Origin of the sequence: Sphingopyxis sp. Geo25 (assembly GCF_949769135.1) — a bacterium.
GTDB lineage: Bacteria > Pseudomonadota > Alphaproteobacteria > Sphingomonadales > Sphingomonadaceae > Sphingopyxis.
On record NZ_CATKOZ010000001.1, the window covers coordinates 57,158 to 111,840 of the forward strand.

Annotated in this window: 59 protein-coding genes (2 of these 59 running past the window's edge); 37 read left to right on the forward strand and 22 right to left on the reverse strand. The window is 66.9% G+C overall.

The features are described from left to right. The 4 genes from QOL68_RS00255 to QOL68_RS00270 all read left to right on the forward strand — a co-directional run. On the forward strand, positions 1-713 hold the final stretch of the coding sequence (locus tag QOL68_RS00255) for a M56 family metallopeptidase (RefSeq protein WP_282945874.1). 961 nt of this gene lie to the left of the window's left edge; only the last 713 of its 1,674 coding nucleotides appear in the window; the start codon falls outside the window, past its left edge; its stop codon occupies positions 711-713. Between the two features lie 105 nt (positions 714-818). Continuing rightward, the gene (locus tag QOL68_RS00260) at positions 819-1,556 is read left to right on the forward strand and encodes a hypothetical protein (RefSeq protein ID WP_282945876.1); all 738 of its coding nucleotides are present in this window, start codon (positions 819-821) and stop codon (positions 1,554-1,556) included. Next, on the forward strand, positions 1,553-3,646 hold the full coding sequence (locus tag QOL68_RS00265) for a TonB-dependent receptor plug domain-containing protein (RefSeq protein ID WP_282945877.1): 2,094 nt from the start codon (positions 1,553-1,555) through the stop codon (positions 3,644-3,646). The genes QOL68_RS00260 and QOL68_RS00265 overlap by 4 nt, the downstream gene beginning before the upstream one ends. A gap of 19 nt (positions 3,647-3,665) precedes the next feature. After that, complete coding sequence (locus QOL68_RS00270; RefSeq protein WP_282945879.1) at positions 3,666-4,049, forward strand: ribonuclease HI; 384 nt, start codon at positions 3,666-3,668, stop codon at positions 4,047-4,049. Between the two features lie 9 nt (positions 4,050-4,058). Here the strand turns inward: QOL68_RS00270 and QOL68_RS00275 are convergent, their stop codons facing one another. Both QOL68_RS00275 and QOL68_RS00280 read right to left on the reverse strand, forming a co-directional pair. Next, complete coding sequence (locus tag QOL68_RS00275) at positions 4,059-5,084, reverse strand: adenosine deaminase (protein WP_282945881.1); 1,026 nt, start codon at positions 5,082-5,084, stop codon at positions 4,059-4,061. Further along, positions 5,077-5,664, reverse strand: coding sequence for a phosphoribosyltransferase (locus tag QOL68_RS00280; RefSeq protein ID WP_282945883.1), 588 nt, complete (start codon positions 5,662-5,664; stop codon positions 5,077-5,079). Before QOL68_RS00280 ends, QOL68_RS00275 begins: the two co-directional genes overlap by 8 nt. 84 nt (positions 5,665-5,748) lie before the next feature. Here QOL68_RS00280 and QOL68_RS00285 point away from each other — a divergent pair, with 84 nt between their 5' ends. Next, positions 5,749-6,186: a DUF983 domain-containing protein gene (locus QOL68_RS00285; RefSeq protein ID WP_058456243.1), complete on the forward strand. Its 438-nt coding sequence runs from the start codon at positions 5,749-5,751 to the stop codon at positions 6,184-6,186. Beyond that, positions 6,179-7,513 carry an aminotransferase-like domain-containing protein gene (locus tag QOL68_RS00290; RefSeq protein WP_282945888.1) on the forward strand — a complete coding sequence of 445 codons (1,335 nt, stop codon included), beginning with the start codon at positions 6,179-6,181 and terminating at the stop codon, positions 7,511-7,513. Before QOL68_RS00285 ends, QOL68_RS00290 begins: the two co-directional genes overlap by 8 nt. A 234-nt stretch (positions 7,514-7,747) precedes the next feature. Here the strand turns inward: QOL68_RS00290 and QOL68_RS00295 are convergent, their stop codons facing one another. Both QOL68_RS00295 and QOL68_RS00300 read right to left on the reverse strand, forming a co-directional pair. Then, complete coding sequence (locus tag QOL68_RS00295; protein ID WP_349252309.1) at positions 7,748-9,925, reverse strand: M3 family metallopeptidase; 2,178 nt, start codon at positions 9,923-9,925, stop codon at positions 7,748-7,750. Positions 9,926-10,008: 83 nt separating this feature from the next. After that, the gene (locus QOL68_RS00300; protein ID WP_282945890.1) at positions 10,009-10,878 is read right to left on the reverse strand and encodes an SMP-30/gluconolactonase/LRE family protein; all 870 of its coding nucleotides are present in this window, start codon (positions 10,876-10,878) and stop codon (positions 10,009-10,011) included. Between the two features lie 299 nt (positions 10,879-11,177). On the opposite strand from QOL68_RS00300, the gene QOL68_RS00305 reads away from it, so the two are divergent. The 4 genes from QOL68_RS00305 to QOL68_RS00320 all read left to right on the forward strand — a co-directional run bounded on the left by QOL68_RS00305 (position 11,178) and on the right by QOL68_RS00320 (position 15,015). Next, complete coding sequence (locus tag QOL68_RS00305; protein WP_204992349.1) at positions 11,178-12,332, forward strand: acyl-CoA dehydrogenase family protein; 1,155 nt, start codon at positions 11,178-11,180, stop codon at positions 12,330-12,332. A 156-nt stretch (positions 12,333-12,488) separates the two neighbouring features. Further along, entirely contained in the window at positions 12,489-13,658 is a 1,170-nt protein-coding gene (locus QOL68_RS00310) for an acetyl-CoA C-acetyltransferase (protein WP_058456247.1), read from the forward strand. Between the two features lie 135 nt (positions 13,659-13,793). Beyond that, positions 13,794-14,576 (forward strand): SDR family NAD(P)-dependent oxidoreductase, encoded by a 783-nt coding sequence (locus QOL68_RS00315; protein WP_058456248.1) that lies wholly within the window; start codon positions 13,794-13,796, stop codon positions 14,574-14,576. A 1-nt stretch (position 14,577) separates the two neighbouring features. Then, the gene (locus tag QOL68_RS00320) at positions 14,578-15,015 is read left to right on the forward strand and encodes an acyl-CoA thioesterase (protein WP_282945896.1); all 438 of its coding nucleotides are present in this window, start codon (positions 14,578-14,580) and stop codon (positions 15,013-15,015) included. A 115-nt stretch (positions 15,016-15,130) separates the two neighbouring features. Here the strand turns inward: QOL68_RS00320 and gmk are convergent, their stop codons facing one another. After that, a complete protein-coding gene (gene gmk, locus QOL68_RS00325) occupies positions 15,131-15,793 on the reverse strand; it encodes a guanylate kinase (protein ID WP_282945898.1) in 663 nt (220 codons plus the stop codon). A gap of 56 nt (positions 15,794-15,849) precedes the next feature. Between gmk and QOL68_RS00330 the strand changes: the two genes are divergently transcribed. After that, positions 15,850-16,404: a DUF2585 domain-containing protein gene (locus tag QOL68_RS00330; protein ID WP_282948236.1), complete on the forward strand. Its 555-nt coding sequence runs from the start codon at positions 15,850-15,852 to the stop codon at positions 16,402-16,404. On the opposite strand, the gene QOL68_RS00335 is transcribed toward QOL68_RS00330, so the two are convergent. The 4 genes from QOL68_RS00335 to QOL68_RS00350 are packed head-to-tail and all read right to left on the reverse strand — an operon-like array spanning position 16,401 to position 18,970. Then, positions 16,401-16,739 (reverse strand): hypothetical protein, encoded by a 339-nt coding sequence (locus QOL68_RS00335; protein WP_282945900.1) that lies wholly within the window; start codon positions 16,737-16,739, stop codon positions 16,401-16,403. The genes QOL68_RS00330 and QOL68_RS00335 overlap by 4 nt on opposite strands. A gap of 38 nt (positions 16,740-16,777) precedes the next feature. Further along, positions 16,778-18,175 (reverse strand): class II fumarate hydratase, encoded by a 1,398-nt coding sequence (fumC, locus tag QOL68_RS00340; RefSeq protein ID WP_282945902.1) that lies wholly within the window; start codon positions 18,173-18,175, stop codon positions 16,778-16,780. Then, positions 18,172-18,486 (reverse strand): hypothetical protein, encoded by a 315-nt coding sequence (locus QOL68_RS00345; protein WP_282945905.1) that lies wholly within the window; start codon positions 18,484-18,486, stop codon positions 18,172-18,174. Before QOL68_RS00345 ends, fumC begins: the two co-directional genes overlap by 4 nt. A gap of 1 nt (position 18,487) precedes the next feature. Beyond that, a complete protein-coding gene (locus QOL68_RS00350) occupies positions 18,488-18,970 on the reverse strand; it encodes an SspB family protein (protein WP_204992356.1) in 483 nt (160 codons plus the stop codon). A 95-nt stretch (positions 18,971-19,065) separates the two neighbouring features. Here QOL68_RS00350 and hisB point away from each other — a divergent pair, with 95 nt between their 5' ends. The 5 genes from hisB (at position 19,066) to QOL68_RS00375 (ending at position 23,023) form a co-directional block, all read left to right on the forward strand. Further along, positions 19,066-19,653 carry an imidazoleglycerol-phosphate dehydratase HisB gene (gene hisB / locus QOL68_RS00355; RefSeq protein ID WP_282945908.1) on the forward strand — a complete coding sequence of 196 codons (588 nt, stop codon included), beginning with the start codon at positions 19,066-19,068 and terminating at the stop codon, positions 19,651-19,653. Between the two features lie 9 nt (positions 19,654-19,662). Further along, positions 19,663-20,271 (forward strand): imidazole glycerol phosphate synthase subunit HisH, encoded by a 609-nt coding sequence (gene hisH, locus QOL68_RS00360; RefSeq protein WP_282945910.1) that lies wholly within the window; start codon positions 19,663-19,665, stop codon positions 20,269-20,271. Then, positions 20,259-21,005 carry a 1-(5-phosphoribosyl)-5-[(5-phosphoribosylamino)methylideneamino]imidazole-4-carboxamide isomerase gene (gene hisA, locus QOL68_RS00365; protein WP_502957363.1) on the forward strand — a complete coding sequence of 249 codons (747 nt, stop codon included), beginning with the start codon at positions 20,259-20,261 and terminating at the stop codon, positions 21,003-21,005. The genes hisH and hisA overlap by 13 nt, the downstream gene beginning before the upstream one ends. Positions 21,006-21,120: 115 nt before the next feature. After that, on the forward strand, positions 21,121-21,885 hold the full coding sequence (gene hisF / locus QOL68_RS00370; RefSeq protein ID WP_282945912.1) for an imidazole glycerol phosphate synthase subunit HisF: 765 nt from the start codon (positions 21,121-21,123) through the stop codon (positions 21,883-21,885). A 52-nt stretch (positions 21,886-21,937) separates the two neighbouring features. Further along, entirely contained in the window at positions 21,938-23,023 is a 1,086-nt protein-coding gene (locus tag QOL68_RS00375; RefSeq protein ID WP_283404267.1) for a calcium:cation antiporter, read from the forward strand. Positions 23,024-23,474: 451 nt separating this feature from the next. Here QOL68_RS00375 and QOL68_RS00380 read toward each other — a convergent pair whose 3' ends face one another. After that, positions 23,475-24,611: a beta-ketoacyl-ACP synthase III gene (locus QOL68_RS00380; protein ID WP_282945916.1), complete on the reverse strand. Its 1,137-nt coding sequence runs from the start codon at positions 24,609-24,611 to the stop codon at positions 23,475-23,477. A 192-nt stretch (positions 24,612-24,803) separates the two neighbouring features. Between QOL68_RS00380 and QOL68_RS00385 the strand changes: the two genes are divergently transcribed. Further along, positions 24,804-25,355 (forward strand): hypothetical protein, encoded by a 552-nt coding sequence (locus QOL68_RS00385; protein ID WP_058456261.1) that lies wholly within the window; start codon positions 24,804-24,806, stop codon positions 25,353-25,355. 8 nt (positions 25,356-25,363) lie between these two features. Here QOL68_RS00385 and rsmA read toward each other — a convergent pair whose 3' ends face one another. The 5 genes from rsmA to QOL68_RS00410 all read right to left on the reverse strand — a co-directional run bounded on the left by rsmA (position 25,364) and on the right by QOL68_RS00410 (position 30,533). Next, positions 25,364-26,176 carry a 16S rRNA (adenine(1518)-N(6)/adenine(1519)-N(6))-dimethyltransferase RsmA gene (gene rsmA / locus QOL68_RS00390; RefSeq protein ID WP_502957382.1) on the reverse strand — a complete coding sequence of 271 codons (813 nt, stop codon included), beginning with the start codon at positions 26,174-26,176 and terminating at the stop codon, positions 25,364-25,366. Positions 26,177-26,196: 20 nt separating this feature from the next. Next, positions 26,197-27,216 (reverse strand): 4-hydroxythreonine-4-phosphate dehydrogenase PdxA, encoded by a 1,020-nt coding sequence (gene pdxA, locus QOL68_RS00395; RefSeq protein ID WP_282945921.1) that lies wholly within the window; start codon positions 27,214-27,216, stop codon positions 26,197-26,199. After that, entirely contained in the window at positions 27,216-28,556 is a 1,341-nt protein-coding gene (locus QOL68_RS00400; protein WP_282945923.1) for a peptidylprolyl isomerase, read from the reverse strand. Before QOL68_RS00400 ends, pdxA begins: the two co-directional genes overlap by 1 nt. 160 nt (positions 28,557-28,716) lie before the next feature. Beyond that, positions 28,717-29,484, reverse strand: coding sequence for a sulfite exporter TauE/SafE family protein (locus QOL68_RS00405; RefSeq protein WP_282945924.1), 768 nt, complete (start codon positions 29,482-29,484; stop codon positions 28,717-28,719). 113 nt (positions 29,485-29,597) lie between these two features. Beyond that, positions 29,598-30,533: a LysR family transcriptional regulator gene (locus tag QOL68_RS00410; protein WP_282945926.1), complete on the reverse strand. Its 936-nt coding sequence runs from the start codon at positions 30,531-30,533 to the stop codon at positions 29,598-29,600. An 83-nt stretch (positions 30,534-30,616) separates the two neighbouring features. Between QOL68_RS00410 and QOL68_RS00415 the strand changes: the two genes are divergently transcribed. Beyond that, the gene (locus QOL68_RS00415; RefSeq protein ID WP_058456266.1) at positions 30,617-30,952 is read left to right on the forward strand and encodes a hypothetical protein; all 336 of its coding nucleotides are present in this window, start codon (positions 30,617-30,619) and stop codon (positions 30,950-30,952) included. 107 nt (positions 30,953-31,059) lie between these two features. Here the strand turns inward: QOL68_RS00415 and trmB are convergent, their stop codons facing one another. Genes trmB through lnt form a run of 3 tightly spaced genes read right to left on the reverse strand, consistent with a single transcriptional unit; the run spans position 31,060 to position 34,768 of the window. Beyond that, positions 31,060-31,794 (reverse strand): tRNA (guanine(46)-N(7))-methyltransferase TrmB, encoded by a 735-nt coding sequence (trmB, locus tag QOL68_RS00420; RefSeq protein ID WP_204992367.1) that lies wholly within the window; start codon positions 31,792-31,794, stop codon positions 31,060-31,062. A gap of 41 nt (positions 31,795-31,835) precedes the next feature. Next, on the reverse strand, positions 31,836-33,062 hold the full coding sequence (gene metK / locus QOL68_RS00425) for a methionine adenosyltransferase (protein ID WP_204992368.1): 1,227 nt from the start codon (positions 33,060-33,062) through the stop codon (positions 31,836-31,838). A gap of 50 nt (positions 33,063-33,112) precedes the next feature. Then, the gene (lnt, locus tag QOL68_RS00430) at positions 33,113-34,768 is read right to left on the reverse strand and encodes an apolipoprotein N-acyltransferase (RefSeq protein WP_282945932.1); all 1,656 of its coding nucleotides are present in this window, start codon (positions 34,766-34,768) and stop codon (positions 33,113-33,115) included. A 368-nt stretch (positions 34,769-35,136) separates the two neighbouring features. On the opposite strand from lnt, the gene QOL68_RS00435 reads away from it, so the two are divergent. The 8 genes from QOL68_RS00435 (at position 35,137) to gp17 (ending at position 41,704) form a co-directional block, all read left to right on the forward strand. Further along, positions 35,137-35,622 (forward strand): hypothetical protein, encoded by a 486-nt coding sequence (locus tag QOL68_RS00435; RefSeq protein ID WP_282945933.1) that lies wholly within the window; start codon positions 35,137-35,139, stop codon positions 35,620-35,622. Between the two features lie 23 nt (positions 35,623-35,645). Beyond that, positions 35,646-36,929 (forward strand): DNA-packaging protein, encoded by a 1,284-nt coding sequence (locus tag QOL68_RS00440; RefSeq protein ID WP_282948238.1) that lies wholly within the window; start codon positions 35,646-35,648, stop codon positions 36,927-36,929. Positions 36,930-37,438: 509 nt separating this feature from the next. Next, complete coding sequence (locus QOL68_RS00445; RefSeq protein WP_282945935.1) at positions 37,439-38,545, forward strand: phage portal protein; 1,107 nt, start codon at positions 37,439-37,441, stop codon at positions 38,543-38,545. A 163-nt stretch (positions 38,546-38,708) separates the two neighbouring features. After that, entirely contained in the window at positions 38,709-39,017 is a 309-nt protein-coding gene (locus QOL68_RS00450) for a DUF6127 family protein (RefSeq protein WP_282945938.1), read from the forward strand. Further along, positions 39,014-39,403 carry an HK97 family phage prohead protease gene (locus QOL68_RS00455; protein WP_282945940.1) on the forward strand — a complete coding sequence of 130 codons (390 nt, stop codon included), beginning with the start codon at positions 39,014-39,016 and terminating at the stop codon, positions 39,401-39,403. Before QOL68_RS00450 ends, QOL68_RS00455 begins: the two co-directional genes overlap by 4 nt. A gap of 5 nt (positions 39,404-39,408) precedes the next feature. Then, on the forward strand, positions 39,409-40,548 hold the full coding sequence (locus tag QOL68_RS00460; protein ID WP_282945942.1) for a phage major capsid protein: 1,140 nt from the start codon (positions 39,409-39,411) through the stop codon (positions 40,546-40,548). Positions 40,549-40,799: 251 nt separating this feature from the next. Continuing rightward, on the forward strand, positions 40,800-41,315 hold the full coding sequence (locus QOL68_RS00465; protein ID WP_282945944.1) for a head-tail connector protein: 516 nt from the start codon (positions 40,800-40,802) through the stop codon (positions 41,313-41,315). After that, complete coding sequence (gene gp17, locus QOL68_RS00470; RefSeq protein ID WP_282945946.1) at positions 41,312-41,704, forward strand: tail completion protein gp17; 393 nt, start codon at positions 41,312-41,314, stop codon at positions 41,702-41,704. Before QOL68_RS00465 ends, gp17 begins: the two co-directional genes overlap by 4 nt. A gap of 41 nt (positions 41,705-41,745) precedes the next feature. Here gp17 and QOL68_RS00475 read toward each other — a convergent pair whose 3' ends face one another. Continuing rightward, positions 41,746-42,546, reverse strand: coding sequence for a TonB family protein (locus tag QOL68_RS00475; protein ID WP_283404285.1), 801 nt, complete (start codon positions 42,544-42,546; stop codon positions 41,746-41,748). A gap of 165 nt (positions 42,547-42,711) precedes the next feature. Further along, positions 42,712-43,047, reverse strand: a complete 336-nt coding sequence (locus QOL68_RS00480) for a hypothetical protein (RefSeq protein WP_204992374.1) — start codon at positions 43,045-43,047, stop codon at positions 42,712-42,714. 48 nt (positions 43,048-43,095) lie between these two features. Between QOL68_RS00480 and QOL68_RS00485 the strand changes: the two genes are divergently transcribed. From QOL68_RS00485 to QOL68_RS00535, 11 genes are all read left to right on the forward strand, one after another. Next, positions 43,096-43,503, forward strand: a complete 408-nt coding sequence (locus QOL68_RS00485; RefSeq protein ID WP_282945949.1) for a phage major tail protein, TP901-1 family — start codon at positions 43,096-43,098, stop codon at positions 43,501-43,503. Beyond that, a complete protein-coding gene (locus QOL68_RS00490; protein ID WP_058456279.1) occupies positions 43,500-43,811 on the forward strand; it encodes a gene transfer agent family protein in 312 nt (103 codons plus the stop codon). Before QOL68_RS00485 ends, QOL68_RS00490 begins: the two co-directional genes overlap by 4 nt. A 1-nt stretch (position 43,812) precedes the next feature. Further along, the gene (locus QOL68_RS00495; RefSeq protein ID WP_349252310.1) at positions 43,813-44,016 is read left to right on the forward strand and encodes a phage tail assembly chaperone; all 204 of its coding nucleotides are present in this window, start codon (positions 43,813-43,815) and stop codon (positions 44,014-44,016) included. Continuing rightward, a complete protein-coding gene (locus QOL68_RS00500; protein WP_204992376.1) occupies positions 44,009-44,581 on the forward strand; it encodes a tail tape measure protein in 573 nt (190 codons plus the stop codon). Before QOL68_RS00495 ends, QOL68_RS00500 begins: the two co-directional genes overlap by 8 nt. Next, positions 44,581-46,917: a DUF2460 domain-containing protein gene (locus QOL68_RS00505; protein ID WP_282945950.1), complete on the forward strand. Its 2,337-nt coding sequence runs from the start codon at positions 44,581-44,583 to the stop codon at positions 46,915-46,917. The genes QOL68_RS00500 and QOL68_RS00505 overlap by 1 nt, the downstream gene beginning before the upstream one ends. Beyond that, the gene (locus tag QOL68_RS00510) at positions 46,911-47,747 is read left to right on the forward strand and encodes a phage/gene transfer agent baseplate hub protein (RefSeq protein WP_282945951.1); all 837 of its coding nucleotides are present in this window, start codon (positions 46,911-46,913) and stop codon (positions 47,745-47,747) included. The genes QOL68_RS00505 and QOL68_RS00510 overlap by 7 nt, the downstream gene beginning before the upstream one ends. Before the next feature lie 4 nt (positions 47,748-47,751). Further along, on the forward strand, positions 47,752-48,144 hold the full coding sequence (locus QOL68_RS00515; RefSeq protein ID WP_282945952.1) for an NlpC/P60 family protein: 393 nt from the start codon (positions 47,752-47,754) through the stop codon (positions 48,142-48,144). 9 nt (positions 48,145-48,153) lie between these two features. Further along, positions 48,154-50,337, forward strand: a complete 2,184-nt coding sequence (locus QOL68_RS00520; protein WP_282945953.1) for a phage tail protein — start codon at positions 48,154-48,156, stop codon at positions 50,335-50,337. Next, on the forward strand, positions 50,337-50,789 hold the full coding sequence (locus QOL68_RS00525; RefSeq protein ID WP_204992379.1) for a DUF2793 domain-containing protein: 453 nt from the start codon (positions 50,337-50,339) through the stop codon (positions 50,787-50,789). Before QOL68_RS00520 ends, QOL68_RS00525 begins: the two co-directional genes overlap by 1 nt. 130 nt (positions 50,790-50,919) lie before the next feature. Continuing rightward, entirely contained in the window at positions 50,920-52,032 is a 1,113-nt protein-coding gene (locus tag QOL68_RS00530) for an OmpA family protein (RefSeq protein ID WP_282945954.1), read from the forward strand. A gap of 228 nt (positions 52,033-52,260) precedes the next feature. Next, positions 52,261-52,701 (forward strand): ExbD/TolR family protein, encoded by a 441-nt coding sequence (locus QOL68_RS00535; RefSeq protein WP_282945955.1) that lies wholly within the window; start codon positions 52,261-52,263, stop codon positions 52,699-52,701. A gap of 362 nt (positions 52,702-53,063) precedes the next feature. Here the strand turns inward: QOL68_RS00535 and QOL68_RS00540 are convergent, their stop codons facing one another. After that, positions 53,064-53,609, reverse strand: coding sequence for a DUF1993 domain-containing protein (locus tag QOL68_RS00540; protein ID WP_282945956.1), 546 nt, complete (start codon positions 53,607-53,609; stop codon positions 53,064-53,066). Positions 53,610-53,636: 27 nt separating this feature from the next. Further along, positions 53,637-54,683: the 3' portion of an ABC transporter transmembrane domain-containing protein gene (locus QOL68_RS00545; RefSeq protein WP_282945957.1), read on the reverse strand. It continues 735 nt past the right edge of the window; only the last 1,047 of its 1,782 coding nucleotides appear in the window; its start codon lies beyond the right edge, outside the window; the stop codon is at positions 53,637-53,639.

The following is a 54,683-nucleotide window of genomic DNA, read 5'->3' on the forward strand; positions in this document are numbered from 1 at the left end:
TCGTTGTGCTCGCAGGTATCACCGCGCCGCTCGCGGCTTTTTCGGCAACCGCAGATAAAAAGGTGGCGCTGGAGTTCCCCGCTCCCGCCGCCGCCACCGCCCCGGCCGCGGCGCAGCAGGTCGCCGCGGCCGCGGGCGGGGTCAATCCTGACGGCGAGGCCGCTGCCGACCCGTCGCGGCCGCTGAGCGCCGACGAACTGATCGGCATGCGCGCGGTCGGCGTCACGCCCGAATATGCGGCCGAGATGCGCGAGCATAACGGCCCGATGACCGCCGACGAAATCATCGGCGCCAAGGCGACCGGCGTCGATCCCGCCTATATCAAGAAAATGCGCGGCCTTTTCCCCGGCGTCAGCCTCGACGATCTGGTGGGCGCTTCGGCGCTGCACATCGAACCCTCCTTCGCCCGCGACATGAAGACGCATTTCCCCGACATCGGCATCGACGATGTGATCGCGCTGAAGGCGATGGGGGTCGACTGCGACTTTGTGACCGACATGCGCAAGGCGGGGGTGCGCATCCGCAGCGCCGATGACGCGATCGAACTGCGCGCGACGGGCGGATGGGCCGCCGCGAAGGACCGCAAGGGCGATCGGGGCGCGACCGTCCGGGTTGGCCACGGCGCGGTGGTCGAGGCGCGCGGCGCCGATGGTCGCGTGACGCGCGTCGAGGTTCCCGAGCCCCCGGAGCCGCCGGAAACGCCCGCGACCTGACGTTCGTCCAAACCCGGCTTCCGTTGATCGAACCCCACTTTTGAAACGCCGTTGCGGCGGCGAGCGATGACGCTCGCGCGGCGCACGGAGGGAGGAGTGCACCCAATGAAGATCCCGATGATGCTTGTCGGCGCCGCGGTGCTGTCGGTTCTCGCCTGCGCCGCGCCGAGCACGGCGGCCGATCCGCTGGTTCTGGGCGACATCGCCTGGCGCGTGCGTCCGGCAAGCGCCGACGGAGAACCCCGGCTGCGCGTGAGCCGTAGAGCCTCGAGCAGCGACGTTGCGATCGATGGAGCGCGGGGCGAATTTGCCGGCGCGAAGGCCGTGCTGGGCGGCCGGGCGGGACCGGTCAGCTTCACTGTCGTTCATGAGGCCGGAACGCTGGCCTGTGCAGGTCGGCTGACCGGCGCCTTCGAAGGCGAGGGCGATTGCCGCTTCACCGCCGATCCTGGGTTCGAGACGGCGCTGGAGGCGCGGGGCCTGGCGCCCGACGACCGGGGCGATCTGCTCGCGATGCTGCTCGTCGATGCGACCGTCGAACTCGCCGACGGGCTGACGCGCGAAGGTGTGAAGCCCAAGGACAATGGCGACCTGATCGCCGCCGCGGCGCTCGGCGTCACGCCAGCCTATGTCCGCGACCTCAGATCGGAGGCGCTGGTGCTGACCGGGGTCGAGGATGCGATCGCCTGCAAGGCGCTCGGTGTCGACGGCGCCTATGTGCGCGGGCTGGCCGACGCCGGATACCGGAAACTTGCGGCCGAGGAGGTCGTCGGAATGAAGGCGATGGACGTGTCGCCCGAATATGCCCGGGCGATGAACCGCGCGGCGCGGGGTGGCCAGTGAAGTCGACGATCAGTCTTTCGGCCATCGCCGCCGCGCTGTCGGCCTTGCCCGTGGCGGCGCAGGATGCCACCGTCGCTGGCGATGCTCCGCCGCCGGTTGCCGCCTCTGCGGGAGCGACGGGCACGGCGCGGCAGGTCTTCGCGCCCGCCGACTTCGCGCGCTACGCGCCGAAGAACGCCTATGACATGCTCGTGCAGGTTCCGGGCTTCTCGATCCGCGATAACGAGAATTTGCGCGGACTGGGGCAGGCCACCGGCAACGTCCTGTTCAACGGCGAGCGGCCGTCGAACAAGGCCGACGACATGTACACCCAGCTGTCGCGCATCCCGGCCGAGAATGTCGAGCGGATCGAGATCGTCGACGGCGCGACGCTCGACATCCCCGGACTGTCGGGGCAGGTCGCCAATATCGTCTATCGCGCCGACAATATTTCGGGGCAGTTTTCGTGGAAGCCCGAGTTTCGCGCCCATTACACCGATGCCCTGTTCACCCGCGCCGACGTTTCGGTGCGCGGTCGGTCGGGGCAGATCGAATATGAGGCGGCGCTGACCAACGACGACTCGGCGCGCAGCGGCGCCGGTGGGCCGACGCTGATCTATGACGGCGCGGGAAATATCATCGAGCGGCGCGAGGACAGCTGGAACACGCATTACGATACGCCGAAGCTGTCGGGGCGCATCACCTGGGATCCGCCGGGCGATACGGTTGCCAATCTGGGCGGGCATTATCAGCGCAAGTACGACCGCTATTATGAGGATGGCGTGCGGACGAGCCCCGGAACGCCCGACCGCATCCGCACCGTCTATGAAAATGCAGACAGCTGGAATTACGAGGTGTCGGGCGATTACCAGTTCGGTCTCGGGCCGGGGAAGCTGAAGCTGATCGGGCTGCGGCGGTTCAGTCACGAGCCGTACAAGCAGGAGATCGTCACGACGCCGGTGGGCGGCATCGCGACCGGCGATCGCTTCGCGCAGACCGGCGACCTTGGCGAGACGATCGCGCGCGGCGAGTATCAGTGGAAGCTGTTCGGCGGCGACTGGCAGCTATCGGGCGAGGCGGCGTTCAACACGCTCGACAATGTCGCGTCGATCGCGGTGCTCGATCCGTCGGGCGCGTGGGTCGACCAGCCGTTCGACGGCGGCACCGGCGGCGTCAGCGAGGACCGCTACGAAGGCCTGCTCAGCTTCGGGCGCAAGCTGACCGACAAACTGACCGTCCAGATCGTCGCGGGCGCCGAACATTCGACGATCACCCAGACGGGCGCGAACGGTCTGACGCGCAGCTTCTTTCGCCCGAAGGGGTCGTTGACGCTCGCCTGGGCGCCGTCGGCCGATTTCGATGCGTCGCTGAAGATTCGCCGCCGCGTGCTCCAGCTCAGCTTCTATGACTTCCTCGCGCGCGCCTTCCTCAACGACGGGAACGAGAATCAGAGCAACAACGACCTGAGGCCGCAGCAGGACTGGAGCTACGAGCTCGAGATCAACAAGAAGCTCGGCGCGTGGGGTTCGACCAAGCTCTATCTCGTCTTTCGCGACGTCGAGGACCGCGTCGATGTCGTGCCCGTCGGCTCGAACGGCGGCGAAGGCGTCGGCAATATTGCGAAGGCGAAGGCGGGCGCGGTCGAATGGTCTTCGACGATCAACCTCGATCCGGCCGGGATCAAGGGGATGAAGGTCGAGTCGAGCGCGCTGTTCCAGAAAAGCTCGCTACGCGACCCCTTCACCGGCGAGAAGCGGCAGTGGAGCGGTTTCACCGATCGCGTCGTCGATGTCAGCGTGCGCCACGATATTCCCGGCAGCGACTGGGCGTGGGGCGCCGGCGCCAATTATTCGCACTACCAGCCCAGTTACCGCCGCAACCAGTCGGACAAGGTGTGGGAAGGGCCGGTCTTCGCGAACGTCTTCGTCGAGCACAAGAATGTGATGGGACTGACCGTCCGCGCGCAGATCCGCAACATCGCCAACGCGCGCTCGAAGCGCGATCGAACCGTCTATACGGGCGTGCGCGGCCAGAGCCCGATCGCGTTCGTCGAGGAACGCGACCGGCTCATCGGTCCGATCTTCGCGGTTTCGGTGCGCGGGAATTTCTGATGGCCGCTATGGTGCGGGGATGACCGCGCGCCGGACCAAGATCTTTTTCGATGGCGGATGCCGCCCGAACCCCGGTCCGATCGAGGTCGCGGTGGTCGCGGGCGGCGCCGTCATGATCGAGCAGGGCCTTGGCGAGGGAAGCAGCCTCGATGCCGAGTGGCTGGCGCTGATCGCCGCGCTGCGGTTCGCGCGGGAGCGAGGGATCGACAATTTCGTGCTGCTCGGTGATTCGGCATCGGTCGTGGCGCAGGCCATGGGGAGGGTCCCGGCGCGCGGTGCGGCGGCGGCGCATCTGGCGGCCTTCCGCGATCTGGCCGGCGCCGGCCCGGCGCCGGGGGTCCGGCATATCGGGCGGGCGCAGAATCTCGCCGGGATTGCGCTCGCAAAGCTGCATCCGCGCTGAGGGCTTGCGTCAGGCGTAGGCGTCTATCGCGGCGAGGTGCCTTGCCTTTTCGGCGTCGCCCAGGAACGATCCGGTGAAGCTGTTGCGCGCGAGCGTCACGAGGTCGGCCCTTGACAGGTCGAGCGCGTCGGCGACGGCGAGGTAATTGGCGTTCACATAGCCGCCGAAATAGCTGGGGTCGTCGCTGTTGACGGTCGCGTGAAGACCGGCGTCGAGCATGGTCTTGAGCGGATGATCGGCGATGTCGCGGACGACGCACAGCTTGAGGTTCGAAAGCGGGCAGACGGTGAGGGTCATGCTCTCGCCCGCGAGGCGCTTGACCAGCGCGGTATCCTCAAGGCTGCGGTTGCCATGATCGATGCGATCGACTTTCAGGAGGTCGAGCGCCTCGTGGACGTAGGCGGGCGGCCCCTCTTCGCCAGCGTGCGCGACGATCTTGAGGCCCAGTCCCCTGGCGCGCGCAAACACGCGCTCGAATTTCGAGGGCGGATGACCGACCTCGGAGGAATCGAGACCTACGCCGGCGATCCGGTCCAAATAGGGCAGAGCTTCGTCGAGCGTCGCTTCGGCCTCGGCTTCGCTAAGGTGGCGCAGGAAGCACAGGATGAGCTTCGAGGTCATGCCGTAGGTCGTCCGGGCATCGTCGAGCGCGCGGGTGATGCCGGCGATGACCGTCGCGAAGGCGACGCCGCGTGACGTATGGCCCTGCGGGTCGAAGAAGATTTCGATGTGGCGGACGTTGTCGGCGTCGGCGCGCGCGCAATAGGCGGCGGTGAGGTCGTAAAAATCCTGCTCGGTGTGGAGGACGCCCATCCCCTGATAATAGATGTCGAGGAAATCCTGGAGGTTCGAAAAGGCGTAGGCGGTGCGGACCTCTTCGACGCTGGCGAAGGGAATGGCGACATTGTTGCGCTGCGCAAGTTCGAACATCAGCTCGGGCTCGAGCGAGCCCTCGATATGCAGATGCAGTTCGGCCTTCGGCAGGCCCGCGATGAAGGCGGCGCGCTCGGCCGCCGACACGAAACCTTCAGGCATCGGGCGCTTCCTCCCCCTCATTTTCTTCGCGCAGGATGATCGCCGCCTCGGGCTTGTGGCGGCGGATTTCCTCAGGCGTCAGTCCGTCGATCTCGTGCGGGAAGATCAGCCACTGGTCGGTTTCGTGGACGAAATAGTCGGGGTGGAGGTCGGTAACGTTCCGGCGCGGTTTGAACCACACCGTCGCGATGCGGATGTCGCGTGGCATATTGTTGCGACAGCGCGCCTTCAGTTCGGCGATGAAGGCCCGGATGCTGCGGCCGCTGTCGAACACATCGTCGATGATCAGCAGCCGATCGTCGGGGTTCAGTGTATCGATGAGATAGCCCAAAGCGAAGACGCGAACATGTGGATCCTGATCGTCGATGCCTTTGTACGACGACGTGCGGATCGCGATATGGTCGCAGTGGTGGCCGTGATAGTCGAGCAGTTCCTGCACCGCGATCCCGACCGGCGCGCCGCCGCGCCAGATGCCGACGAGGTGCGTCGGGCGAAAGCCGCTGTCGATCACCTGTGTGCCCAGTCGTAGCGAATCGGCGAGCAGTTGGTTCGCGCTGATGAAGATTTTCGCGTCGCTCATGCCCCCGAACTAGTCCGCCCCTCGACATTTGTCATGCGCGTCATTATGTATGGTATTATGTATGGCTCTGTAGGATATGAGTCGATGACTGGCGAACTGGAAGGCCGCGAAAAATGGCTGTGGATTTACCGGACGGGGCTTCACGGCCTTTGCCCGCATTGCGGCGAGGGAAAGATGTTCCGGCGCTGGCTGAAGGTCCAGGATCGCTGCCCGCATTGCGGGCTCGACTATGATTTTGCGGCGCCCGATGACGGCCCGGCGTTTTTCTCGCTCTGCTTCATTGCCTTCCCGCTGTTGTTCCTCGTCGTGTGGTTCGAGGTCGCCTTCAACCCGCCATGGTGGATGCATCTGATCACCTCGGTGCCGCTGATGGTCATCCCGTGTCTCGCCGTGCTGCAGCCGATCAAGGGCTGGCTCGTCGCGTCGCAATATGTGAACAGGGCGCAGGAAGCGGGCACCGGCGCGCTGTGGGCGCAGCTCAATGCGCGCGCCAAGGGAGAGATGATCGACGCCGATGGCTGACGGCTGGATACCCGACCTGACGCGAACGCGCGGCGCCAAATATGTCGTGATTGCCGACGCGATCGCGAATGCGGTCGAGACCGGCGCGCTGCGCAGCGGCGACCGCCTGCCGCCGCAGCGCGACCTTGCGGCGCGGCTGGGGATCGACCTTACCACCGTTACCAAGGCGTATGAACAGGCGCGGAGCGCCGGGCTGATCGGTGCGCGCGGACGCGCGGGGAGCTTCGTGCTGCCGCAGGATGCGATCGCCGCGGGGCCGCCGCCGCGCGACACCGGAATGAACATGCCGCCCGAGGTCGAAGGCGGAACGTTGCTCGCGACGTGGGAGCGCACCGCCAGCGCGCTGCTGCGCGCGCCGGGCGCGGGCGGGCGGCTGCATTATGCCCCGGCGGGTGGACGTGAGGCCGACCGCGCCGCGGGAGCGGAGATTTTCGGCCGGATGGGGCTGGCGAGCGAGGCCGGCCAGGTCGTTATCACGGCTGGGGCGCAGAGTGCACTCCACGCGATCATCGGCGCGACGCTGGAGCGCGGCGATGTCGTGGCGTGCGGCACGCATGTCTATCCCGGCTTTCTCGCGCTGGCGCGCCGCGCGGGGCTGCGGCTGGCGCCGCTCGCGTGCGTCGAGGCGGATGCGCTGGAGGCGCTATGCCGGACGACGACGGTAGCGGCGCTCTATGTGGTGCCGACAAACGACAATCCGACGACCGTGACGATCGCGGCCGACGAACGCGCGGCGCTGGCGCGGGTGACGCGGCGGCATGGCGTGCGGATCATTGAGGACGATGCCTATGGCCAGCTTGCCGAAACGCCGATCGCGCCGCTGTCGAGCTTCGCGCCCGAACTCGGCTGGTATGTCGCGAGCCTCTCCAAGACGATCTCGCCGGCGCTCCGCGTCGCGCATGTCCGCACGCCGTCGGTCGCGGACGCGCTGGCGCTCGCGGCCGAGGTGCATGATGCGAATGTGATGCCACCGCCGCTGGAGGCCGCGCTGGCGACGCGTTGGCTGGAGGACGGCAGTTACGACCGGCTGATCGGCGAGACGCGGGCCGAGGCGGCGGCGCGGCAGGCGATCGCTGCCGAAGCGCTGCCGGCGGGACGTTATGCCGCGCATCCGTGCGGATATCATCTGTGGGTTCCGCTGGCGGATGAGCGCGCCATGGCGAAAGCCGCGAGCGCGCTGCGCGAGGCAGGGATGATGGCGATCCCAGCCACCAGTTTTGCGGCGTGCGACAGCAATGCTTGCGCGTTACGCGTCTCGCTCGGCGGCGCCATCGACCGGGACGGATTGAGGCGCGGACTGACGATGCTGGCAAAACATCTGCCCTGATGGCCAGTGTCGGCTTTGGAGTGGGGAGCCGCCCTTCCGCTATTCGTCATCCCGGGCTTGACCCGGGACCCGCCTTTCCTCTTCCGGCCTCGGATAAAAAGACAAGGCAGGCCCCGGATCAAGTCCGGGGTGACGATGATTGATTGGGCCGCATTCGGTTGATAGCGGCCGGCAGCCGCAGGCAAAACAAAGGGGGCGCGGTGGCCCCCTTTGCTCCCCGGTTAAGTCAAAAGATCATTCGGTCGGAAAGCCGCGCTTGCGCAGCAGCGCCTTCACGTCGGGATCGCGGCCGCGGAAGGCGCGGTACGCTTCGGCGCGGTCGGTCTCGTTGCCGGTCATCAGCAGGATGGTGCGGAACTTGTCGGCGACGGTGCGATCCCACGGGCCGCCGGCTTCGTTGAAGGCCGCCCAGGTGTCCGCATCCATCGTTTCGGACCACAGATAGCTGTAATAGCCCGCCGAATAGGCGTCGCTCGAGAAGAGGTGGCCGAATTGCGGCAGGCGGTGGCGCATGACGATTTCCTTCGGCATGCCCATCTCCTTCAGCGTTTCGCGCTCGAACTTGTCGACATCGGTCACCGGCACCTTGCGGTCGTGGAGTTTCATGTCGACGATCGCGCTCGACAGATATTCGACGGTTTCAAAGCCCTGGTTGAACTTGTTCGAGGCGAGGATCTTGTCAACCAGCGCCTGCGGCATCGGCTCGCCCGTCTTGTAGTGCGTCGCGAATTTCGACAGCACCTCGGGTGTCATCAGCCAATTCTCGTTCACTTGGCTCGGATATTCGACGAAGTCGCGCGGCACGCCCGCTAGCGCCGGGTAATAGACGTGCTGCAGCAGATAATGGATGCCGTGCCCGAATTCGTGGAACAGCGTCTGCGCGTCGTCGAGGCTGACGAGCGTCGGCTCGCCCTTCGCGCCCTCGGTGAAATTATTGTTGTTCGACGCGAGGACGTTGCGCTCGCCGCCGAGGCCCTGCTGGCTGCGATAGGTCGTCATCCACGCGCCCGAGCGCTTTCCGTCGCGCGCGAAATTATCGAGATAGAGGACGCCGACATTTTCGTTGGTCTTGAGGTTATAGACCTCGAAGGTCTTCACCTTGGGGTCGAACACCGGAATCGTGCCCGTGATCTCGCGGAAGCCGAGGTCGTAGAGCTGCCCCGCCGACCAGAACATCGCGTCGCGCAGCTTGTCGAGCTGCAGGTAGGGCTTCACCTCGCTTTCATCGAGGTCGTATTTCGCCTTGCGGACCTTTTCGGCGTAATAGCGATAGTCCCACGGTTCGATGGTGATCTTCGGTCCCTTGCCGGCCTTGGCCTCGGCATCGGCGATCGCCTGCATGTCAGCGACTTCCTCGTGGACGCGCGCGACTGCGGCGGGCCAGACCTTCATCATCAGCGCCATGGCGTTCTCTGGCGTCTTCGCCATCGTGTCGGCCATGCGGTAATTGGCGTGCGTCGCGAAGCCGAGCAGTTCGGCGCGCTGCTGGCGCAGCTTCAGGATTTCAGCGATTGTCGCGTTGGTGTCGTTCGCATCGCCATTGTCGCCGCGCCCCACGAAAGCGCGCCAGACCTTTTCGCGCAAGCTCCGGCTGGCGGCGTTCTGCAGCACAGGTTGCGCCGACGAGCGAGTGTTCTTGATCGCCCACTGGCCGGGCTTGCCCTGCGCCTCGGCGGCGTCGGCAAGCGAGGCGACGAAGCCGGGGGCGAGCCCCGCCAGCTCGGCCTTGTCGGTGACGAAGGTGTAGAGCTTCTCGTCGCCGAGCAGTTTCGACGAAAAGGCCGAGAACAGGCCTTCGAGCTTTGCATTGAGGTCGACGAGCTTCGCCTTGTCGGCGGCGGACAGGTTGGCGCCGTCGCGGACCATTTCGTCATAGCTGCGCTCGACGATGCGGATCTGCTGCGCGTTGAGCCCGCTGGTCAGCCGCTTGTCGTACACCGCCTTGTAGCGGGCGAAGAGTTTGGGATCGAGGAACAGCTCGGTATAGAATTTGGTGAGCTTGGGGCTCCATTCGGCGTCGATGTCCTCGACGCGGTCGTTCGACTTGTTCGAGGTCTGCACGCCCCACAGCGCGAAGACGCGCTCCATCGATTCGCCCGCGAGCTGCATCGGGATGTGGGTGTTCTCGAAGGTCGGCTCGGCCGGGTTGTCGATCACCTTCTGTACCTCGGCCTTCACCTCGGCCATGCCCTTGGCGAAGGCGTCGGGGAAGCGTTCGGGGTCGAGCTTGTCCCACGGCGGCACCCCTTCATAGGGGCCCGTCCAGGGCTGGAGCATCGGGTTCGCGCCTGCCTCGGCGGCGGGCTTGGTTGCGGTCTCGGCGGCAATCGTCATCGGACTATAACCCATCAAGAGGACGGTCGATGCAAGCAGCGACAAACGGATAAAGGGCTGCGCACGGCGCGGCATCATCATAGCTCCCCGGAATTTTGGTTTCGAGCGAAACCATATCGGGCTGCCTTAGCCCGACAGGGCGGCCCGGCGCAAGAGCGCGGTCAGCCGCCGAAAAAGGGCTGCGGAATGCCCGGTACGTCGACGCGGAAGGTGAAGAGGCCGCCGGCATGCGGCTGCGCCTTGCGGTCTTCGTCGGTCAGGTTCTTGCCCGCGCTGGTCACGAAAGCGGTGCAAAGCTCGTCTCCACCGAAGGCGATCATTGTCGGGCGCTGGACGGGCAAGTCGACGGTCTGGAGCAGTTCGCCGGCGGGCGACAGGCGCACGACGCGCCAGCCGTCCCACAGCGCCGACCAGTAGCAGCCCTCGGCATCGACCGCGGCGCCGTCGGGACGGCCTTTCCCATATTCGAACTGGTGGAAGACGCGTCCATTGGCGAGCGTGCCCGCCGCCCGGTCGACGTCATAGGCGCGGATCGCGTGCGTCGGCGTGTCGGCGTGGTAGAAGATGCGCCCGTCGGGGCTGAACGCCGCGCCGTTGCTGGTGGTGAGGCCGCCGAGGATCGTGGCGAGCGACCCGTCGGGGTCGAGGCGGTACAGCGTCGCGACAGGGTTTGCCTTGTCGTTCGTCAGGCTGCCGACCCACAGCCGTCCCGCCGCATCGACGCGGCCGTCGTTGAAGCGTTGCCCGGGCTTGTCCGCGAGGATGGCGGGGCCGAATGGGCGCGGCGTCGATCCCCAATGGTCGATCAGTACGAAGCCGTTTTCGAGCGCGGCGACGAGGCCGCCCCGCACGCGCGGCGCGATGCAGCCGATCTGTTCGCCGAGCATCATCACCTCGTCGGTGCGCGTCGCGGGATCGGTGCGGTGAATTGTCCGCCCCTCGATATCGACCCAGTAGAGGCGGGCTTCGCCCGGATGCCAGACGGGCGATTCGCCGAGCAGCGCGCCGGCATCGAGAAGCAATTCGACCATCGGGGGAGCTTAGCGCGTGGCGCCGGTGCTGCCCAGCAGCTGCAAACCTATTCGATGCGGGACGAATGGAGAGGCGCGGTCGAAGTCGGTTCGCCACCCCCGGCCAAGTCCGGGATGGCGAAGCGCGCGCGCGCGAAGGGCGCGCCGCGCAACGAGTTTCCTGCCGTAGCGGCATTTCTACTTGACGTGGACGTAAACGTAAGGTCAGGTGCGCGCCGAAACCCGTACGGCATGATGCGGGGACTCGGCACCATGGCCCCACCAGACCCTCAGGCCGCCCACTGGGAAAAGGAAAGACGATGTCGCTCGATAACCTCTCGCGCAGTGTTTATACCGAGGATCACGAAGCGTTCCGTTCGACGGTACGCCAATTCCTCGAAAAGGAAGTCGCGCCCAACGCCGCGCAATGGGCCGAGGACGGCATCGTGCCCAAGTCGATCTGGCCGAAAGCCGGCGAGCTCGGCCTGCTGTGCCCGACGGTCCCCGAGGAATATGGCGGGCTGGGCCTCGATTTCGGCTATAATGCGATCGTCGATGAGGAAAGCGCCTATAATGGCCGCGTGACCACCGGCTTCTCGCTCCAGTCGGACATCGTCGCGACCTATATCATCAAATATGGCAGCGAGGAGCAGAAGAAGCACTGGCTGCCCAAGATGGTCGCGGGCGAGGTGATCACTGCGATCGCGATGACCGAACCGGGCACCGGCAGCGACCTTCAGGGGATGCGAACGACCGCGAAGAAGGATGGCAATCATTATGTCATCAACGGGTCGAAAACCTATATCACCAACGGCCAGAACGCCGACCTGATCCTGGTGTGCGTCAAGACCGACACCGAGGTGCAGCCGGCTTGGAAGGGCGTCTCGATCGTGCTCGTCGAGGCCGACCGCGAAGGCTACAAGCGTGGGCGCAACCTCGACAAGATCGGGCAGGACGAAGCCGACACATCGGAAATGTTCTTCGAGGACGTCCGCGTGCCGATCACCAACTGCCTTGGCGAGGAAGGCAAGGGCTTCATCTATCTGATGAGCGAGCTTCCCCAGGAGAGGCTTTCGATCGCCGTCAGCGCGCAGGCGGCGGCGCAGCGCGCCTTCGACGACACGGTCGAATTCACCCGCGACCGCAAGGCGTTCGGCAAGCCGATCCTCGATTTCCAGAACACGCGCTTCGTGCTCGCCGACCTCAAGACCAAGCTGCAGGTCGGCTGGGCGCACCTCGACTGGGCGCTGGCGCGCCACCTCAAGAAGGAACTGACCCCCGAAGAGGGCGCGGCGGCGAAGCTGTGGCACACCGAATTGCAGTGGGAAGTGATGGACAAATGCCTCCAGCTGCACGGCGGCGCGGGCTATATGAACGAATATCCGATCGCGCGGGCGTGGCGCGCCTCGCGCGTGACGCGTATCTTCGGCGGCACGAACGAGATCATGAAGGAACTGATCGGGCGCAAGCTGTAATTTCCCCTCCCGCAAGCGGGAGGGGCAGCGAGACTTGGGAGCTTGCTCCCTAGTCGCAGCGGGGTGGGCTACCTACCTCCAGATGCTGGCTCCGCTCGCGCCCACCCCCAGCCCCTCCCGCTTGCGGGAGGGGAGTGAAGTGAAAGGACTATCCCCATGCCCCATGCCTATATCGTCGACGCCGTCCGCACCGCTGGCGGCAAGCGCGGCGGCAAACTCGCCGGTGTGCACCCCGTCGACCTCGGCGCCGCGGTGTTCGACGCGATCGCCGACCGCAACGACTTCGACACCAAGGCGATCGACGACGTCATCACCGGCTGCGTCAGCCAGGGCGGCCAGCAGACGATGGACGTCGGCCGCAACGCGGTGCTCGCCTCGAAGCTGCCCGACTCGATCCCCGCGGTGACGATCGACCGCCAGTGCGGCTCGTCGCAGCAAGCGATCACCTTCGCCGCGCAGGCGGTGCTGTCGGGCACGCAGGATATCGTCCTCGCCAGCGGCATCGAAAGCATGACGCGCGTGCCGATGGGATCGGTCGCGACCTTGTTCATGAAAGAGGGGCTGGGCAACTACAAGTCGCCGCGGCTGGAGGAGAAATATCCCGGCATCATGTTCAGCCAGTTCATGGGCGCCGAGATGATCGTCAAGAAGCACGGCTTCACCAAGGACGACCTCGACGCCTTCGCGCTCGAAAGCCACCGCCGCGCGAAGGCGGCAACCGAGGCAGGCGTGTTCGAGCGCGAGATCGTGCCGGTCGAGATCGAGACCCCCGAGGGGAAGGAATGGCACAAGGTCGACGAGGGAATCCGTTTCGACGCGACGCTCGACGGCATTGCCGGCGTCAAGCTGCTGCAGGAAGGCGGATCGATCACTGCCGCGACGTCGAGCCAGATCTGCGATGGCGCCTCGGCGGTGCTCGTTGTCTCCGAACAGGCGCTGAAGGATCATGGACTGACGCCGCGCGCGCGCATCCACCATGTGTCCGTGACCGCGGGCGATCCGGTGATCATGCTCGAAGAACCGCTGTTCGCGACCGAAAAGGCGCTGAAGAAGGCCGGGCTCAGGATCGGCGACATCGACGCCTATGAAGTCAACGAGGCGTTCGCCCCGGTGCCGCTGGCGTGGCTCAAATATCTGGGCGGCGACCATGCGCGGCTCAACCAGCATGGCGGCGCGATCGCGCTCGGCCATCCGCTCGGCGCCAGCGGCGCAAAGCTGATGGCGACGCTCCTCGGCGTGCTCGATGCGACCGGCGGCAAATATGGCCTGCAGACGATGTGCGAAGGCGGCGGCCAGGCCAACGTCACGATCGTCGAGCGGCTGTAAGAAATCTCCCCTCCCGCTTGCGGGAGGGGGCGTCACGAGGCACGTGACTCGTGACACGGGAGGGCCTGCGAGCTGCCTCCCCCATGCCCCACCCAAACCCTCCCCTGAAGGGGAGGGCTTTTTCAGGAGAAACCCATGAAACTCGATTCCACCGTATCCGCCGTCGTCACCGGCGGCGCCTCGGGCCTTGGCGCCGCGACGGCGCGCGCGCTCGCCGCCAAGGGCGTCAAGGTCGCGATCTTCGACCTGCAGGAAGAGAAAGGCACCGCGCTCGCGGCCGAACTCGGCGGCGTGTTCTGCGAATGCAACGTCACCGACGACGCGTCGGTCGACGCCGCCTTTGCCAAGTCGCGCGCCGCGATCGGACAGGAGCGCATCCTCGTCAATTGCGCGGGCACCGGCAATGCGATCAAGACCGCGAGCCGCAGCAAGGAAGACGGCAGCATCAAGCATTTCCCGCTCGATGCCTTCAACTGGATCATCCAGATCAACCTCGTCGGCACCTTCCGCTGCATTGCCAAGTCGGCGGCGGGGATGATGACGCTCGACCCGATGGAAGACGGCGAGCGCGGAGCGATCGTCAACACCGCGTCGGTCGCAGCAGAGGACGGCCAGATGGGTCAGGCGGCCTATTCGGCGTCGAAGGGCGGCGTCGTCGGCATGACGCTCCCCGTGGCGCGCGACCTTGCGTCGGAGAATATCCGCGTCAACACGATCCTGCCCGGCATCTTCGACACCCCGCTGCTCGCCGGCGCGCCGCAGAATGTCCGCGACGCGCTCGGCGCCTCGGTGCTCAACCCGAAGCGTCTCGGCAATCCGGCCGAATATGCCAATCTCGCGCTCTGCATGATCGAGAATGGCTATTTCAACGGCGAGGACGTCCGCCTCGACGGCGGCATCCGCATGGCGCCGCGCTGATATGCCGAAACCGGAAAGCTGGCGGCTCGACGCCGCCAGCTACCCCGTCCGCATCGAACTGCAGACGCGGTTCCAGGATATGGACATCAACGGCCACCTCAACAATGTGGCCTTCGCAGCGCTGTTCGAAAGCGGCCGCGTCCTGCTGAACCGCGAAATCCGCCCGTGGGAGGAACGCCCGGCGAACGAGCGCACGATGGTCGCGGCGGTCGAGATCAATTATCTCGCCGAGGGCAATTTCCCCGATCCGGTCCAGATCGCGACCGGCATCGGCCGCCTCGGCACCTCGAGCTGGACGATCGTCCAGGCGATGTTCCAGAACGGCCGCTGCATCGCGACCTGCGACACGGTGGTCGTGTGCCGCACCGACGGTCAGGCAAGGCCTCTGCGGGCGGAGATGGTCGCCGAGCTGGAAGCCAAGCTGGCGAGGGCGGCCTAGCCAAACCTCACCTTCGTCATCCCGGACTTGATCCGGGATCCGTTATTCCAGCGCTGCGTAAGTGGATCCCGGATCAAGTCCGGGATGACGACAAAAAGTCGGGGCGAGCCTGCTTCTAAAGTTTCCTGTCCGCGTCGGGCACCGACCGGATCAGGTCGCGCGCGAAGCCGATCAGGCCGATCTGGCGGCGGCGCTTCAGCCGCTCGGCGCGCAGGATCGCCATCACCTCGCCATAGCATTCCTCGACCGCGTCGTTGATCAGCACATAGTCATAGCCGTCCCAGTGGCTGATCTCGTTCGCGGCGCGCTCCATCCGCGCGGCGATCACTTCGTCGCTGTCGGTCTTGCGCGACCGCAGCCGCCGTTCGAGCTCGTCCATCGTCGGCGGCAGGACGAAGACGCGCACGACGTCGGGGCCGGCCTCCTGATAAAGCTGCTGCGCGCCCTGCCAGTCGATGTCGAACAATACATCCTTGCCCGCGGCGAGCATCGCCTCGACCGGCGCGCGCGGGGTGCCGTAGCGGTGGCCGAAGACATGCGCCCATTCGAGGAACTCGCCGTCGGCCGCCATCTTCTTGAAGGTGTCGGTATCGACGAAATGATAATGGACGCCGTCGACCTCGCCCGGGCGCGGCGGGCGTGTGGTGGCGGAGATCGAGAGCGCGATATCCTTGTCGGCTTCGAGCATCATGCGCGAGATGGTCGTCTTGCCCGCGCCCGAGGGCGAGGAGAGGACAAAGAGCACGCCGCGGCGGTTGAGATGGACGCTTTCGGTCATGCGCGCTATTCGCGCGGGTGAGGGCAGCGGTCAAGGGGGAGAGACGGATGGCGGGGATGTCGCGCAAGGGCTGGCTGGTTACCGCGGCGCTGCTCGCGCTGCTGGCCGCGATCCTCTTCGCGATGGGGCGCCCGCCGATCTGCCCGTGCGGCACGGTCAGCCTGTGGCACGGCATCGTCCAGTCGAACCAGAACAGCCAGCAGATTTCGGACTGGTACAGCTTCAGCCATATCATTCACGGCTTCATCTTTTTTGGCCTGTCGCGCTGGCTGATGCCGTCGCGGCCCTTGTGGGTCGCGCTGGCGCTGGCGATCGGGATCGAGGGCGCGTGGGAGATATTGGAGAACTCGCCGATCATCATCGACCGCTATCGCGAGGTGACGATGGCCTATGGCTATTCGGGCGATTCGATCCTGAACTCGGTCAGCGACACGGCGTTCATGTTGCTGGGCTTCCTCGCCGCGAGCCGGATGCGCTGGTGGGTCACCGTGCTGATCGCGATCGCGTTCGAGCTGTTCACGCTGTGGACGATCCGCGACAATCTGACGCTCAATGTCCTGATGCTGGTCGCTCCGGTCGAGGCGGTGAAGGAGTGGCAGGCGGGCGGTTAGTGGATGGCCGCGTGCCCGTTCGCATCGATCGGGATTTCGGGCGGGAGTGCGTCGCCCAGCATTTCGCCGTCGGTCGGCGGCTCGCCGTTCGCCGCGAGTTTCGTGGTCGCGGCCTGCATTTCCTCGGCCGCCTGCCGCGCCTCGGCACGATCGGCCCATTTCTTGGTGAGATAGGCGGCGGCGGCGGTCGCGGCGAGTACCGCATAGCGCTGCGGAAACAGACGCCGCGCCGCGAACAGCGTTCCCGCGCCGATCACCGCGCCCGCGATGGGGTGATGATTTTTCTGGCGTCCGATCGCGCTTCCAAGCACGCCGCCGATGATCCGTCCCATCATCTTTCTCTCCTTCCCCTCCATAAATGCCTCGCGCGTGCTCAGGGTTCCGGCCCCAACATCGTGCGCGGATCGACGACGCGGTCGAAGGTCGCGCCATCGACATAGCCCAGATCGAGCGCTGCGTCGCGCAATGTCGATCCGGTCTCATGCGCGTGCTTGGCGATCTTCGCGGCCTTGTCATAGCCGATTTCGGGGGCGAGCGCCGTCACCAGCATCAGCGAGCGGTTCATCAACTCGTCGATGCGCGCGCGATTGGGCTCGATCCCGACGACGCAATGTTCGGTGAAGCCCGCCATGCCGATGGCGAGCAGTTCGATCGAGCGCAGCACGTTCGATCCGATCAGCGGCTTGAAGACGTTGAGTTCGAGATGCCCCTGGAGCCCCCCGACGGTGACCGACTGATGGTTGCCGATCACCTGCGCCGCGACCATCGTCAGCATCTCGCACTGCGTCGGGTTGACCTTGCCCGGCATGATCGAACTGCCGGGTTCGTTCGCGGGCAGGTCGAGCTCGCCGAAACCCGCGCGCGGCCCGGAGCCGAGCAGCCGGATGTCGTTGGCGATCTTGGTCAGCGCGACCGCAAGCGCGTTGAGCGCGCCCGAGAAGAAGACGAGGCCGTCGTTCGACGCCAGCGCCTCGAACTTGTTGGGCGCGGGTTCGAACGCGATGCCGGTGCTGCGGCCGAGTTCGTCGGCCATCGCCTTGTCGAAGCCCGCGGGCGCGTTGAGGCCGGTACCGACCGCGGTGCCGCCCTGCGCGAGCTTGCAGACATTGTGCGCCAGCGCGCCTTCGATCCGCGCCCGCGCGGCGACAAGCTGCGCGACATAGCCCGAAAATTCCTGCCCCAGGGTCAGCGGGGTCGCGTCCTGCAAATGGGTGCGGCCGATTTTGACGATATCGTGCCAGTCGGCGGCCTTGGCGGCGAGCGCGTCGGTGAGTTCGGCGAGTGCGGGGAGCAGGCGGACGGTCGTTTCGACCGCGACCGCGACGTGCAGCGCGGTGGGGAAGCTGTCGTTCGACGACTGCCCCATGTTGACATGGTCGTTCGGATGCACCGGCGCCTTGCCGCCGCGGGTGCCCGCGAGCTTTTCGTTGGCGATCCCCGCGATCACCTCGTTCGCGTTCATGTTCGACTGGGTGCCGCTGCCCGTCTGCCAGATGGCGAGCGGGAACTGGTCGTCATATTCGCCCGCGACGACGGCGTCGGCGACGGCGGCGATCGCGTCGGCGAGCGCTGCGTCGAGGCCGTGGTTCCGGTTCACCCGCGCTGCCGCACCCTTGATCCGCGCCAGCGCGTGGACGATCGGCAGCGGCATGCGCTCGTGCGGCGGGAAAGCGAAATTGTGCCGGCTGCGTTCGGTCTGCGCCCCCCAATAGGCGGCGGCCGGCACCTCGATCTCGCCGATGCTGTCGCTCTCGATCCGAGTCTCGTTCATCGCAGCATCATCCTTGTCACCAAAATCGCGCCGACCCAGATCATCGCGACGAGGCCGAGCAATTGCCAATAGCCGGTCTCGCCGACGCGGCGGCGCAGCCATGCGGCTGCGAGCCAGATCAGCACGAACGCGGGGGTCAGGACGAGCAAGCTGAAGCGGAGCAGGCCGTCGGCGATCTGGCTTCGCGCATAGCCCCCCTCAAACAAGGCGTAGCCCTCGACCCCCCACCAGAAGGCGGCGGTCAGAACAACCATGCCCGCGAGGGCCCAATATTGCCAGAAGCGGCTGGGAGGCCAGGCGGGGCCCGGCACCTTATCTCTTCTTGCCGAAGTCCACGGTCACGACGTTCGAGCCATCCTCGCTCGACACCTCGGGGCGGTCGTTGTCGGCCTCGTCATGCGGCTCGGGCGCTTCGATCTCGTCGTCGCTGACCTGGAACTGCAGCCCGAAATCGACCGACGGATCGACGAAGGCGGTGATCGCCGCATAGGGGATGACCAGGGTCGACGGTGTCTGGTTGAACGACAGGCCGACGCTGAAACGATCCTCCTCGACCGTCAGAGCCCAGAAGCGGTTCTGGAGCACAATCGTCATTTCGTCGGGGAATTTCGCCACCAGATGCGCGGGGATGTCGACTCCCGGCGCCTGCGTCTTGAAGGTGATATAGAAATGATGTTCGCCGGGCAGGCTGTCGTGCCCCTCGATCTGGCTCAGCACGCGGCCGACCACGGCGCGCAGCGCATCCTGCACGATTTCGTCATAGGGAATCAGGCTGTCGCGGACGTCGTCACTCATGCGCGGGGGATGAACGCCGCGCCGGCGCCGGTCAAGAGGCCTCAAGGGGGGAGAATCGCCTTGCAACGCGAAACAGACGCTCTAAGGCGTGCGCCATGCGAACCGCCACTGTCCAGCGCACGACCAAGGAAACGGATATCGCGATCACCGTCAACCTCGACGGAACCGGCGATTATTCGGTGTCCACCGGCATCGGTTTCCTCGATCATATGGTCGAGCAATTGTCGCGCCACTCGCTGATCGACATTTCCATGACCGTGAAGGGCGACCTCCACATCGACCAGCACCACACGGTCGAGGACAGCGCACTCGCGCTCGGCGAAGCGGTGGCCAAGGCGCTCGGCGACAAGCGCGGCATCGCCCGCTATGGCGAGGCGCACGCGCCGATGGACGAGACGCTGACGCGATGCGTCATCGACATCTCGGGCCGGCCCTATTGCGTCTACAAGTCGGGCTTCTCGCAACCGCGGCTCGGCGAGATGGATACCGAGCTGTTCCCGCACTGGTTCGCGAGCTTCGCGCAGACCGCGGGGATCACGCTTCACCTCGAGACGCTCTATGGCGAGAACAACCACCATATCGCCGAGAGCAGCTACAAGGCGCTCGCGCGGGCGTTGCGGCAGGCGGTCGAGATCGACCCGCGCAAGGGCGATTCGATTCCGTCGACCAAGGGTGTGCTCTAGGAGCCGTCCATGAGCGCCATTGCCCTGATCGACTATGGCGCGGGCAATCTTCGCTCGGTGCATAACGCGCTCGTCGCGGCGGGCGCGGAGGGCGTCGCCGTCACGGCCGACCCCGATATTGTCGCCAAGGCCGATCGCATCGTGCTGCCCGGTGTCGGCGCATTCGCCGCCTGCATGAACGGGCTGTCGGCGATCGACGGCCTGGTCGCGGCGATGGAGCGGCGCGTGCGCGGCGAAGGCGCGCCCTTCCTCGGCATCTGTGTGGGCATGCAGTTGCTCGCCGATGCGGGCGAGGAGCATGGACGACATGCGGGGCTCGGCTGGATCGGCGGGACGGTGCGCGCGTTCGACCCGCAGCCGGGCCTGCGTATCCCGCACATGGGCTGGAACGATGTCGTTCCCACGTGGGCGCATCCGGTGATCGCGGCGGGCGAAGCCTATTATCTGCACGGCTATCATTTCGCCGATGCCGCCCATGTTGCGGCGACGAGCAGCCATGGCGGGCCGTTCACGGCGGCGGTGGCGAAGGACAATATCGTCGGCGTCCAATATCACCCCGAAAAGAGCCAGGCCTATGGTCTCGCGACGCTTGAAAGGTTCTTGAAGTGGTGTCCGTAGATTCTGGCCTGACCATCTTTCCCGCGATCGACCTCAAGGGCGGGCAGGTGGTGCGGCTCGCCGAGGGCGATATGGCGCGCGCGACCGTCTATGGCGACGATCCGGCGGCGCAGGCGCGGCTGTTCGCCGATGCGGGTGCAAGCCACCTGCATGTCGTCGACCTTGATGGCGCCTTTGCCGGCGCAAGCGTCAATGGCGGCGCGGTCGAGAGCATCATCGCCGCCTTTCCGGGCAAGGTGCAGGTCGGCGGCGGCATCCGCGACCGCGCGGGGGTCGACCGCTGGCTCGCGCTCGGCGTCGAGCGGGTGATCATCGGCACCGCAGCGCTCAAGGATCCCGAGTTTGTCAGATCGGCCGCGCGCGACCTGCCCAGCCGGATCGTCGTCGGGGTCGATGCGCGTGATGGCATGGTCGCGACCGAGGGCTGGGCCGATGTGTCCGACGTCCGCGTCGAGGATCTTGCGCGCCGCTTCGAGGATGCGGGTGTCGCCGCCCTGCTCTTCACCGACGTCGGCCGCGACGGGTTGCTCAAGGGCTGCAATGTCGAGGCGACGGTTGCGCTCGCGCAGGTGGTCGATATCCCGGTGATCGCGAGCGGCGGGGTCGCCGATATCCACGACATCCACGCGCTGCGCCCGCATGTCGCCGACGGAATCGAAGGCGTGATCACCGGCCGCGCGCTCTACGACGGCCGCCTCGACCTCGCCGAGGCGATTGCGGCGGGGGCGGCATGACCCGCCGTCCCAATCGCGTTCGCATCGAGCGCAGTCGAGATGCCCATCGGTATGGCGCGGCCCTGACGGGTGTCTCGACTTCGCTCGACACTAACGGGGTTGAGAGATTAGCGGCATGACCGTCCGCGTCCGCGTCATCCCCTGCCTCGACGTCGCCGACGGGCGCGTGGTGAAGGGCGTGAATTTCGTCGACCTGCGCGATGCAGGCGACCCGGTCGAGGCGGCGCGCGCCTATGACGCCGCGGGCGCCGACGAGCTTTGCTTTCTCGACATTTCGGCCAGCCATCAGGGGCGCGGGACGTTGCTCGACATGGTCAGCCGCACCGCCGAGGTCTGCTTCATGCCGCTGACCGTCGGCGGCGGGGTACGCAGCGCCGAGGATGCGCGCGCTCTGCTGCTCGCGGGCGCCGACAAGGTCGCGGTGAACAGCGCCGCGGTCGCGCGGCCCGAACTGGTCGCCGACATCGCCGACCGCTTCGGCAGCCAGTGCGCGGTCGGCAGTATCGACGCGCGGCGGGTCGACGAAGGGCGATGGGAGATTTTCTCCCACGGCGGGCGCAAGCCTACCGGCGTCGATGCGCTCGACCATGCCGTCCGGCTGGCCGAACTGGGCGCGGGCGAGCTGCTGGTCACCAGCATGGACCGCGACGGGACGAAGGACGGCTATGATCTGGCGCTCACCCGCGCGATCGCCGATGCGGTCAGCGTGCCGGTGATCGCCTCGGGGGGCGTCGGCACCCTCGACCATCTGGTCGCGGGGGTGATCGAGGGCGGCGCGAGCGCGGTGCTCGCCGCCAGCATCTTCCACTTCGGCGAAGCGACGATCGCCGAGGCCCATGCGCGGCTCGCCGCCGCCGGATTGCCGGTCCGCGCGCATTAAATCCCGGGCCGGGGTGGTCACGGCTGGAGGGGGCTGCAATAAAAGTCCCATGATGTCCAAGCTCCGCCTCGCCGACCGCGCCAACGATATCGTTCCGATCCTCGGCTTTGTTGCCGCGCTCGCGAGCTTCGCGATGCCGCTCAATCCCTGGCTCGTCGGCGCGATCCTGGCGGGTGCCGTCGTCGCCGCGGTCCATCATGCCGAGGTCATTGCGCACCGCGTCGGCGAGCCCTTCGGTACGCTGATCCTCGCGCTCGCGGTGACGGTGATCGAGGTCGGGCTGATCCTGACGCTGATGCAGGCCGAACCCGAAAAGGCGCAGACGCTGGCGCGCGATACGGTGTTCGCAGCGGTGATGGTGATCCTGAACCTGCTGATGGGCCTCTGCCTCTTGAGCGGCGCGATCCGCCATCACGAGCAGCGCTTCCAGCGCACCGGCATCGGCGCTGCGCTCGCGACCTTGACGGTGCTCACCGTCGTGACGCTGGTCCTCCCCAATTTCACGTCGAGCGTGCCGGGCCCCTTCTATTCGGCGACGCAGCTCGGCTTCGTCGCGGCGGTTTCGCTGATCCTCTATGCGACCTTCGCGCTGGTGCAGACGGTGCGCCACCGCGACTATTTCCTTCCCGACGGCGATGCCGACGGCGACGGAGAGCCCGACGCGCACGCTGCGCCGCCGAGCGTCCAGCGCACCGCCATTTCGGGCGCGGCGCTCCTCGCCAGCCTGTTCGCGGTGGTGCTTCTCGCCAAGGCCCTGTCGCCGGTGATCGGCGCGCTGCTCGCCGACTGGGGTGCGCCGCCCGCGGTGCTCGGCGTGTTGATCGCGGCGCTGATCCTCGCGCCGGAGGGACTGGCCGCGGTGCGCGCGGCGAAGGCGGATCGCCTGCAAACCAGCCTCAACCTCGCGCTGGGGTCGGCGCTGGCGACGATCGGGCTGACCATCCCGGCGGTCGCGATCCTGTCGATCTTCACCGGCCTGCCGATCAGCCTCGGCCTCGATGCCAAGTCGACCGTGCTGCTGTTCCTGTCGCTGATCGTCGCGTCGCAGACGCTGGCGAACGGACGCACCACCGTGTTGCAGGGTGCGATCCACCTGATGCTGTTCGCGGTTTACCTGTTCACGACCTTCGTGCCGTAGACGTCTACTATTTTTGGGGGATGGTCACGGCAGGCGGCACTTGTAGTTGCTCAAAGCAACCGCCGCTCTGGATCACGGTCGACACCGACGAAAGTGTTGATTGCGTGTAGCCACTTAAGTTGGATCCGGAGCCTGTGAACAAACTTAGACGAGTAAGCCGAGGAATCTCTCGGTGTGAGACGAGCACCGAGTTTCCGTCTCCCTTCCAAAACGAAACAGGCCGGTATCTGCAATCATCAATCTCGCATTCTTGAAGAGTCTGTTCGGTAAGATTGACTATGAAATATGCGTTCTCATCAACGTTTTGCGTCTTGCAGGATTTCCCGTTCAGGCAACTGCTCTGGATTTTTGCGCTACAGACATATGACGCCGCATTTACCGGGATAGGAACAAGTAAGATTGCTATGGCGCATTTAGTAAGTGCAGCTTTCTGTATCATTTGACCCCCCCCTTACGTCTTCCGAACGAACACTGTGCCTGCCGAATAGCCCGCCCCGAACGAGCAGATCAGCCCCGTGTCGCCCGCGGCCATATCCTCATGGTTCAGGTGAAAGGCGATGATCGACCCCGCGCTCGACGTGTTGCCATAGGTGTCGAGCACCGTCGGGCTCTCGTCCTCGCTCGCCTCGTGCCCCAGCACGCGCTGCGCGATCAGGCGGTTCATATTGGTATTTGCCTGGTGCAACCACAGCCGCCGCATGTCGCCGCCCTCCAGCCCGAGCACTTCCATCTGTTCGACGATCATGTTCGCGACCATCGGCACGACTTCCTTGAAGACCTTGCGGCCTTCCTGGACGAACAGCTTGTCGCTCTTTGGTCCCGACTGGTCGATCCCGCCATGGCCCCGGTTCAAAAAGCCGAAATTGTTGCGGATATTGTTGCTGAACTGGGTTTTCAGCTTGGTGCCGAGGATGTACCAATGGCCCTCGGGAGCCATCGACTTATCCTCGACGAGGATTGCGGTCGCGACGTCGCCGAAGATGAAGTGGCTGTCGCGGTCGCGCCAGTTAAGGTGCCCCGAACAGATTTCGGGGTTCACGACGAGGACGCTCTTCGCATGGCCGGCGCGGATATAGTCGGCGGCGGTCTGGATGCCGAAGGTGGCCGACGAGCAGGCGACATTCATGTCGAAGCCGAAGCCGTCGATGCCGAGCGCATCCTGGATCTCGACCGCCATCGCCGGATACGGCCGCTGCATGTTCGACGCCGCGCAGAGCACGGCGTCAACGTCGCCCGCGTCGCGACCGGCGCGGGCGAGCGCGTCCTTGGCCGCAGCGACGCCGATTTCGGCGAGGATCGATATCTCGTCGTTGCTGCGCTCGGCGATGCGCGGCGCCATGTGGTGCGGGTCGAGAATGCCGGCCTTGTCGACGACGTAGCGGGATCCGATGCCGCTCGCCTTTTCGATGAATTCGACACTCGATTCAGCGAGTTCGATGACATCGCCTGCCGCGATCGCTGCCGCATTTTCCCTATTGTGCAGCGCAACATACTGGTTAAAACTGGCGACAAGTTCTTCGTTGGAGATCGCTTCGGCGGGGGTGAAGAGGCCGGTCGACGAAATGACCGGTTGCGGTGTGTGCGACATGGTGCGTCCTGCGTGTCCTGTTCTTGGCTCGGCACGCTGATTAGGCCCGGTCGCGCGGCCGCGCAACGCCCCTCGCGATGCTGAACGATCGCCGACTTCATGGTTAACCTGCCACTAACCCTTTTCGTGGCAGATTGTCGGATGCAGGCCTCCGGGGGGATGGCTCCCCGGGCGCCGTGCGGGAGCATGACCATGGCGACGCGTTCAGGACCGGCCGCAGGCGACCTGTCCATATCCGAGATCAAGGAATTCGCGGGCTTTCCTGCCGCGACGCAGCGGTACATCCGCCGCTCGCTCGATATCGGGCTCGAACGCGAAGACGCGATCGCCCGTTGGTCGCGCGACATGGTCGAGGAAACCGCGATCCGCGTGCAGGCGAAAGTCTATCAGCGGATCGGCGATATCCGTGCGCATATCCCCGACGACAGCGGGCTCGATGCGCTCGAAGGCTTCATGGCGCCGCTCGTCGCGGTGTCGGCGTTCGACCTGGGGCAGGACCGGTTGCCCGGTTTCGCCTCCTATCGCTTCCTGTACGAGCGGCTGCTCGGCGCGCACGCGCGGCCGTGGCTGCCCGGCGCCTTCTGCGCCGCAGCCTCGTTGCCGCATCTTCACCCCGACAAGCGCAAGACCCTGCTCCAGTCGATCAGCGAAGCCGCCGCGACCGCGCCGGGCTGGTCGGCGCGCGAACCGAGCTTCTATCCCGAATGGGTCGACAAGATCGACGAGACCAAGCCGGCGAACTGAGCGGAAGGTCAGCGACCCAATAGTCGGGCCAACGCAACCCATTCGGCGACGCTGACCGTTTCTGCGCGCCGCGTCGGATCGATGCCGAGCGCGTCCAGTGCTTCGATCGCGCCCGCGACGCCCTTCAGGCTCTGCCGCAGCATCTTGCGGCGCTGGCCGAACCCCTTTTCGGTGAGTTTCGACAGGATCCGCGGATCGACGCCTTCGGGCTCGTCGGCCGGGGTCACATGGACGATCGCCGACATCACCTTGGGCGGCGGTGTGAAGGCCGAACGGTGGACCTTCATCGCGATCCGGGCGTGCGAGCGCCACTGCGCGAGGACCGCGAGGCGGCCATAGGCATCGGTGCCGACCGGTGCGACGATGCGCTCGGCGACCTCGAGCTGGAACATCAAGGTCAGCGACAGCCATTGCGGCGGCCAGGCCGCGGGCTCGAGCCAGCGCGTGAACAGCGCGGTCCCGACATTATAGGGCAGGTTCGCGACGATATGATAGGGTCCGCCCGCAAGCGCGTCGGCATCGATCGCCATCGCATCGCCCGGCACCACCGTCAGCCGCCCGCCGAACGCGTCGGACAGTTCGGCGAGCAGCGGCAGGCAACGGTCGTCGCGCTCGACCGCGATCACCTTCGCGCCCGCGCGAAGCAGCGCGCGCGTCAGCCCGCCGGGGCCCGGTCCAACCTCGAACACCGTCGCGCCGCCCAAATCGCCCGGCAGCGCTGCGATCCGGTCGAGCAATTGCTCGTCGAACAGGAAATTCTGGCCCAGCGCCTTGCTGGCCGACAGCCCGTGCGCGCGCACCGTCTCGCGCAAGGGGGGCAGGGGGACGCGCGGCTGGACGCTCACTTCGCGGGCGCGCAGCTGCGCTCGCGCGCGGCCGCCATGCGCGCCGCCATCGCGATCGCCGCGATCGTCGGCCCGGCATCGGCCCTCCCCGTTCCCGCGATATTGAACGCCGTCCCATGGTCGGGCGAGGTGCGGATGATCGGCAGGCCCAAGGTCAGATTGACGCCGTCGTGGAAATGCAGCGCCTTGAACGGCGCGAGCGCCTGGTCGTGATAGCCGCAGAGGATCGCATCATAGCGATCGCGGATGCCGGGCGCGAACAGCGCGTCGGCCGCGAGCGGCCCGTCGACGGCAATCCCCTCCTCGGCAAGCTGCGCGACGGCAGGCGCCATGATCCGCACTTCCTCGTCGCCGAGTTGGCCGTTTTCGCCCGCATGCGGATTGAGGCCCGCAATTGCCAGCTTCGGCGCCGCGATCCCGAAATCGCGCGTCAGTCCGCGCGCGACGATGCGCGCCTTGGCGACGATCAACTCGCTCGTCAGCCGTTCGGGCACCTGCGCCAGCGGGATGTGGACGGTCAGCGGTACGACGCGCAGACCCGGTCCCGCGAGCATCATCACCGCGTTGGTCGCGGTGACGCCGCAGCGTTCGGCGATGAATTCGGTCTGCCCGGGGTGCGTGTAGCCGATGCCATGCAGCGCATGTTTCGACACCGATCCGGTGACGAGCGCGGCCGCCGCCTGGTTGCGGGTCAGTCCGATCCCCGTTTCGAGCGCGTGGAGCGCCAGCGCCGCGCCGGCGGGCGTCGGCGAGCCGGGGGTCAGCGGGCCGCTGTCTTCGAGATGCCAGACCGGCAGCGCCGTCTCGAACGCGGCGGCGACTTCGTCCATATCGCCCACGCGCGCGACCGGACCATCCCAGACCGCTTCGATCGCGGCGGCGTCGCCGATAACGACGAAGGGAGGCAGATCGTGCGTGCGTCGCGCCGCCCAAGCGCCGGCCGCGACTTCGGGGCCGACGCCCGCCGGGTCACCGATGGTGACCGCGATCGGGCGCCGCTGACAGGAATCGCTCATCAGCTATATTCGATCACGGCATCCCGGCGCAGGTCGCGCAGATAGCGCTGCGCGCGCTTGTTGACCTTTTCCTCCAGCAGGCGATTCTCGATCTCCTGCAGGTCGGGCGCGGTCGCGGTCTGCGGCATGTCGCGGCCGCACAGCACCAGCACGCTGATGCCTTCTTTCGCCGCGCCGAAGGGCTGCGTCGTCTGGCCGATCTGCATCGATGCGAGCGTCGCCTGCAGTGGCGGCGGCAGTGCGCGCATCTGGATATTGTCGCGCGACACGACATGCGCGCCGAGCGCGGCCGCGACACTGTCGGCGCCGCCGCAACCGGCGATCGCGCGCGTCGCCTCGGCGAATTTGCCGGCCAGTTCGGTGGCCTGTGCCTCGGTCGTGCCGGCAGGGAAGTCGAGCGAGACCTGCTTCAGGCTGAGCACCGCATCGCGCGGATCGGCGGTCAGCACCTGGCGCCGGTCGATCATCACCATGATCGAGATGCCGCCGGGCACCTCGACCGGGCCGACGAGCTGGCCGGGCGCCATCTGCGCGGCGGCTTCGGCCATCGTCGGCGGAAGCTGCGCGGCCTTGACCCAGCCGAGGTCGCCGCCGACGACCGCGGTCGAGGCTTCCGAGAACTGGCGGGCATAGGCCTGGAAGCTGCCGCCGGCCTGCAGCGCCTGAATGATCTTCTGGGCATTCTCGGCCACGGCGGCGGCGGTTTCGGGGGTCGCCGACAGATAGATTTCGCCGAGGTGGAACTCGTCGAGTCCCTTCGATTCATTCATCTGCTTGACGATCGCCTCGACCTCTTCGGTGGACACGTTGGTCGACGACTGGATGTTGCGCTGGAGCAGGCGGTCCCAGGCATATTCGCCGCGAATCTGCTGCTTCACCGCGCCCGCCGACGAGCCCTTCGAGGTCAGATATTTCGAGAACTGCTCGGGCGACTGCTTGAAGCGCGCCGCAAGCCGCGTGAACTGGTCGTCGACCAGCTTTTCGTCGATCTCGATCTTCGCCGCCTTGGCTTCCTGGATCTGCAATTTCTCGTCGATCAGGTTGCTGAACACCTGCTGGCGCAGCCGCTGTTCTTCCTCGGGCGGAAGGTTGACATTGTTGTTCGCGATACGGATCAGCGCCATCCGCTGCTCGATATCGGTCGCGGTGATGATCTCGCCGTTCACGGTCGCGGAGGGGCGATAGACGTTCGGCTTGGCATCGCCGTAAAGCTGGACATTGCCGGGGATGTTGAGGCTGGTCGTAGGGACTTCATTGTCCGGGACGGTCTGTGCCGCCACCGGCGTCGCGATAACGGCGGCCGAGACGATCAGCCCGATCATGGTCGAAATTTTGGTCATCTTCACCCTATAACAGAGGTTCCGGCCCGCTCCGTATCAGCGGATGGGTCCGATGGTCCAGCGCAAACGCGCGCCAGCATGTCATAACTGACCTCTGCGTAAGGAAGGGACGCTGAACGCAGGCTGAGCGGGCCCTTGATGCTGGGGGGTGCGGCCGGTCCTATGTCAGCGCGCGATAGAGCCCGAAGGCGCTGGTCGCGGTCAGAACGACGCCGACCAGCGTCAGCATCAGCTTGACCGAAAAGCGCTTCGCCATGAAGGCGCCGAGCGGGGCGGCGAGCACGCCGCCGATGAGCAGGCCCAGCGTCGCGCCGGCGATCTGGGCGAAGCCCAGATGATAGATGAACGTCGCGGATACGGTGAGCGTCAGGAAGAATTCGACGCTGTTCACCGTGCCGACCACCTTGCGCGGTTCCGCCCCCTGGACGAGCAGGTTCGAGGTTACGACAGGGCCCCAGCCGCCGCCGCCCGCCGCGTCTAGAAAGCCCCCGATGAGGCCAAGGGGGGCGATCACCGTCGGCTTCTGCACCTTTGGCGGATAGAGGATGCCGCGCACCAGCAACCAGATCCCGATCGCGACGAGATAGGCGAGCACGAAGGGCTTTACCGCATCGGAGTGAAGCGAGGTCAGGACATAGGCGCCGATTACGCCGCCGATCACGCCGGGGATCAGCAGCCTCCAGAACAACGGCCATTCGATGTTGCGATGGATCAGGTGGCTGATCCCCGACACCGCGGTGGTGAACATTTCGACGACATGGATGCGCGCCGACGCCTGTGCGGGGGGCACGCCCATCACCGCCACGAGCAGCGTGTTGCAGATCACGCCGAACGCCATGCCCAGCGCGCCGTCCACAAGCTGCGCCGCGAAGCCGATCAGGATGAAGGGTAACAGCGAGGAGGGGGCCAGCACCGCCAGATCGAACATGACTTCATCCCAACTATATTAATTGACAACCGGCTGCCGCTTTTCGCGCGCATTTGCCAGCCCAATTTTTCTGCTGGCGGTGAAGGGATTTGTTTTCGCGGCCGGTGAAACCGTCAGGCCGACCGTCCCGAAAGATCCTCGGGCAGATATTCGCGGACATAGTCGATGAACGCCCGCAGCTTGGGCATCACCTGCTTGCGGCTCGGGTAGTAGAGGAACAGGCCCGACGTTGCGCCGGAAAATTCGGTGAGCACCAGTTCGACCTCGCCGGTTTCGACCATCGCCTTCGCGACCGGCTCGGCGGTCATGATCATCGCGATCCCGCTGCGCATCGCCACGGTCGCCGCGATCCAGTCGTTGACGATCACCGGGCCGGTCACCGCAACGTCGAATTCGCGATTCCCCTTTTCGAAGGTCCAGGGCATCAACGCGCCGGTCGCGAGCCGGAAGCGGACGCAGCGATGGTTGCGCAGATCCTCGGGCGTTTCGGGGCGGCCATATTTCTCGAAATAGGCGGGCGTCCCGGCGACGACGAAGCGGAACGGGCCGGTCAGGCGAACCGCGATCACATCGGCATCGAGCGATTCGCCCATCCGCACGCCCGCATCGAACCCGCCCGCGCTGAGGTCCGACAGCGCGTCGTCGGCATAGATCTCCAGTTCGATTTCGGGATAGGCTTCGCAAAAGCCGGCGATGATCGGCTCGAACAGCGGCTGCACCGCGCCGCGCATCAGATTGATCCGCAGCCGCCCTGCGGGGCGGTTGCCGAGGTTGCGCGCGGCCTCATAGGCGTCGGCGATCCCCGAATAAGCGGGCGCGGCGCGTTCGAGGAACATTTCGCCGGCCTGCGTCAGCCCCACGCTCCGCGTCGTGCGCATGAACAAGGGGGCGCCGATGCGCGCCTCCAAGGCTTTCACCGTCTGGCTGATCGCCGATGGAGAGACGCCGAGGTCGGCGGCGGCGGCGGAAAAGCTTCGTCTTTCCGCAACGCGAAGAAAGGCTTCGATCCCGTCGAGCGCCCCATGGGGGATTGTTAAATCCTGCTTCAAAGCACTTGCAGATTATAGAGGATTATCTATTTGCGCAACAGCACCTAAAAAGGTTGCACAACGAAACGAAAGGAACCTCTCCCATGACCAATCAGCTCTCCTCTTTCCGCCGCTTCCCCTCGGCCTTCGCGATCGTTGCGGCTTCGGCCCTCGCCTTCACCGGCCTGATCGCCTCGACCTCGCCTGCTTATGCCCAGAGCGGCAGCGACTATCGCTGTGCGGGCCTCGCCGACCAGGCGAACACCGCGGCCGACGGCGCCAGCGCCGCCCAGAAGGCAAGCGCGAAGCGCTTCGTCTCGACCGGCAAGAAGCTTTGCGAAGCCGGCAACGAACGTGCCGCCGCCAAGCAGTTCCGTGCGGCCCTGAAGGTCGCCGGCGTCGCCGAAGTCGAAGCCGACAGCCAGATGGCGGCGCGTTAACAGATAAGCCCAAGACACCAATCTCCGGTCCGTCCTCTCCCTCTCCCGACGGACCCCACTAACTGGGGCGGCACTCCTAACGAGGCCGCCCCATTTGTTTGTGCGGCCTACGCCTTGCGGCGATAGCGAAAATACCACACCTCGTGCCCCTGCGCGCGGGCCTTGGCTTCGTAGCGCGTTTCGGGCCAGCCGCCGGGGCGGACGAGAAAATCCTTCGCGTCCTTAGCCAGCCATTCGAACTGATGACGATGGCGGCGCATCACCATCAGCGCGTGCGCGAGATAGACCGGGTGATCGGTGCCGAAGCGGAATTCGCCGCCGGGCTTCAGCTTCGCGGCGATCAGGTCGACCGGGCCGTCGTTCATCATCCGCCGCTTCGCGTGACGCGCCTTCGGCCAGGGGTCGGGGTGGAGCAGATAGGCGAAGCTCAGCGCCCCGTCGGGAATCCGGCGCAGCACCTCGAGCGCGTCGCCATGATGGATGCGGACATTGCCGAGCGGCGGACGGGCGCCCCCTTTCCCCGCAAGATGGGGATCGCCCGATATGTGAACGAGCGCCTGCGCGACGCCGTTGACGAAGGGCTCGGCGCCGATGAAGCCATGATCGGGCAACATGTCGGCGCGCCCCGCCATATGCTCTCCGCCGCCGAAGCCGATCTCGAAATGCAGCGGTCGGTCGTGACCGAACAGGATATCCGCGGTCACCGGCCCCTCGGTCGGCACCGCGATCTGCGGGAGCAGATTGTCGACCAGATCCTGCTGGCCCGCGCGCAAGGGGCGGCCCTGCGCACGGCCATAGAGGCGGTTGAGGGTGGTCGGATCGCCAGGTTTGTGCGCTGTCATGCCGCGCGCCCTAGCCTTGGCTTGGGGCGCGGGCAAGGCCGTCAAGCGGCGAGCGCGGCCTTGAGCCTGTCGACCAGGTCGGTGCGCTCCCACGGAAAGGCATCGCCGGTAGCCTGGCGGCCGAAATGGCCATAGGCCGCCGTCTGCTTGTAGATCGGCCTGTTGAGGCCGAGGTGGGTGCGAATGCCCTTGGGCGTCAGGCGGACGAGCTGCGGGATCGCGGCTTCGAGCGCCGCCTCGGTCACGCCTTCGGCGGCGGTGCCGTGCAGGTCGACATAGATCGACAGCGGTTCGGCGACGCCGATCGCGTAGCTCAATTGGATGGTGCAGCGGCGGGCTAGCCCTGCGGCAACGATATTCTTGGCGAGGTAGCGCGTGATATACGCCGCCGAACGATCGACCTTGGTCGGGTCCTTGCCGCTGAATGCGCCGCCGCCGTGCGGGCTGGCGCCGCCGTAGGTGTCGACGATGATCTTGCGGCCGGTGAGCCCCGCGTCGCCGTCGGGTCCGCCGATTTCGAAGCGGCCCGTGGGATTGATGTGATAGACGGTGTTCGCGGTCAGCAGCTCGGCGGGCATGACGTCGGCGATGACGCCGAGCACATACTTGCGCAGCTCCAGATATTTCGCCTCGTCGCCCTCGCCGCCATGGAAATAATAGCCCGGTGCGTGCTGGGTCGACACGACGATCGCGGTCGCCTCGACCGGACGCTCATTGGCGTAGCGGAGCGTAACCTGGCTCTTCGCATCGGGTTCGAGGAAGGGCGCAATGCCCGCCTTGCGGTCGGCGGCCATGCGCTCGAGGATCTTGTGGCTGTAATCGAGCGTCGCGGGCATCAGGTCGGGGGTCTCGTCGCTGGCATAGCCGAACATGATGCCCTGATCGCCGGCGCCTTCGTCCTTGTCGGCGCCCTCATCGACGCCCTGCGCGATGTGAGCCGACTGGGCGTGCAGATTATTCTCGAAGCGGAACTCGTTCCAGTGGAAGCCCGACTGTTCGTAGCCGATCTCTTTCACGGTCTGGCGCACCGTCGTCTCGATCTCGTCGAGCGCGCCCGGCGCCCATTCGCCATTCTCGAACACACCTTTGCAGCGGATTTCGCCCGCGAGCACGACGAGCTGCGTCGTGGTCAGCGTTTCACATGCGACGCGCGCTTCCGGATCTTTCGACAGGAACAGGTCGACGATCGAATCGCTGATCTGGTCGGCGACCTTGTCGGGATGGCCTTCGGACACGCTTTCGGACGTGAAGAGGAAACTGTTGCGCATGGGAGCCTTCTTGGAACGAATATAAAGGAAGCTTTATGTCGGGGGCGCTGTTAGCGCCCGCGCCGGCGAAAGGCAATGGCAGCCGCGAGCAACAGCAGCGCGAAGGCGACGGGCAGCGCGTTGCCGTACCGCGCGAACAAGGTCGGGGCGTGCGCCTTCGGAACGACGGTGTCGATACGCCCCGACTGGTGCATCGGAACCGAATCGAGGATGCGGCCGTCGGCGTCGATCACCGCGCTGATCCCGGTCGGGGTCGCGCGGATGACGGGCAGCCCCTCCTCGATCGCGCGCAGCCGCGCCTGCGCCAGATGCTGCGGCGGCCCCCAGCTGCCGAACCAGGCGTCGTTCGACGGGTTGAAGATGAAATCGGGGCGATGCGCGCGGTCGACGACCTGGCCCGAGAAGATGATCTCATAGCAGATTTGCAACCCCGCCTTGCCGAAGCGGCCGAGGTTGAGCGTATGCGGGCCGGGGCCGGGCCAGAAATCGATGTCGCCGGGCGCAAGCCGCGACAGGCCGATCGCCGACAGCACCGGCCGCATCGGCAGATATTCGCCGTAGGGGACGAGGTGCGCCTTGTCGTAGCGCGGGCCGAGCGTGCCGTCGGCATGGACGGTCATCACCGCATTACGCGCTCCGATCGCGTCCCCGGCCCTGTCGAGTTCGAGTTTGAGCGCGCCGAGCAGCATCACGTCGTCGGGGTTCATCAGCGCCGTCAACCGCGCGCGCGCGGCGGCGGGCGAGCGGTCGTAATAGACGAGTGGGTAGCCGGTCTCCAGATAGTCGGGCACCGCCGCCTCGGGCCACAGGATCAGGCGCGGTTCCGCGGATTTCGGCGTGGTCAGCCGCGCGAGTTTTTCGAAATTGAGGTCGGCCTTGCTGCCTTCCCATTTGTCCTGCTGGCCGACGTTCGGCTGGACGACGGTGATGGGAATTGCCTTATTGGTTTCGGGGGCGCCTCGCGAACCAGCGGAGTTTACCATCAGGGCAAGTCCAGCGGCGCCCCAGCCAAGCCATAACGGGCCAAGCAGTCTAATAGACCTCCACCGCGGCCCTTGGCACATCAGCAACAGCCCACCTGCCGCGAGGCATATCAGTGCGCTGAGGCCATAAGTCCCGATAAACATCGCGGGCGCGGCATAAGGCGCTGCGACTGCTCCGAGCGGATTCCACGCAAACCCTGTGAACACCCAGCTGCGCAGCCATTCGGTCAGTGTCCACAGTGCAGCGAAGGCGAGAGTGAAGGAGAGCGTCGCCCCCGCGCAGGCGGGGGCCGCCGTCGGCTTTGCACCGCGCCCCGGTTCTTTGCTTCCCGCGGTCCCCGCCTGCGCGGCGACGACGTATCTTTGCACAGCCCACGCCCCCCATGCGGCGAGGGCCGGATAGACGGCGAGATAGAGCGACAGCAGGACCACCGCGATCCAGCCGAGCCAGGCGGGCATCGCCGCCTGATAGGTGAAGGCGGTGGCGATCCAGTTCAGGCCGATCGTGAAGTGCCCGACCCCGAACGCCCAGCCGATCCCCAGCGCGCCCGATCCTTTCGCGCTGCGTGCGACCAGCGCCATCAGGCTCGCCAGCGCGAGCAAGGTCAGCGGCCACAGGTGGAGCGGGGCGAAGCCGGTGGCGGATAGCGCACCGGCGAGGAGGGCCAGCGCCTTGGGTCGGCGGTCGGCGAAAGCGGCGATGCGGGAGGAGAGCGCGGTCACGCGCGCTGCTTTAGCGGCGCGCCGCGTGGCCCACAATGGCGCATGAGGGCGTCGGCGACGGGAAGGGGGGGGCACCGGGGTGGTGGAAGGGCACAGGGGACCATAGGCCACGCCAGACTGCACGTACCCCTCCACCATGCTTCGCATGGTCCCCCTCCCCGTGCCGGGGAGGATCGGCAACCTTCGCTCTCCAACCCAAGCCGGCCGTCGGACGATTCGATATCCATATTTTACCATATAGGTTATTTTTTATTGACATCGTCACGCTGTTATGGCACAACTATCACATCATGAAGAATTGCGATTCGGGCCGGCGCCCTTCCGATGCGGGAGGGTGATCCGGCCCGGATGCTTTGGGGAGAATGGCGATGGGGCAGGCGGGTACGACCACGGACGATACCGGCAATCCCCGTCCCGACCGCCGGCAGAAGGAGATTTTCCTCGATGCGCTGGCCGAATCCTCGAATGTCGCGGCCTCGGCGCGGGCGGCGGGGGTTTCGGCGAATGCGATGTACCGCGAGCGGCGGCGCAACACCGGCTTTGCGGCGCGCTGGCACGAGGCGCTGTGCGAGGGGTTCGCCCGGCTCGAGGCCGAATTGCTGTCGGAGGCGCTGATCGCGCCGACGGGGAATGTGAAGGAAGCGACGCTGAAATCGCGGGCACAGAAATATCGCCTCGGGCTCTCGCTGCTCGCGGCGCATCGCGCGGCGGTGCGCGGCGCGAAGCTCCCGCCGGCCGGGGCTGCGCCCAAAGGGAATGCGAAGGCCCGACTGCTCGCGAAACTGACCGCGATGCGGGCGCAGGTCGCCGCGGAGGAAGGCGGCGCCGGCGAAAAAGAGGATGGCGCGTCTTGAAAGGCCTCGACGAGGTGCTGCGGATGTCCGATGCCGATTTCGCGGCGTGGGGACACCGGCTTGGCGGCGACAAGGCGGCAAGCCTGCTCACCGACTGGAGCTGGTGGCGGCGCGCCGACCAATGCCCGCCCGCAGGCGACTGGCACGTCTGGATGCTGCTGGCGGGGCGCGGTTTCGGCAAGACGCGGACGGGGGCCGAGTGGGTGCGGGACTATGCCGAAGCGCATCCGGGGGCACGGATCGCGCTGGTCGCGGCCTCGCTGCACGAGGCGCGGCAGGTGATGGTCGAGGGGGAGAGCGGCGTGCTGGCGATCGCGCCCGACGCGGCGCGCCCAGAGTATGAGAGCAGCCTGAGGCGGCTGAGCTGGGCGAACGGAACGGTCGCGACCCTCTATTCGGCGGCCGAGCCCGACAGCCTTCGCGGACCCGAGCATAGCGCCGCCTGGTGCGACGAAATCGCCAAATGGCCGCAGGGCGAGGCGGCGTGGGACAATCTGATGCTGACGATGCGGATCGGCGGCGACCCGCGCGTTGTCGCGACGACCACCCCGCGCGGCGTGCCGCTGGTGCGGCGATTGATGACCGAGAAGGGGGTTGTGACGACGAGCGGGAACACCCGGACCAATCGCCACAATCTGGCGCCGCAATGGCTGACGACGATGGACAGGATCTATGGCGGGACGCGGCTGGGGCGGCAGGAACTGGAGGGCGAGCTGCTCGACGATGTCGAGGGCGCGCTGTGGACGCGGGCGCTGGTCGAGCGGTGCCGGGTCGAGGCCGATAGCATCGGCAAGCCGGTGCGGGTGATCATCGGCGTCGATCCGCCGGCGACGGCGAAGGGCGATGCGTGCGGGATCGTCGTTGCGGCGTTGCTCCGCGACGGGCGGCTAGCGGTCGTGGAGGATGCGAGCGTCGAGACGCCGCTGCCGGGGGTGTGGGCGCAGGCGGTCGCCGCGGCCGCGGCGCGCTGGGGTGCCGACCGGGTCGTCGCCGAGAGTAATATGGGCGGCGACATGGTCGAGGCGACGCTGCGCCAGGCCGACTGCGCGCTGCCCGTGGTGCCGGTGCATGCGAGCGTCGGCAAGGCGCGAAGGGCGGAGCCGGTCGCGATCGCCTATGAGCGCGGCGATGTGGTGCATGCGGGGGTGTTCGCGAGCCTGGAGGACCAGCTTTGCGGGTTGCAGATCGGCGGCGGCTATGCGGGGCCGGGGCGGTCGCCCGATCGGGCGGATGCGTGCGTATGGGCGCTGGCGGCTTTGCTGGAGGGGCGGCGGAGGGGGCTGGTGCCGGGGGTGCGAGTGGTTTGAAAGGCGGATTTGCAACTAGAAGGTCGAATCCCTCGAAATCAAATTATCCCCACTGGATAATTTTCTTGCCGGCGGAGGTCGGCCTGTGCGAAAGATTCGCACGGCGAAACTCGCGAGAGTGGTAGCCGTCCTACCCGTTCTGCTCCGCCTAGAAGTCGAACGAATACTGGTTAGGCCAACGCCGGGTATGAGCAGTCACGTGCTCGACCTGGCCAAGGCGCCAGCGCTTATATGCCCGTACGAATACGCGCTTCATAAGCTGTCTCCTTTTTGAAGTGGGATTGAGCCCACACTCCGGAAGGCCTCGTGCCTCCGCGCCGTTCAGAGGCAAGGTTCCGGTCAAAAAGGTTTGTAGGACGACTACCGATAATCTGGATAAGCGAGCAGGAACAAATAGCCAATCATGAACATTGGCCATTTCCATCCATCGGTCTCGCGCCATGGGGATAAGTGGGAATAATTCCCCTCATCAGTTTCGCACATTTTAAGCACAAGGTCGGAGGATCATCATGAACTGGTTTGGCCGCAAGGCCGCGCAGCATCCTGCGCGGCCTGCTTTGTCGCGGGCGTATGGGAGCTGGGGTGCGCCTGCGCCGCTCACTTGGGAAGCGCAGGTTCGCGAGGGCTACTTGTCCAATGCCATCGTGCAGCGGGCGGTACGGCTCGTGGCCGAGGCGGCGGGATCGGCGCCTTTGGTGGCGAGCGATCCGGGGTTGGCGGCGCTCGTTTCCGCGACGTCGGGCGGGCAGGGGCTGGTCGAGACTTTGGCGTCGCAGCTGCTGCTGCACGGCAATGGCTATGTGCAGATCCTGACCGATGGCGCGGGCGCGCCGGCGGAGCTGTTTGCGCTGCGGCCCGAGCGGGTGACGGTCGAGGCCGATGCGCGGGGGTGGCCGGTGGCCTATCGCTACAAGGCGGGTGGGTCGGCCGCGGTGCTGCCCGCCGAGGATGGCGCGGGGCGCGTCGCGGTGGTGCATGTGAAGGCGCTGCATCCGCTCGACGATCATTATGGCGCCGGGTGTCTGGGTGCGGCCTCGGGCGCGATCGCGGCGCATAATGCCGCGGCGCGGTGGAACGCGGCGCTGCTCGAGAATGCGGCGCGGCCTTCGGGGGCGCTGGTCCATGATCCGGGCGACAAGGGCATGCCTTTGTCGGCGGAGCAAGTGGATCGGCTGCGCGAGGAGCTGGCCGAGAGCTTCGCGGGCGGCGCGAATGCGGGGCGGCCGTTGCTGCTCGAAGGTGGGCTGAAGTGGCAAGCCTTGTCGCTGTCGCCCGCCGAGATGGATTTTCTGGCGCTGAAAGATTCGAGCGCGCGCGAGATTGCGATGGCGTTCGGGGTGCCGCCGATGCTGCTCGGGCTGCCGGGCGATGCAACCTATGCCAATTACCGCGAGGCCAATCGCGCGCTGTGGCGGCTGACGGTGTTGCCGCTCTGCGCGAAGATTCTGGGGGCGGTGGCGCAGGGGCTTTCGGGGTGGTTCGAGGGCGCGGAGCTGCGCGTCGATCTGGATAAGGTGCCGGCGCTGGCCGAGGACCGGATGGCGCTGTGGCGCGAGGTGTCGGCGGCGGACTGGCTGAGCGCGGACGAGAAGAAGGAGCTGTTAGGGCTCGGGTAGCCTTTTTGTCAATTCTCACACGAAGACACAAAGAGGGCAGTTCGCCCGAGCGACCTGGTGTGGTTCCGTGAAGCGGCTTTACCCGATCTTGAAAGGCCGCCTGACGGCGGCGGATCGGGCCTCCTCTTTGTGTCTTTGTGCGAGCCAATTTTAGGACATCGACATGGACGAAGATGAAGCGCTGGCGCGGTTGATCGCGCTGGCGGGAACGAGTGCGCCCGACGCGGCGCTGTTGCGCGCGGTGGTCGAGGAGGCGAGCGAGCTGGGGGCGCGGCGGGCGCTGGCGCGGCTGGGGCTCGCCGATGCGGCGGCGCGCGACGATGTGATCGATTTGCGCCAGCTGCTCGGCGCGTGGCGCGATGCGAAGAAGAGCGCGTGGGCGGCGGTGGTCGACTGGGCGGTGCGCGGGGTTCTGGCGCTCTTCGTCGTCGGGCTGGCGGTGAAGCTGGGGTTGCCGGGGCTGCTGAAGTGACGGTGCGCTTTGCGGGCTATGCATCGGTGTTCGACCGCGTCGATCGCGGGGGCGATGTGGTGCGCAGCGGGGCTTTTGCCGCGACGCTGAAGGAAGGGCGCGCGGTGCCCTTGCTGTGGCAGCACCGAGCGGGGGCCGTCGTCGGTGCGATCGAGACATTGGCGGAGGATGCACGCGGGCTGCGCGTGGTGGCGCGGGTGACGCATCCGGCGGCGGCGAAGCTGGTCGCGCGCGGCGCGCTGACGGGGCTGAGCTTTGGCTATCGGGTGCGCGCGGCGCGTGGGGACAATCCGCGCGAGTTGGTGGCGCTCGATCTGGCGGAGGTGAGCCTGGTGGCGGCGCCGATGCAGCCGCTCGCGCGGGTGATTCAGGTGGTGAAGGAGTGACAAGCATGGACGATATGGAAGTGAAGGCGGATGCGCTCGATGGGGCGTTCGATGCGGTGCTGGCGGCCGAAGCGGTCGACGAGCTGAAGGCTTCGGTCGCGGCCTTGAAGGCGCAGGTCGATGCGCAGGCCGTGGCCGCGTCGCGGTTGCCGCTCGACGGGGCGAAGGCGGCCGATCCGGCGCGCGATGCCTTTGTCGAGCGATACCTGCGGCGTGGGATCGACGCGGGGGTCGAAATGAAGAGCCTGTCCGGGGCGTCGGGCGGCGAGGGTGGTTTTGCGGTGCCGCGCGAGATCGACGGTAGCATCGCCGCGACCTTGAAGACTTTGTCGCCGATCCGCAGCATTGCGACGGTCGTGCAAACGGGGACGAGCGGGTATCGCAAGCTGGTCGCGACGGGGTCGATGGGGACGGGCTGGGTCGGCGAGACCGCGGCGCGGCCCGAAACCGCGACGCGCAGCTTTGCCGAGATCGTGCCGCCGACGGGTGAACTCTATGCCAATCCGGCGGCGAGCCAGGCGATGCTCGACGATGCGATGTTCAACGTCGAGGACTGGCTGGCCGAGCAGTTGGGGCGCGAGTTCGCGATCGCCGAGGGCAGTGCGTTCGTGAACGGCAACGGGACGAACCGGCCGAAGGGGTTCCTCACTTATACCGCGACGAACGAGACCGACAGCATCCGCGCCTTCGGGTCGCTGCAATATCTCGCGACGGGCAATGCGGGCGCCTTTCCGGCGTCGAACCCGCAGGACAAGCTGGTCGAGCTGGTCCATTCGCTGAAGGCGCCGTACCGGCAGGGGGCGTGCTGGGTGATGAATTCGGATACGCTGAGCCGCATCCGCAAGTTCAAGACCGCCGACGGCGCCTTCATCTGGCAACCGGGGATGGTCGAGGGGCAGGCGGCGACCCTGCTCGGCTATCCGGTGGTCGAGGCCGAAGACATGCCCGATGTCGCCGCGAACAGCCTGTCGATCGCCTTCGGCAATTTCCGCGCCGGCTACCTCGTCGCCGACCGCGGTGAGACGCGCATCCTGCGCGATCCGTTCAGCAACAAGCCATTCGTGCATTTCTATGCAACCAAAAGGGTGGGCGGTGCGATCATCGATTCGCAGGCCATCAAACTGATGAAGTTCGCCGCCAGCTAAGCAGCGCTGGTGCGCGAAGGGCGCCCGGCCCTGGCTCCCTTCCCTTTCGGGATCGGGCCGGGCGCCAACTTTCGGGCCGAGATTGGGCGCAGGACGGGCTGCAAATCCCCCTCTTCTGCGCTTCCGCTGCTCACGTGCAGAAGCACGCTGCGCTACGGTTTTCGAAGAGCGGGATTTTCGCCTCGCCCTGCGCCAAATCTCGACCCGAAAGTCCGACCCCAAACCCTTTATAGCGGAAGGACGGCGGTGCCATGCCGGTGACGATGGATGAGGCGCGTGCCTGGCTTCGGCTGGGCGCGGCGGATGAGGATGCGCTGGTCGAGCGGCTGATCGGCGCGGTGACGAATATGTGCGAGGCGTTCACGGGCCAGTGGCTTCTGGCGCGGGACGAGGCCGAGGTGCTGACTGTGCGGCGGCAGACGGCGCGGCTCGCGGCGCGGCCGGTGGTGGCGGTCGATATGGTGGCGCGGATCGATACGGGCGGCGACGAGGTCGTGCTCGATCCCGCCGACTATCGGGTCGACATCGCCGACGGGCTGGCAGCGGTGATGGTGGCGGGCGCGACCGATGGAACGCGGTTGCGCGTCGCCTATCGCGCCGGGATGGCGGAGGCTGCCGCGGATGTCCCCGCCGCGATCCGGCATGGCATACTGCGCATGGTGCAGCATCTGTACGAAGCGCGCGACGATGCGAAGGCCGATCCGCCCGCGGCGGTTGCGGCGCTGTGGCAGCCGTGGCGGCGCATCGCGCTGGGCGCTGGCCGATGACGGGCGCCGAACAGGCCGTGCGCGGCCGGGCGCTGATGCTGCTGAAGGCCGACGCCGCGCTCGCCGCGTTGGTGCACGGCGTGTTCGACGGCGTCCCGGCGCGGGCGAGTGCGCCCTATGTCTCGGTCGGCGCGGCCGAGGGCAGCGACTGGGGAACCAAGGACCGGGCGGGGCGCGAGGTGCGGTTGAGCGTGGTGCTGCACGGCCGGGGCGCGGGGCTCGACGATGCCGCGGCGGGGCGGATCGACGCGGCGGTGGGCGGGCTGCGCGGTGCCGCCGAGGGTTGGGAGATCGTCGCCGCGCGGGTCGTGCGGACGCGGTTCGCCTTCGCGCGCGAGGGTGGGTGGCGGCACGAATTGGTGGTGCGGTGCCGGTGCCTGGCGGATTAGGGGGCGGCGATCGAAGGCGGCCCTTCCGGGGCGGGCCGGCTCTATCGCGGGGTGCGCCACCTTATCTTGTTGACATAGAAGGCGGGCACGGCGACTCCGGCGGCATTCCTGGCGGGTCGAAAAGCGGCGCGGGCGAACAACAGGTCGCAGGTTCGCTTGTCAAGGCTGGCGAATCCCGAGCTGACGAGAATCCGGCATCCCGTTACGGCGCCATCGGCGTCGATACCGAGCAGGAAGGTTGTCGTGCCCTCATTCTTGCGGGCAAGATCGAGCGGGGGATAATCGTCGTTGGTGGCCCAGCGCGCGGCATTGTTTGCGGGTTCCGGCCGCCCAGACAGCGAACGGATCTGCTGCGGATCGAAGCCCCAGCTTGCCACGAGATCGTCCTCGCACGCTTCGAGAGCCTTGATGGCGTCGGCAGCGTTCGGCAGATCGAACGCCACCTTGAGGTTTTTTGTGCCCGTCACGCTGATGCGGTGGTCTTTCCTGAGCGCCGCGATGATGAGGCCATCGGGATCGTTCCAGGCAACCGCGTGTCCGCTGTCGTCGGCGACCATATAGGGATTGGTCTTGAAATGGTACGTTGAAGCCGACGGCTCTAAGGCAATCGTGATCGTCGTGGCAGAGGAATAGGAAGGCATATCCGGGCCATATAAGGTCCAGTCATATCCGGTGAAGCTCCAGCTACGCTTCACTTCCAGACGATCGTCCCGATCGGCCGTTCCCATGTGGCGGATCAGTCGGCAGCTGCCGACACCATAATCCACCTCCCAACGGGGGCCGGCTTCAGGATCGGCCGCCGCGGCAGGGGCTGGCAGGCGGCCGCCGGAGCACATGGTCATCAGCGTCACGGCGATCAGACGTCGGGGGAGCCGACTCGTTGCGATTTTCATGGATAATATCGTCCATAGGGAGGCGATGGCCAAAGAAGGGCGCAACCCTGGCGCGAAGCCGGAGTAACGGCATCGCGCGGGGCTGCCACCACGGCTATTGGTGGCGGGAGCCGCTCAATCGCCCGGCATGGTTCCCGTCGAGGAGTAATCCTTGAACTTGTCGGTGAAGTTCGCGTGATAATCCTCGACCTGCATGTCGGCATTTTCGGCGGCATCGGCGGCGGAATCGCCGGCGGCGCGGTTGGCCGCGGTGACCGCCGCGCGGAACGCCGAGCGTTCGCTGTCGCACGCGCCCTTCAGCGACATTTCATATTCGGCTTCGCCCATCTTGGCTTCGAGCGATTTCTTCATGTGCTCGCGTAGGCATTTGGTGAAGGCGGCACGCGTCGTGTCGACGCTGCCGGCCCCCGCCGGCGCCGCGGTTGCCAACAACAAGGCCGTGATCAGCATCCTGCTTCTCCCCATTTGCAGAACTTTTTATGTTGAGGAGGTTAGACGATGGCAATCGAAAATGGGAGCGCTTTTCTGTTAAAGATCGGTAATGGTTCGGCGCCGCCGGTCTTTGCCACCGTGGCCGGATTGCGCACGACGCAATTGTCGGTGAACGGCGAGGCGGTGAACGTCACAACGAAGGATTCGGGCGGCTGGCGCGAGTTGCTGTCGGGCGCCGGGGTGCGATCGGTTTCGGTCAGCGCGGCGGGGATTTTTACCGGCTCCGATGCCGAGGTGCGGCTGCGCGGTCATGCGCTGTCGGGGACGATCGACGATTATGAGCTTAGCTTCGAAAGTGGCGAGCGGATGCGCGGGCGCTTCCTGGTCGCGCGGCTCGATTATGCCGGCGATTATAGTGGCGAGCGCAATTACACGCTGAACCTGGAAAGCAGCGGCGCGGTGGTGAGCCTGTGAGCGCGGCCAACGCGCTGAGGGGCGAGGCGGCGCTGCGTGTCGGCGCGCGTTCGCTGGTATTGCGGCCGAGCTTTGCCGCGCTTGTCGCGGCGGAGGAGGAGCTGGGGCCGCTGTTCGCGCTGGTCGAGCGCGCGGCCGATGGACGGCTCGGCCTTGGCGAGCTGACGGCATTGTTCTGGCATTGCATCCGGGACCGCGACGCGGGGATGACGCGCGAGGAGGTCGGCGAGGCGCTGGTCGAACAGGGGCTCGCCGCGGTGACGCCTGCGCTGCGGGTGCTGCTGGGGCAGATATTGCAGGGACGCTGAGGTGACCGACGAACGGTTCGCGGCTGCGACGCTGCCGCTGCTGGGATTGATGGCGCGCGCGCTCGGCTGGCGGCCGGACGAATTCTGGAGCGCGACCCCGGCCGATATCGCGGCGGTGTTGGGAAGCTGGCGCGAGGGCGATGCGGCCGCGCCGGTCGACCGGATGGAGCTGGCAGCGATGATGGAGCAATTTCCCGATGGATGAGATGGACGATCTGTTCGGCGCGATGCGCGGCGACGCAGCGGGGTTCCGGCGCGAGGTTGCGGCGCTGCGCGCCGAAATCGGCGGGCCGCTGGTCAGCGAGGCGGAGCGGGCGGGGCAGGCGATCGAGCGGGCGCTGACCCGCGCGATCCTGACCGGCAAGCTGGGGTTCGAGGATCTGAAGCGGCTGGCGCTGTCGGTGATGGCCGACATTGCGCGCGCCGCGATCCAGAGCGGCATCGGGGCGATCCTCGGCGGCGGCTCGGGCGGCGGCGGTGGCGGCCTGCTCGCGCTGGGGCAGGGGATCGCATCGTCGGTATTCGGTGCGCCGGGGCGGGCGACCGGCGGGCCGGTCAGTGCGGGGCGCGCGTACCGCGTCGGCGAGCGCGGCCCCGAATATTTCGTGCCGACGTCGAGCGGGCGGATCGAGACGGGCGGGAGCGCCCGCACGATCGCGATCACCGTAAATGTTCGTGGTGATGCAGGCAGTGAACCAAAACGGTTGGAACAGACGGGGCGGCAGATTGCGCGCGCGGTTCGTCGCGCGGTCGCTGCGGGGGAAGATTGATGGGCTGGGCGCTCGTCGCGGCCGCCGAGCCGCATCATCGCAAGGGGTGGCTGAAACGCTTCGATCCGCGCTTCTGGACCGTCGATTTCGCGCGGCCGATGATGGCGAGCGTCGCGACGCCGCACGATCCGGCCGCGGCGCAGGCGCTGCGCGTCGAGGCGGTGTTCTATAACCGGCAAGATCTGGCGGGGCTGATCTGGGAGGCCGAGGATCGCTGGGACCATCCGCTGCTCGCCTATGAAACAAGCCGCGATTTCCGGCACACGCAGCTCCGCTTTCGCTGGCGGTCGGGCGGGATCAAGCCGCTCGATGCGCTGCATGGACCGACCTTGACGATCGAGGGGCGCGACGCGGCGGGCGAGGCGCGCGCCTGGTATGTGCGGCTGTGGAATTATGCGGTCGGGACGCCCGAAGATGCGGTCGTGACGCTCGATTTCGACGCTCTCGACGGCGGATTCCTGTTGCCCGGCGAGGCCGACCCTGTGTGGGCCGGCGATGTCGACCGGATGTTCATCTCGCTGGTTTCGCCGGCCTATGACGGGAGTTCGGCGCTGCTCGCCGCGCCCGCCGAGGGCTGGGCCGAGATGAGCGCGATCATGTGCAGCGGGTCGGGATCGGTGCTGGCGATCGGCGATGCGGTGCTGCCCGAGCAGGGACTGGGAATCGCAAGCGGCTATGACGACAGCTATCATCTGACGCCGGCTCGGCTGGTGCGGCAGATCGTGCAATTGGGCTATCGCGGCGATGTCGTCCATTATGTCGGGATGAGCCATTATATGCGGCTCGAAGCGCTGGGCGGCGGATATTATGCGAGTCTGGCCGGGGGCGTGCTCAATGCGCCGTGCGCGGCGTGGCACGTCGGGTTCGCGGCGGAATGCGCGGCAGCAGGGCTGGGGCTGATCTGGTCGCTATCCTACGAATATTTCGACGCTTATTGCTGGAACGACTGGAAGCAGCGCGCAGCCGACGGCTCGCCGGCGCTGACCGGATGGACGCCGCCCTCGACACTGCTGTCGCCCGCGCATGCGGGCGCCATGGGCTATCTGCAGCTCGTTGCGCGAAGCTTTGTCGCGATCGGGGCGGCGGCGGGGCTGGACGTGAAGTTTCAGGTCGGTGAACCCTGGTGGTGGATCGCGTCCGGGGGACGAATTTGCGCTTATGATGCGGCGACGACGGCGGCGCTGGGGCCGGCGAGCGTCGCGATTGCCGATGTGCGGGGGAGCCTGAGCGTCGCGCAGCAGGCGATGCTCGATGCTCTCGGTGAATTGCTCGCGACCTCTACCGCGGCGCTGGTTGCGGCGGCGCGCGACGAGGCGGGTGCGGCGGGGCTCGTCAGCCACCTGCTCGTCTATCTGCCGACGGTGCTCGATGCGGCAGCGCCCCAGGTGCGGCGGGCGAATGTGCCGGCCGGCTGGGCAGCGCCGGCCTTCGACGTGCTGCAGCTCGAGGATTACGACTGGGTGACCGGCGGGCGGGGGGCCGAGACGGCGCGGGCGCGCGAAGCGATGGCGGACCGGCTCGGCTATCCCGCCGAAGAGCAGCATTATTTTTCGGGCTTCGTGCTGCGCGGCGAGGATCGCGCGCAGTGGGCGGCGATTGCCGATGCCGCCGATGCGGCACGGCGTGCGGGGGTGGCGCGGGCGTTCGTCTGGGCCCTGCCGCAGGTGGCGCGCGACGGGTTCGTGAGCTTTGACGGGGAGGATGCGGTGCAGGCTTATGATGCGGTGGATTTCCCGCTCGCGATCGGGCGCGAGGCGATGGTCGTAACCGAATTTTCGACGCAGATCGTGAGCTCGCCCTCGGGGCATGAGCAGCGCGCGAGCGAATGGGCCGAGGCGCGGATGCGCTATGACGCGGGGCCGGGGGTGCGGTCCGAGAGCGACGTGCGCGCGCTCGCCGATTTTTTTCGCGCCCGGCGCGGCGCGGCGCGGGCGTTTCGCTTCCGCGATCCGTTCGACCATGGCTCGGCCGCGGATGGCGGGCTGCCGGGGCCCGGCGACCAGCTGCTGGGCGTCGGCGACGGGAGCCGGCGGCAATTCGCGCTGGTGAAGCGCTATGGCGCGGGCGAGGCGATGCAGGTTCGGAGCATTCGCCTGCCGGTTGCGGGCAGCGTGCGCGTGTCGGTCGACGGGATCGAGACGGCGGCATTCGCCGTCACGGACGAGGGCGAGGTGCTGCTCGACGCCCCGCCGGGGTCGGGGATCGCGGTGCGGGCGGGATATTTGTTCGACGTGCCGGTGCGCTTCGCCGAGGACCGGCTGGAGGTCAGCCGCGCGACCTTCCTCGCAGGCGAGCTCGCGAGCGTGCCGCTGGTCGAGGTGCGCGCGCCATGGTGAGCGGGTCCGGCGGGAGCGCGCCGGGCTGGCTGCGCGAGGAGTTGGTGACGCTCGCCTGGTGCTGGCGGCTGTCGCGGCGCGACGGGGTGGTGATCGGGCTGACCTCGCACGATCATGACCTGATCGTCGGCGGCGTCCCCTATCGCGCGGCGCCGGGTATGAAGCCGTCGGCGCTGGAAACGAACGACAGCCTCGATGCGGCGACGATGGACCTTGAAGGGGCGGTGACGAGCGACGCGATCGCGGCCGCCGACCTTGACGCGGGGCGGTGGGACGGCGCCGGGCTTGAGCTGTTCGTGGCCGACTGGACCGCGCCCGAGGTTGCGCCGGTGACGGTAGCGCGCGGGTCGTTGGGCGCGGTCGAACGGCGGGATGCGGCCTTTACGGCGGAGCTGCAGGGCGTGACGCGGCGGCTCGATGCGCCGGTTTGCCCGGCGACTTCGCCGTCGTGCCGCGCGCGGCTGGGCGACCGCGCATGCCGGGTCGACCTCGCGCCGCGCACGCATGTGCGGCGCGTCGTCGCGATCGAGGGGCGCCGTGTCATGCTCGATATGCCGGTTGCGGCAGGCACGATGGCCTTTGGCGAACTGCTCTGGATGGAGGGGCGGGCATGTGGATTGGCGAGCCCGGTGGTGGCCGAAGACGCGGAAGAGCTGATGCTGGCGGAGATGCCGCCGTTCGTGCCCGCGCTTCCCGTGCGCGTTCGACTGGTCGAGGGATGCGACCGGCGGCTCGCGACATGCCGCGACCGTTTCGCCAACGCCGTCAATTTTCGCGGCGAGGCGCATTTGCCGGGGAATGACCTGCTGACGCGCTATCCCGGTGGTTGAGGCCTTGGGCGCGCGCGCCTTTGCGGCAGCGCGGACGATGGTGGGGGTGCCGTTCCGCGCGCAGGGGCGTGACCCGCGGTACGGGCTGGATTGCGTGGGGCTGGTCTGGGCCGCCTATGCGGCGGTGGGGTGCGCATTGCCGGCACCCGATGACTATCCGCTGCGCGGGTGGCGCCGCGGCCGGATTGTTGCCGCGCTGATGACGGCAGGGTTCCGGGCGGTGTCCGATCGGGCTGACGGCGACGTGGCGCTGATCGGGCTTTCGGCCGGGCAGCATCATCTGGGGGTCATCGGGCCCGCGAGGTTGGTTCACGCGCATGCCGGGCTGCGGAGGGTCGTCGAGTCGCCTTCGGACGATGTCATGCGCGCGGCCGCCCGGTGGCGGCTCGAACAATAGGGGGTAAGGATGGCGACTTTGGTGCTGACGGTGGTCGGCGGGATCGTCGGCGGGCCGGTCGGCGCGGCGCTGGGCGCTGCGATCGGGCAGCAGGCCGATGCCGCGATCTTCAGGCCGAAGGGCCGCGAAGGGCCGCGGCTTGCCGACCTGAAGGTCCAGGCGTCGACCTATGGCCAACAGATCCCGAAGCTGTTCGGGACGATGCGCGTGGCGGGCAGCGTGATCTGGGCGACCGACCTGATCGAACGGCGGACGAAACGCGGCGGCGGCAAGGGGCGGCCGTCGACGACCGAATATAGCTATTCGGTGTCGCTCGCGGTCGCGCTGTCGTCGCGTCCGATCCGCGCGATCCGCCGGATATGGGCCGACGGCAATTTGCTGCGCGGTGCCGGCGGGAGTTTCCGGGAGCGCTGCACCTTTCGCTGGCATGACGGGAGCGAGGACCAGCCGGCGGACCCGCTTGTCGCCTCGGCGGTCGGGATCGGCTCGGCGAGCGCGTTTCGGGGTCTGGCCTATGCGGTGTTCGAGGAGCTTGAACTCGCCGGCTTCGGCAACCGCATCCCGTCGCTGACCTTCGAAGTCGAGGCCGACGACGCTGCGGTCGATGGCGGGTTTGTCGGCGATGTGCTGTTGGGAGAGGCGGGGCGCTGCGTGGGGAACTGGCCGATTGCGGGCTATGCGGCGTCGGGCGAACGGGCGCGTGAGGCGTTGGCGCCGCTGTTCGCGGTCGACGGTGTCCGGCTCGCCAGTGGTCCGGCGGGGTGGCGGCTGGCGCCCGCCGCGGCGTCCGAACCGTCGATGCTGTCCGATTTTGCCGAAATGCGCCGTGCGGTCCGCGATGCGGATCGGGTCGAGCAGCGTCGCGCGCCGCTTTCGTCGCTGCCCGGGCTTGTGAACCTGCGGTATTATGAGCCCGCGCGCGATTATCAGCTGGGTCAGCAGTCGGCCGAAGTCGCGGGAGGCGGCGTGCGCGAGGAGCGTGTCGACCTGCCCGCCGCACTGCCCGCCGAGTCCGCGTATGCGCTGGCGCACGCGCTTGCCCGAGCGGCGGCGGACGACCGTGAAACCTGTATCTGGCGGGCCGACCTCGCGGCGCTGGCGCTACCGATCGGCGGGCCGGTCGTGCTCCCCGACGGAAGTGCCTGGAGGAGCGTGTCGCGAACGGTGCGGGGCGGGGAGGTGATGCTCGAGCTATGTCGTCATCAGCCGCTGCCGGTAACCGCGATCGATGCCGATGGTGGGCAGGCCGTAACACCGCCCGACTGGCCCGACGGCGAAACTGTCGTCCATCTGTTCGATTGCCCGAACATCGGGACCAGTCCAGCCTCCGCCCCGCGTCTGCTGGTCGCCGCGGCGGGTAGCAATGCGGGATGGCGCGGCGCCGATATCTGGATTTGTCCTGCCCCCGATGCCGAGCCGATCGCGCTCGGGATGGTGCGCCCCGCCGCCGCGCTTGGCGCGTTGGCGGGCGCGGTGCCTGCCTCGGGCGGCGCGTTGATTGACCTTGCAAACGATCTTGTCGTAACGCTCGTCAATCCGTCCATGATGCTGGAATCGGTTGAAAATTCTGCGCTTCTCGGTGGCGCCAACCGCGCGATGCTGGGAACCGAGATGCTGCAGTTCGGAACGGCGGAACGAATCGGCGCCGCGGAATGGCGGCTTTCGCGATTGCTGCGCGGGCGCGGCGGGTCGGAGATCGCCAGTCATCCCGCCGGTACGCCGTTCGTCCTCCTCGACGATATCGCGTTGTTGCCGGTTCCCGATGCCGTCGCGCAACTGGTCGAGAGCGGGTCGGCGGTGCTGCAATGGGCCGGGCGGGCAAGCACGGCGGTTGCCGAGGCTCCGCTGCCGGCCGTGGGGCAAGCGCTGGCGCCGCTCCCCCCGGTGCATGGCCGGGTGCGCCCCGATGGCGCGGGGGGCTTTGCTGTCGAATGGACGCGATGCAGCCGCTTCGACACCGGGTGGCGCGATCATGTCGACCTGCCCCTTGGCGAAAGCCGCGAAGCCTGGGAGATCGCGCCGGTGCCGCCGGTACCGGGCGCCGGTCCATGGACGGCGACCGCGCAGGCCCTGCACCTTGACGCGGCGGCCGTCGCGAGCCTGCCGGTTGCGGCAGTGCTTGCCATTCGACAGCTCGGCGACCTGGGCCGTTCGCGGCCGCTTTTCCTTACGCTCGCTGATGGGACCGGATGATGACCGATATGCTTGCTACCCCTCGTTTCACCCTGCCATTACTTGCCGTCGCGCAGGCGCAGAAGGAGGTAACGCACAATGAGGCGCTTGCCCTGCTCGATGCCTTGCTGCATCCGGCGGTCGAAGCCGGACCTGTTGCGACGCCGCCGCTGGCACCGGTGGCCGGTGAGTGCTGGCTCGTCGCAGCCGGAGCGGACGGCGAATGGTCGGGGCGAGGAGGGACTATCGCGATCCGGACCGACGGCGGCTGGCGGTTCGTCGCGCCGCGCGGCGGGATGCGCATCATCCGGCTGAGCGACGGGGCGATGCTGCGCTTCGAGGGCGGGCTATGGATCGGTCCCGCGGCGATTCCGGCTCCCGCCGGGGGCGCGACAGTGGACGTCGAAGCCCGCGCCGCCATCGCGGCGCTGCTGTCGGTCCTCGACGCGCATGGTATTCTGAAATCAGGCTGATTTTGCCAATATTGATCTGTTAAGTGCGACTTTTTGGCAACAGATTGACGATTTGTTAGCTTGCACGGAACCAAAGGGACGAGTAGGACGTCTGTCGAGACGTAAATCTCAATTGAAAGGGGAATCTACTATGAGGAAGCTTGCCGTCGCTGTGGCGTTGGCCTCCACTGCCCTGGCGTCGCCAGCTTTGGCGCGCGACAACTCCTGGTATGTCGGTGTTGGTGGTGGTGTGATGATCATCGAGGACATGGACCTCGACATCGGTGCCATCGATAACGCCGCAAACCTCAATCATCGCAATGGCTATGACGTTGAAGGCACCGTCGGATACGATTTCGGAGGCTTCCGCGCGGAAGTCGAGGTCGGCTACCGCGAAGCCGACATCAAGTCGGGCAGCTTCTCGGCGCCGGGTATCCCGCAGAGCCCGAGCGGTGCTGGCGCGCCCTTCATCGGTTCGACCGCGCTGAATGGCGATTCGAATGCGCTGAGCTTCATGGTCAACGGCCTGCTCGACTTCGGCGACGATGATGGCCTGCAGGGCTTCATCGGCGGTGGTGCGGGTGTTGCGCGCGTCTCGGTCGAGCCGGTCTTTGCCGGTCCGTTCCTCGACGATTCGGACACCGGCTTCGCTTGGCAGGCGATCGCGGGTATCCGCGCTCCGCTCACCAAGAACTGGGATGTCGGCCTGAAGTATCGCTTCTTCAACGCCAGCGGGATCGACCTGGTCGACCAGGTTGGCCGCGACGTTTCGACGCGCTTCCGTTCGCACTCGATCCTGGGGACGCTGACGTACAACTTCGGTGGCGCTGAACCGCCGCCGCCCCCGCCGCCGCCGCCGCCGCCCCCGCCGCCCCCGCCGCCCCCGCCGCCGCCTCCGCCGCCGGCTGTGTGCGAGCCTGGGCCGTACATCGTGTACTTCGACTGGGATCAGTCGAACATCACGCCGGAAGCGGCTGCTACGCTCGACAACGCGATCAGCGCTTACAACCGGGGCTGCTCGGGTACGCAGGTTTGGCTCGCCGGTCACGCCGACCGTTCGGGTTCGGCCAAGTACAACGTCGGTCTGTCGCAGCGCCGCAACGATGCGGTTCGCAGCTACCTGACCGCTCGCGGTATCTCGGACGGCTCGATCTCGGCCGAAGCGTTCGGCGAATCGCGTCCGGCCGTTGCGACCGCCGACGGCGTCCGCAACGACCAGAACCGCCGCGTGGAAATCAAATACGGTCCGGGTTCGGGCATGTAAGATTTCCAACCCGGTTCGGGTTTGAAGACAAGAGGGGCGGTACCGGAAGGTGCCGCCCCTTCTTGTTGGGCCGATGCGGCCGGCCCGACGCGTAGCGCTTTTTATTTGCTCTTTGCGTATAATGTTATACCGTAACAGCAGGTCGAGGCTTTCCCGGTGGACGCCTCAGCCCAAGGTACGGGGATGGTGCCTGGACTCGGGCCGCCCTGCGAGATGGGGAGACACAAGATGCGCAAGCTTCGCAGCCGCTTCCACCAGAGCATTTTTCGCGCCGATCCCAATGGCGATCCCGACATCAACACAACGCCCCTGATCGACGTGATGCTGGTGATGCTCGTGATGTTCATCATCACGATCCCGCCGCCGACGCACAGCGTCGACATCACGCTTCCGCAGGGGCCGGATGTAACAGGCAAAGTCCTCGACGAAAATCGCGTCACGATCGATACGGCCGACACGATCCGCTGGAATGGCGAGGCGGTCGACCTTGCCCAGCTCGGGCAACTCGTGAAGCTCGCATCGGAGCGCACCAAACAGCCGGTGCTGATGTTCGAACCCGACGCACGCGCGCGCTATTTGCGCGTCGACGAGGCGATTGGCGCGATCCGGCGCAATGGCGGCGAGAAGCTCGCCTTTCCGGGCATCCGCAAATATGGCGGGCTGATCTAGCCGCGTTATCTGTTGGTGGCTATCGGGTGGTTTCCCGACAGTCGTCACCCCGGACCCTTCGACAGGCTCAGGACAGGCTTGATCCGGGGTCCATGACTTCGACGCTGGGATGGATCCGGGATCAAGTCCGGGATGACGGAGCGGGAAGCATCCTCCCTGTCGCGTAGCGATGGGGAGGGGGACCGCCGCCACAGGCGGTGGTGGAGGGGCCGCAGCAGCGGCGCCATTGCCCCTCCGTCAGCGCTTCGCCAAGGGCGAAGTTTATCCTGAGCGCCTGCAAGGCAGTCGAAGGGCGCTGCCACCTCCCCATGGCTGCGCCAAAGGGAGGAACGAATGTCCACCTTCGGTCGAAAGCCGACGCGTCAGGCCGACGGCACGGTCCCCGGTCGCAGATACTGCATCATGTAACCGACATAATCGACCTTGCCGAGCGGGACGCCCATGTGGCGGAGCACGGCGTAGGCGGCGACGAGATGGAAGTAGAATTGCGGCTGCGCCCAGTCGCGCACATAAGCGACGGCGGTCATGTCGAACGCCATGCCGTTTGGCAGATCGAAACCGACCGGACGGTTGGGGTCGCCGTCGAGCGCGGCGCGATCGACGGAAGCGAGCCACGCGAGCGTCGTCGAAATCTGCGTCTGCAGTCCGGCGAAGTCGGTGGCGTCGTCGCCAAGCTCGGGCGCGCCGTCAGCGCCGAGACGCGTCGCCGGCTGTATCGCCTGTATGCAGGTGAAGCGAACCTGCGTGGCCAAGGGAAACATGTCGGGCGCGAGCCGTGAGCCGATCAATTGAAGCTCGCCGACCCCGTTCGCCTCGCCCCATTCGAGCGCCTTCGCGAGCTGGCCCGAGAGGGCGCGCAAGCCGTTCGTATAAGCGGGGACAGTCAGGTCATAGAGTATCGCTGGCATAGGAGGTGCGTCCTTCGAAGGGTGGCGTCAGGCGGCGACAAGCTTGTCCTGGAATTGCAGCCGCGCGAGGCGGGCGTAGAGGCCGTCGGCGGCGACAAGGTCGTCGTGGCGGCCTTCCTCGACGATCCGCCCCTCGTCCATCACGATGATGCGGTCGGCGGCGCGCACGGTTGCGAGACGGTGCGCGATAACGATCGTCGTGCGGTCGTGCATCAGCGTTTCGAGCGCGTCCTGCACGAGCTTTTCGGATTCGGCGTCGAGCGCCGAGGTCGCTTCGTCGAGCAGCAGCAGCGGCGCGCGGCGGAGCAGCGCGCGGGCGATCGCCACGCGCTGGCGCTGCCCGCCCGACAGGCGCGCGCCGCCTTCGCCCATGAAGGTGTCGAGACCGTCGGGCAGCTTGCGGAGGAATTCCTCGGCATTGGCGGCGCGGGCCGCTTCCCAGAGTTCGTCGTCGGTCGCCAGCCAGTTGCCGTAGCGGAGATTATCGCGGGCAGAGGCGGCAAAGATCACCGTCTCCTGCGGCACCATCGCGATGCGCGCGCGGATGTCGGCGGGGTCGGCCTCGGTCAACGGCACGCCGTCGAGGCGGATCTGGCCCGACTGGGGGTCATAAAAACGCTCGGCGAGCTGGAACAGCGTCGACTTGCCGGCACCGGACGGACCGACGATCGCGACGGTTTCGCGCGGGCGAATCGCGAGACTGAAATCATGGAGCGCCGGGGCGTCGGGGCGGGTCGGATAGTTGAACTCGACATGGTCGAATTCCAGCGTGCCGATCGCGGGATCGGGCAACCGGCGGGGACTGGCGGGTGGCGCGATCGTCGGCTCGGCGACGAGCAATTCGTTGAGGCGCTCGGCCGCCCCCGCCGCGCGGAGCAGGTCGCCATAGACCTCGGTGAGCGCGCCGAACGCACCCGCGACGAGGCCGCCGGTGAGGACGAAGGCGGCGATCGTGCCGCCGGTGATCGTGCCCGCCGCGACCCCCGCGGCACCATACCAGAGCAGGGTCGTGATCGCGCCGAACAGCAGGCCGATGACGGTCGCGGTAATGATCGCGCGAAGGCGGATGCGGCG

What these genes read in the sequence shown, in the direction of transcription:
- metK (WP_204992368.1), bottom strand. Translation starts at nt 33,062, where the DNA reads ATGCGCAACAGTTTCCTCTTCACGTCCGAAAGCGTGTCCGAAGGCCAT.
- gp17 (WP_282945946.1), top strand. Translation starts at nt 41,312, where the DNA reads ATGACGGGCGCCGAACAGGCCGTGCGCGGCCGGGCGCTGATGCTGCTG.
- pdxA (WP_282945921.1), bottom strand. Translation starts at nt 27,216, where the DNA reads ATGAGCGATTCCTGTCAGCGGCGCCCGATCGCGGTCACCATCGGTGAC.
- QOL68_RS00405 (WP_282945924.1), bottom strand. Translation starts at nt 29,484, where the DNA reads ATGTTCGATCTGGCGGTGCTGGCCCCCTCCTCGCTGTTACCCTTCATC.
- QOL68_RS00480 (WP_204992374.1), bottom strand. Translation starts at nt 43,047, where the DNA reads ATGCTGATCACGGCCTTGTTGTTGGCAACCGCGGCGCCGGCGGGGGCC.
- hisB (WP_282945908.1), top strand. Translation starts at nt 19,066, where the DNA reads ATGCGAACCGCCACTGTCCAGCGCACGACCAAGGAAACGGATATCGCG.
- QOL68_RS00305 (WP_204992349.1), top strand. Translation starts at nt 11,178, where the DNA reads ATGTCGCTCGATAACCTCTCGCGCAGTGTTTATACCGAGGATCACGAA.
- QOL68_RS00500 (WP_204992376.1), top strand. Translation starts at nt 44,009, where the DNA reads ATGGATGAGATGGACGATCTGTTCGGCGCGATGCGCGGCGACGCAGCG.
- QOL68_RS00335 (WP_282945900.1), bottom strand. Translation starts at nt 16,739, where the DNA reads ATGATGGGACGGATCATCGGCGGCGTGCTTGGAAGCGCGATCGGACGC.
- QOL68_RS00445 (WP_282945935.1), top strand. Translation starts at nt 37,439, where the DNA reads ATGAACTGGTTTGGCCGCAAGGCCGCGCAGCATCCTGCGCGGCCTGCT.
- QOL68_RS00460 (WP_282945942.1), top strand. Translation starts at nt 39,409, where the DNA reads ATGGACGATATGGAAGTGAAGGCGGATGCGCTCGATGGGGCGTTCGAT.
- QOL68_RS00295 (WP_349252309.1), bottom strand. Translation starts at nt 9,925, where the DNA reads ATGATGCCGCGCCGTGCGCAGCCCTTTATCCGTTTGTCGCTGCTTGCA.
- gmk (WP_282945898.1), bottom strand. Translation starts at nt 15,793, where the DNA reads ATGACCGAAAGCGTCCATCTCAACCGCCGCGGCGTGCTCTTTGTCCTC.
- QOL68_RS00350 (WP_204992356.1), bottom strand. Translation starts at nt 18,970, where the DNA reads ATGAGTGACGACGTCCGCGACAGCCTGATTCCCTATGACGAAATCGTG.
- QOL68_RS00475 (WP_283404285.1), bottom strand. Translation starts at nt 42,546, where the DNA reads ATGACCATGTGCTCCGGCGGCCGCCTGCCAGCCCCTGCCGCGGCGGCC.
- QOL68_RS00280 (WP_282945883.1), bottom strand. Translation starts at nt 5,664, where the DNA reads ATGAGCGACGCGAAAATCTTCATCAGCGCGAACCAACTGCTCGCCGAT.
- QOL68_RS00485 (WP_282945949.1), top strand. Translation starts at nt 43,096, where the DNA reads ATGGCAATCGAAAATGGGAGCGCTTTTCTGTTAAAGATCGGTAATGGT.
- QOL68_RS00505 (WP_282945950.1), top strand. Translation starts at nt 44,581, where the DNA reads ATGGGCTGGGCGCTCGTCGCGGCCGCCGAGCCGCATCATCGCAAGGGG.
- QOL68_RS00285 (WP_058456243.1), top strand. Translation starts at nt 5,749, where the DNA reads ATGACTGGCGAACTGGAAGGCCGCGAAAAATGGCTGTGGATTTACCGG.
- QOL68_RS00290 (WP_282945888.1), top strand. Translation starts at nt 6,179, where the DNA reads ATGGCTGACGGCTGGATACCCGACCTGACGCGAACGCGCGGCGCCAAA.
- QOL68_RS00320 (WP_282945896.1), top strand. Translation starts at nt 14,578, where the DNA reads ATGCCGAAACCGGAAAGCTGGCGGCTCGACGCCGCCAGCTACCCCGTC.
- QOL68_RS00440 (WP_282948238.1), top strand. Translation starts at nt 35,646, where the DNA reads ATGTCCGATGCCGATTTCGCGGCGTGGGGACACCGGCTTGGCGGCGAC.
- QOL68_RS00450 (WP_282945938.1), top strand. Translation starts at nt 38,709, where the DNA reads ATGGACGAAGATGAAGCGCTGGCGCGGTTGATCGCGCTGGCGGGAACG.
- QOL68_RS00310 (WP_058456247.1), top strand. Translation starts at nt 12,489, where the DNA reads ATGCCCCATGCCTATATCGTCGACGCCGTCCGCACCGCTGGCGGCAAG.
- hisH (WP_282945910.1), top strand. Translation starts at nt 19,663, where the DNA reads ATGAGCGCCATTGCCCTGATCGACTATGGCGCGGGCAATCTTCGCTCG.
- QOL68_RS00375 (WP_283404267.1), top strand. Translation starts at nt 21,938, where the DNA reads ATGTCCAAGCTCCGCCTCGCCGACCGCGCCAACGATATCGTTCCGATC.
- QOL68_RS00415 (WP_058456266.1), top strand. Translation starts at nt 30,617, where the DNA reads ATGACCAATCAGCTCTCCTCTTTCCGCCGCTTCCCCTCGGCCTTCGCG.
- QOL68_RS00530 (WP_282945954.1), top strand. Translation starts at nt 50,920, where the DNA reads ATGAGGAAGCTTGCCGTCGCTGTGGCGTTGGCCTCCACTGCCCTGGCG.
- QOL68_RS00260 (WP_282945876.1), top strand. Translation starts at nt 819, where the DNA reads ATGAAGATCCCGATGATGCTTGTCGGCGCCGCGGTGCTGTCGGTTCTC.
- QOL68_RS00385 (WP_058456261.1), top strand. Translation starts at nt 24,804, where the DNA reads ATGGCGACGCGTTCAGGACCGGCCGCAGGCGACCTGTCCATATCCGAG.
- QOL68_RS00315 (WP_058456248.1), top strand. Translation starts at nt 13,794, where the DNA reads ATGAAACTCGATTCCACCGTATCCGCCGTCGTCACCGGCGGCGCCTCG.
- QOL68_RS00540 (WP_282945956.1), bottom strand. Translation starts at nt 53,609, where the DNA reads ATGCCAGCGATACTCTATGACCTGACTGTCCCCGCTTATACGAACGGC.
- hisF (WP_282945912.1), top strand. Translation starts at nt 21,121, where the DNA reads ATGACCGTCCGCGTCCGCGTCATCCCCTGCCTCGACGTCGCCGACGGG.
- QOL68_RS00520 (WP_282945953.1), top strand. Translation starts at nt 48,154, where the DNA reads ATGGCGACTTTGGTGCTGACGGTGGTCGGCGGGATCGTCGGCGGGCCG.
- QOL68_RS00510 (WP_282945951.1), top strand. Translation starts at nt 46,911, where the DNA reads ATGGTGAGCGGGTCCGGCGGGAGCGCGCCGGGCTGGCTGCGCGAGGAG.
- QOL68_RS00435 (WP_282945933.1), top strand. Translation starts at nt 35,137, where the DNA reads ATGGGGCAGGCGGGTACGACCACGGACGATACCGGCAATCCCCGTCCC.
- fumC (WP_282945902.1), bottom strand. Translation starts at nt 18,175, where the DNA reads ATGAACGAGACTCGGATCGAGAGCGACAGCATCGGCGAGATCGAGGTG.
- QOL68_RS00380 (WP_282945916.1), bottom strand. Translation starts at nt 24,611, where the DNA reads ATGTCGCACACACCGCAACCGGTCATTTCGTCGACCGGCCTCTTCACC.
- trmB (WP_204992367.1), bottom strand. Translation starts at nt 31,794, where the DNA reads ATGACAGCGCACAAACCTGGCGATCCGACCACCCTCAACCGCCTCTAT.
- QOL68_RS00535 (WP_282945955.1), top strand. Translation starts at nt 52,261, where the DNA reads ATGCGCAAGCTTCGCAGCCGCTTCCACCAGAGCATTTTTCGCGCCGAT.
- QOL68_RS00465 (WP_282945944.1), top strand. Translation starts at nt 40,800, where the DNA reads ATGCCGGTGACGATGGATGAGGCGCGTGCCTGGCTTCGGCTGGGCGCG.
- QOL68_RS00400 (WP_282945923.1), bottom strand. Translation starts at nt 28,556, where the DNA reads ATGACCAAAATTTCGACCATGATCGGGCTGATCGTCTCGGCCGCCGTT.
- QOL68_RS00270 (WP_282945879.1), top strand. Translation starts at nt 3,666, where the DNA reads ATGACCGCGCGCCGGACCAAGATCTTTTTCGATGGCGGATGCCGCCCG.
- QOL68_RS00300 (WP_282945890.1), bottom strand. Translation starts at nt 10,878, where the DNA reads ATGGTCGAATTGCTTCTCGATGCCGGCGCGCTGCTCGGCGAATCGCCC.
- QOL68_RS00330 (WP_282948236.1), top strand. Translation starts at nt 15,850, where the DNA reads ATGTCGCGCAAGGGCTGGCTGGTTACCGCGGCGCTGCTCGCGCTGCTG.
- QOL68_RS00525 (WP_204992379.1), top strand. Translation starts at nt 50,337, where the DNA reads ATGACCGATATGCTTGCTACCCCTCGTTTCACCCTGCCATTACTTGCC.
- QOL68_RS00275 (WP_282945881.1), bottom strand. Translation starts at nt 5,084, where the DNA reads ATGCCTGAAGGTTTCGTGTCGGCGGCCGAGCGCGCCGCCTTCATCGCG.